The 57671-nt window shown below is 66.2% G+C and carries 43 protein-coding genes (1 of these 43 running past the window's edge); 22 read left to right on the forward strand and 21 right to left on the reverse strand.

Annotated elements, in window-relative coordinates; all coding sequences use genetic code 11:
- Positions 1 to 266: 266 nt before the first annotated feature.
- The 4 genes from selO to IB232_RS18645 all read right to left on the reverse strand — a co-directional run bounded on the left by selO (position 267) and on the right by IB232_RS18645 (position 9184).
- Positions 267 to 1727, reverse strand: a complete 1461-nt coding sequence (gene selO, locus IB232_RS18630) for a protein adenylyltransferase SelO (RefSeq protein ID WP_192400082.1) — start codon at positions 1725 to 1727, stop codon at positions 267 to 269.
- Positions 1728 to 1796: 69 nt separating this feature from the next.
- Complete coding sequence (mscK, locus tag IB232_RS18635; RefSeq protein ID WP_192400083.1) at positions 1797 to 5111, reverse strand: mechanosensitive channel MscK; 3315 nt, start codon at positions 5109 to 5111, stop codon at positions 1797 to 1799.
- An 83-nt stretch (positions 5112 to 5194) separates the two neighbouring features.
- Entirely contained in the window at positions 5195 to 6937 is a 1743-nt protein-coding gene (locus IB232_RS18640) for a potassium/proton antiporter (protein ID WP_192400084.1), read from the reverse strand.
- 429 nt (positions 6938 to 7366) lie between these two features.
- Positions 7367 to 9184, reverse strand: a complete 1818-nt coding sequence (locus IB232_RS18645) for an acyl-CoA dehydrogenase (protein ID WP_192400085.1) — start codon at positions 9182 to 9184, stop codon at positions 7367 to 7369.
- A gap of 155 nt (positions 9185 to 9339) precedes the next feature.
- Here IB232_RS18645 and IB232_RS18650 point away from each other — a divergent pair, with 155 nt between their 5' ends.
- Complete coding sequence (locus IB232_RS18650; RefSeq protein ID WP_192400086.1) at positions 9340 to 10176, forward strand: 23S rRNA (adenine(2030)-N(6))-methyltransferase RlmJ; 837 nt, start codon at positions 9340 to 9342, stop codon at positions 10174 to 10176.
- A 49-nt stretch (positions 10177 to 10225) separates the two neighbouring features.
- Here IB232_RS18650 and IB232_RS23775 read toward each other — a convergent pair whose 3' ends face one another.
- The 3 genes from IB232_RS23775 to IB232_RS18665 form a co-directional block, all read right to left on the reverse strand.
- Complete coding sequence (locus IB232_RS23775; protein ID WP_318652291.1) at positions 10226 to 11263, reverse strand: methyl-accepting chemotaxis protein; 1038 nt, start codon at positions 11261 to 11263, stop codon at positions 10226 to 10228.
- A 117-nt stretch (positions 11264 to 11380) separates the two neighbouring features.
- Positions 11381 to 12637, reverse strand: a complete 1257-nt coding sequence (locus IB232_RS18660; protein ID WP_192400087.1) for an HD-GYP domain-containing protein — start codon at positions 12635 to 12637, stop codon at positions 11381 to 11383.
- Between the two features lie 68 nt (positions 12638 to 12705).
- Positions 12706 to 13245: a PadR family transcriptional regulator gene (locus tag IB232_RS18665; RefSeq protein WP_192400088.1), complete on the reverse strand. Its 540-nt coding sequence runs from the start codon at positions 13243 to 13245 to the stop codon at positions 12706 to 12708.
- A gap of 126 nt (positions 13246 to 13371) precedes the next feature.
- Here IB232_RS18665 and IB232_RS18670 point away from each other — a divergent pair, with 126 nt between their 5' ends.
- Entirely contained in the window at positions 13372 to 15018 is a 1647-nt protein-coding gene (locus IB232_RS18670; protein ID WP_192400089.1) for a phytoene desaturase family protein, read from the forward strand.
- Positions 15019 to 15061: 43 nt separating this feature from the next.
- On the opposite strand, the gene IB232_RS18675 is transcribed toward IB232_RS18670, so the two are convergent.
- The 4 genes from IB232_RS18675 to IB232_RS18690 form a co-directional block, all read right to left on the reverse strand.
- Entirely contained in the window at positions 15062 to 15721 is a 660-nt protein-coding gene (locus IB232_RS18675; protein WP_192400090.1) for a hypothetical protein, read from the reverse strand.
- A 212-nt stretch (positions 15722 to 15933) separates the two neighbouring features.
- Entirely contained in the window at positions 15934 to 16131 is a 198-nt protein-coding gene (locus IB232_RS18680; protein WP_192400091.1) for a YjfB family protein, read from the reverse strand.
- 66 nt (positions 16132 to 16197) lie between these two features.
- Positions 16198 to 16845 carry a peptide-methionine (S)-S-oxide reductase MsrA gene (gene msrA / locus IB232_RS18685; RefSeq protein WP_192400092.1) on the reverse strand — a complete coding sequence of 216 codons (648 nt, stop codon included), beginning with the start codon at positions 16843 to 16845 and terminating at the stop codon, positions 16198 to 16200.
- A gap of 130 nt (positions 16846 to 16975) precedes the next feature.
- Positions 16976 to 19669, reverse strand: coding sequence for an EAL domain-containing protein (locus IB232_RS18690; protein WP_192400093.1), 2694 nt, complete (start codon positions 19667 to 19669; stop codon positions 16976 to 16978).
- 168 nt (positions 19670 to 19837) lie between these two features.
- Between IB232_RS18690 and IB232_RS18695 the strand changes: the two genes are divergently transcribed.
- Positions 19838 to 20326: a hypothetical protein gene (locus IB232_RS18695; protein ID WP_225592421.1), complete on the forward strand. Its 489-nt coding sequence runs from the start codon at positions 19838 to 19840 to the stop codon at positions 20324 to 20326.
- A 121-nt stretch (positions 20327 to 20447) separates the two neighbouring features.
- Here the strand turns inward: IB232_RS18695 and aceF are convergent, their stop codons facing one another.
- Positions 20448 to 22133 (reverse strand): dihydrolipoyllysine-residue acetyltransferase, encoded by a 1686-nt coding sequence (gene aceF / locus IB232_RS18700; RefSeq protein WP_192400095.1) that lies wholly within the window; start codon positions 22131 to 22133, stop codon positions 20448 to 20450.
- Positions 22134 to 22144: 11 nt separating this feature from the next.
- Complete coding sequence (gene aceE, locus IB232_RS18705) at positions 22145 to 24790, reverse strand: pyruvate dehydrogenase (acetyl-transferring), homodimeric type (protein ID WP_192400096.1); 2646 nt, start codon at positions 24788 to 24790, stop codon at positions 22145 to 22147.
- A gap of 241 nt (positions 24791 to 25031) precedes the next feature.
- Between aceE and glnE the strand changes: the two genes are divergently transcribed.
- The 15 genes from glnE to IB232_RS18780 all read left to right on the forward strand — a co-directional run bounded on the left by glnE (position 25032) and on the right by IB232_RS18780 (position 43534).
- Positions 25032 to 27935 carry a bifunctional [glutamate--ammonia ligase]-adenylyl-L-tyrosine phosphorylase/[glutamate--ammonia-ligase] adenylyltransferase gene (gene glnE, locus IB232_RS18710; RefSeq protein ID WP_192400097.1) on the forward strand — a complete coding sequence of 968 codons (2904 nt, stop codon included), beginning with the start codon at positions 25032 to 25034 and terminating at the stop codon, positions 27933 to 27935.
- 40 nt (positions 27936 to 27975) lie between these two features.
- Positions 27976 to 28899 carry a branched-chain amino acid transaminase gene (locus tag IB232_RS18715; protein ID WP_192400098.1) on the forward strand — a complete coding sequence of 308 codons (924 nt, stop codon included), beginning with the start codon at positions 27976 to 27978 and terminating at the stop codon, positions 28897 to 28899.
- A gap of 152 nt (positions 28900 to 29051) precedes the next feature.
- Positions 29052 to 30086 carry a lipopolysaccharide heptosyltransferase II gene (gene waaF / locus IB232_RS18720; RefSeq protein ID WP_192400099.1) on the forward strand — a complete coding sequence of 345 codons (1035 nt, stop codon included), beginning with the start codon at positions 29052 to 29054 and terminating at the stop codon, positions 30084 to 30086.
- 1 nt (position 30087) lies between these two features.
- Entirely contained in the window at positions 30088 to 31092 is a 1005-nt protein-coding gene (waaC, locus tag IB232_RS18725) for a lipopolysaccharide heptosyltransferase I (RefSeq protein ID WP_192400100.1), read from the forward strand.
- Positions 31092 to 32213, forward strand: coding sequence for a glycosyltransferase family 4 protein (locus tag IB232_RS18730; RefSeq protein ID WP_192400101.1), 1122 nt, complete (start codon positions 31092 to 31094; stop codon positions 32211 to 32213). Before waaC ends, IB232_RS18730 begins: the two co-directional genes overlap by 1 nt.
- Positions 32210 to 33025, forward strand: a complete 816-nt coding sequence (gene rfaP, locus IB232_RS18735; RefSeq protein WP_192400102.1) for a lipopolysaccharide core heptose(I) kinase RfaP — start codon at positions 32210 to 32212, stop codon at positions 33023 to 33025. The genes IB232_RS18730 and rfaP overlap by 4 nt, the downstream gene beginning before the upstream one ends.
- Positions 33022 to 33759 (forward strand): lipopolysaccharide kinase InaA family protein, encoded by a 738-nt coding sequence (locus tag IB232_RS18740; protein ID WP_192400103.1) that lies wholly within the window; start codon positions 33022 to 33024, stop codon positions 33757 to 33759. The genes rfaP and IB232_RS18740 overlap by 4 nt, the downstream gene beginning before the upstream one ends.
- Entirely contained in the window at positions 33756 to 34499 is a 744-nt protein-coding gene (locus IB232_RS18745) for a lipopolysaccharide kinase InaA family protein (protein WP_192400104.1), read from the forward strand. Before IB232_RS18740 ends, IB232_RS18745 begins: the two co-directional genes overlap by 4 nt.
- Positions 34499 to 35920: a lipopolysaccharide kinase InaA family protein gene (locus IB232_RS18750; RefSeq protein ID WP_192400105.1), complete on the forward strand. Its 1422-nt coding sequence runs from the start codon at positions 34499 to 34501 to the stop codon at positions 35918 to 35920. Before IB232_RS18745 ends, IB232_RS18750 begins: the two co-directional genes overlap by 1 nt.
- Positions 35921 to 36075: 155 nt before the next feature.
- A complete protein-coding gene (locus IB232_RS18755) occupies positions 36076 to 37830 on the forward strand; it encodes a carbamoyltransferase (RefSeq protein ID WP_192400106.1) in 1755 nt (584 codons plus the stop codon).
- A 74-nt stretch (positions 37831 to 37904) separates the two neighbouring features.
- A complete protein-coding gene (locus IB232_RS18760; protein ID WP_412547747.1) occupies positions 37905 to 39065 on the forward strand; it encodes a glycosyltransferase in 1161 nt (386 codons plus the stop codon).
- Between the two features lie 7 nt (positions 39066 to 39072).
- Positions 39073 to 40338 (forward strand): capsule biosynthesis protein, encoded by a 1266-nt coding sequence (locus IB232_RS18765; protein ID WP_192400107.1) that lies wholly within the window; start codon positions 39073 to 39075, stop codon positions 40336 to 40338.
- A 65-nt stretch (positions 40339 to 40403) separates the two neighbouring features.
- Complete coding sequence (locus IB232_RS18770; protein ID WP_192400108.1) at positions 40404 to 41513, forward strand: capsular biosynthesis protein; 1110 nt, start codon at positions 40404 to 40406, stop codon at positions 41511 to 41513.
- Position 41514: 1 nt separating this feature from the next.
- Complete coding sequence (locus IB232_RS18775) at positions 41515 to 42666, forward strand: O-antigen ligase family protein (protein ID WP_192400109.1); 1152 nt, start codon at positions 41515 to 41517, stop codon at positions 42664 to 42666.
- Positions 42667 to 42733: 67 nt separating this feature from the next.
- Positions 42734 to 43534, forward strand: coding sequence for a lipopolysaccharide core biosynthesis protein (locus IB232_RS18780; protein ID WP_192400110.1), 801 nt, complete (start codon positions 42734 to 42736; stop codon positions 43532 to 43534).
- Here the strand turns inward: IB232_RS18780 and IB232_RS18785 are convergent.
- The gene (locus IB232_RS18785; protein WP_192400111.1) at positions 43504 to 44118 is read right to left on the reverse strand and encodes a toluene tolerance protein; all 615 of its coding nucleotides are present in this window, start codon (positions 44116 to 44118) and stop codon (positions 43504 to 43506) included. The genes IB232_RS18780 and IB232_RS18785 overlap by 31 nt on opposite strands.
- A gap of 35 nt (positions 44119 to 44153) precedes the next feature.
- On the opposite strand from IB232_RS18785, the gene msbA reads away from it, so the two are divergent.
- Together msbA and hldE are read left to right on the forward strand one after the other, a co-directional pair.
- The gene (msbA, locus tag IB232_RS18790; protein WP_192400112.1) at positions 44154 to 45980 is read left to right on the forward strand and encodes a lipid A export permease/ATP-binding protein MsbA; all 1827 of its coding nucleotides are present in this window, start codon (positions 44154 to 44156) and stop codon (positions 45978 to 45980) included.
- Between the two features lie 147 nt (positions 45981 to 46127).
- A complete protein-coding gene (hldE, locus tag IB232_RS18795; protein WP_192400113.1) occupies positions 46128 to 47549 on the forward strand; it encodes a bifunctional D-glycero-beta-D-manno-heptose-7-phosphate kinase/D-glycero-beta-D-manno-heptose 1-phosphate adenylyltransferase HldE in 1422 nt (473 codons plus the stop codon).
- 33 nt (positions 47550 to 47582) lie between these two features.
- Here the strand turns inward: hldE and IB232_RS18800 are convergent, their stop codons facing one another.
- From IB232_RS18800 to IB232_RS18815, 4 genes are all read right to left on the reverse strand, one after another.
- Positions 47583 to 48488, reverse strand: a complete 906-nt coding sequence (locus IB232_RS18800) for a metal ABC transporter ATPase (RefSeq protein WP_192400114.1) — start codon at positions 48486 to 48488, stop codon at positions 47583 to 47585.
- A gap of 83 nt (positions 48489 to 48571) precedes the next feature.
- Entirely contained in the window at positions 48572 to 49369 is a 798-nt protein-coding gene (locus IB232_RS18805) for an aldo/keto reductase (protein WP_192400115.1), read from the reverse strand.
- A complete protein-coding gene (locus tag IB232_RS18810) occupies positions 49366 to 50541 on the reverse strand; it encodes an NAD(P)/FAD-dependent oxidoreductase (RefSeq protein WP_192400116.1) in 1176 nt (391 codons plus the stop codon). The genes IB232_RS18805 and IB232_RS18810 overlap by 4 nt, the downstream gene beginning before the upstream one ends.
- Before the next feature lie 45 nt (positions 50542 to 50586).
- The gene (locus IB232_RS18815) at positions 50587 to 50919 is read right to left on the reverse strand and encodes a DMT family transporter (RefSeq protein WP_192400117.1); all 333 of its coding nucleotides are present in this window, start codon (positions 50917 to 50919) and stop codon (positions 50587 to 50589) included.
- A 58-nt stretch (positions 50920 to 50977) separates the two neighbouring features.
- Here IB232_RS18815 and waaA point away from each other — a divergent pair, with 58 nt between their 5' ends.
- Complete coding sequence (waaA, locus tag IB232_RS18820; RefSeq protein WP_192400118.1) at positions 50978 to 52252, forward strand: lipid IV(A) 3-deoxy-D-manno-octulosonic acid transferase; 1275 nt, start codon at positions 50978 to 50980, stop codon at positions 52250 to 52252.
- On the opposite strand, the gene IB232_RS18825 is transcribed toward waaA, so the two are convergent.
- Positions 52226 to 52768 carry a metal-dependent hydrolase gene (locus tag IB232_RS18825; protein ID WP_192400119.1) on the reverse strand — a complete coding sequence of 181 codons (543 nt, stop codon included), beginning with the start codon at positions 52766 to 52768 and terminating at the stop codon, positions 52226 to 52228. The genes waaA and IB232_RS18825 overlap by 27 nt on opposite strands.
- Positions 52765 to 54324 carry a histidine kinase gene (locus IB232_RS18830; RefSeq protein ID WP_192400120.1) on the reverse strand — a complete coding sequence of 520 codons (1560 nt, stop codon included), beginning with the start codon at positions 54322 to 54324 and terminating at the stop codon, positions 52765 to 52767. Before IB232_RS18830 ends, IB232_RS18825 begins: the two co-directional genes overlap by 4 nt.
- Positions 54325 to 54470: 146 nt before the next feature.
- On the opposite strand from IB232_RS18830, the gene serB reads away from it, so the two are divergent.
- Positions 54471 to 55685, forward strand: a complete 1215-nt coding sequence (serB, locus tag IB232_RS18835) for a phosphoserine phosphatase SerB (RefSeq protein WP_225592422.1) — start codon at positions 54471 to 54473, stop codon at positions 55683 to 55685.
- A gap of 53 nt (positions 55686 to 55738) precedes the next feature.
- Here serB and IB232_RS18840 read toward each other — a convergent pair whose 3' ends face one another.
- On the reverse strand, positions 55739 to 57671 hold the 3' portion of the coding sequence (locus IB232_RS18840; RefSeq protein WP_192400122.1) for an EAL domain-containing protein. 134 nt of this gene lie beyond the right edge of the window; 1933 of the gene's 2067 nt are visible here — the last part of the coding sequence; the start codon falls outside the window, past its right edge; it ends in the stop codon at positions 55739 to 55741.

Consider the following 57671-nt stretch of genomic DNA (forward strand, 5'->3'; position numbering starts at 1 on the left):
GAAGGTTGTGCAATATCTGGCGCAGGTCTGTGCAGGGGCTTGCGCAGGGCGCCGGAGGCCCGTGAATCGGGTGCTGGGGCGGGGCTGACAAGGGGGCGGCGAGGCGAGTGTGCAAGGAGTTGCGCAGTGCGAGAGTGCAGGTGGCGGGGCGGTCCCGGATTGCATCCGGGCTACGGCTCCGGAGTGCAGTCAGAGCTCCTCATCCCGGCCCTCTCCCGGAGGGAGAGGGTGCGTAGGCGGGTGAAGCCGCGCCAGGGCAGGCTGACTCAGGACGAGCAGCTGATTTCCAGATGCTTGCCCCATTCTGGTGGGCGCTCGGTGTAGCGCTGCATGCCGGGCTGTTCTTCAAAGGGGCGCGAGAGTACCGCGTGCAGCTCGCGCACCGGGGCGTAGTCGCCTTGCTCGGCGGCGCTGATGGCGTTCTGCGCCAGGTAGTTGCGCAGCAGGTAGAGCGGGTTGACCGCGTGCATGCGTGTGCGTCGCTCGGCCTGATCACCAGTCTCGCCGGCAGCCCGTGCCTGATATTCCAGGCCCCACTGATCGAAGCCGGCGAGGTCGACGAAATCCTCGCGCAGCGTCTTGATGGCATCGGCCGGCGCCCGTTCGCCGAGGCGGCGGAAGAACAGGTTGTAGTCCACCGCGCTCGTCTGCATCAGCTGCAGCAGGCGCTCGACCAGCGCGGCATCGCGCTCGTCGGCAGTGGTCAGGCCGAGGCGGCGACGCATCAGGTCCTGGTAGTGGGCCTGGAACAGCGGCAAGAACAGGCCGAGGCTCTCGCGCAGCTGTTCCACCTCGACGAAGGGTGTCAGCGCCTGGGCCAGGGCGGCCAGGTTCCAGTGGGCGATGGGCACCTGGTTGCTAAAGCTGTAGCGGCCGGAGTCGTCCGAGTGGTTGCAGATGTGGTTGGCGTCGAAGTCGTCGAGGAAGGCGTAGGGGCCGTAGTCGAAGGTGATGCCGAGGATCGACATGTTGTCGCTGTTCATCACTCCGTGGCAGAAGCCATAGGCCTGCCATTTGGCGATCAGCTCGGCGTTGCGCTCGACGATCTCGCGGAACATCGCCGCCCAGGGGTTCTCCGTCGTCAGGCACTCGGCGAAGTGGCAGGCAATTACATGTTCGCCCAGCTCCTTCAGCCGCTCGTGCTGGTTGGTGTAATAGAAGTACTCGAAGTGGCCGAAGCGCACATGGCTGGGCGCCAGGCGCAGCAGCATGGCGCCGCTCTCCTGGCGCTCGCGCCACACCGGCGTGCTCGAGCCGGTCACGCACAGGGCGCGCGACGTGGGGATTCCGAGGGCATGCATGTATTCGCTGGCGAGGAATTCGCGGATCGAGCTGCGCAGCACGGCGCGACCGTCGCCCATGCGCGAGTACGGCGTCTGGCCGGCGCCCTTGAGGTGCAGGTCCCAGTGCTCGCCGGCATCGTTGACCACCTCGCCCAGCAGCAGGCCGCGGCCATCGCCCAGGCGCGGGTTGTAGACGCCGAACTGGTGCCCGGAATAGACCATGGCGCGCGGCTCGGCATCGCTCCACAGCTTGTGCCCGGCGAACAGCTGGGCGAACACCTCGCTGTCGGCCTCGGCCGGGTTCAGGTCGAGCAGGGCCATGGCCGCCGGGCTGGCCACCACCAGGCGCGGCTCGTCCAGCGGCTCGGGCAATACCTCGGTGGAGAAGGCGTCGCCCAGGCGGGCGAAGCGGTTGTCGAACTGCAGCGCGTCGAGAGTCTTCATGGGCTCAGCTTGTCACGGGCACGAGGCCCTGGGGAAATCGCCGGGACGGGTGGTCCCGGCGCTTGAGCGTCAGCGCGGCGGCTGTTGCGGGGCGGCTTCCTCGGCGTCGGCTGGCTCCGGGTGGGCAGCGGACTTGCGGCTGAAGACCACGTCCATCTTCGGTGTCGAGGCGATGTTGATGTCGTTGTCCTGGAACAGCTGGTCGATGCGCCGGTTCAGCTCATCGGTGGCCAGGCCGCGGTCGCCGAGCTCGCGCACGTACACCTTGAGCTCGTGCTCCAGGGTGCTCGCACCGTAGGTCTTCAACTGCACGTTGGGCGCCGGGTCGCGCAGCACGCGGCTGTTCTCCTGGGCGGCCTGCAGCAGCAGCTTGCGCACCAGCTCCAGGTCCGCGCCGCGGTTGACCGTATAGACCAACACTATGCGGGTGACGGTATCGGTCAGGGTCCAGTTGATCAGCTGGCTGGTGAGGAGGATCTGGTTCGGCACTATCACTTCCTTGCGGTCGCTGTCGGTGATGTGCGTGGCGCGGATGCGGATACGGTTGACCGTGCCGGTGACGGTGCCGATGGTCACCAGGTCGCCGATTCGGATCGGCCGCTCGAACAGCAGGATCAGGCCGGAGATGAAGTTGGCGAAGATCGCCTGCATGCCGAAGCCGATACCCACCGAGAGCGCGGCCACCAGCCACTGCAGCTTGTCCCAGCTGACCCCGAGGGTGGAGAGCGCGGTGACGAAACCGATGCCGGCGATAGCGTAGGACAGCAGGGTGGTGGTGGCGTAGGCGCTGCCCTGGGCCAGCCGCAGCTTGGACAGCACCAACACTTCCAACAAGCCCGGCAGGTTGCGCGCCAGAGCGGCGGTGATACCGGCGATGATCAGCGCGCCGAGCACATCGAGCAGGCTGATGGGGATCTGCGTGGCGGTGGCGCCGGTACCGGCAGAGTATTGGTACAGGTTGATCTGGTCGAGGTAGGCGAACACGCTGATCAGGTCGGCCCAGACCAGGTACATGCAGGCGAGGAAGCCGCCGAACAGAGCCAGGCGGATCAGGCGCAGGGACTGCTGGTTGATCTGGTCGATGTCCATCGCCGGCTCTTCGACCGTCACTTCGTCGCCTTCCTCGTTCTCCTTGGTCTGCGTCCGGCGCTTGGCCAGCACGCGGGCATAGGCAAGGCGGCGCGCGGCCACGGCCAGGCCGCGGACGAAGGCGGCCTCGATCAGCAGCGCCAGGATCAGCAGGTAGAGGGTGTTGATCAGGCGGTCGGTGAGCTTCAGCGAGGTGTAGTAGTAGCCGAAGGCGACGGCGATGATAAACGCCAGCGGCAGCACCGAGACACCGATACCGAGCAGCAGGCGGAGCGGCGAGGTCTGCTCGCGCATCGGCTCGGCCAGCAGCAGCTTGCTCAGGATCAAAGTCATCAGCGCGTAGCCGGTGAGCACCACGAGAATGCCGACCACGTCTTCGGCCAGGGCCTGCGGCTGATGCTCGGCGACGGTCACCACCGCCACCAGCGCCATCACCACCAGACCCAGGCGGCGTACCTGCTTGCTCAGCAGCGCCACCTGCGGTCGCGGCCAGCGGAAGTGCAGCTCGGCCACGCCGCCGGGAGAGAGGATGCGATACAGGGTGTAGAACACCAGCCAGGCCTGGGCCATCTCCAGCAGGGCGCTGCCGAGGGTGGCGTTCTGGCCGCGGGCGTCGATCAGCAGGGCCACCCCGCACAGGGTGAGGAACAGGGTCACCGGCAGGGCCAGCAGCACGTTGAGGAAGATCGCCATCGGCGTGTGCATCTGGCTGTCGCGCTTGTAGTGGCCGATGTCCTCGTGCAGCGCCTGCAACTTGGCATACAGCCAACTGCGGCGCCACAGCAGTCCGCCGATCAGCAGCAGCAGGGGAATGAATAGCCAGGGCCGGTCGACCAGGCCTGCACCCAGTTCGTGCACGCCGGAGCCCCAGGGCATGGTCTTCAGCTGGCGCTCCAGCAAATGCGGCATCTGCTGCAGCCAAGCCAGGTCGAGCGGCTTGTTGCTGGGAATCCAGAACATCTGCTCGTCCAGGGTGGCACGCAGGGTGCCGATCATTTCCTGCAGCTGTTTCTGGTTCAGCTGCAGGGTGATGGACTCGTTGAGCAGGGTGTTCAGCTCACGGTTCATGTGCTGCAGCAGGTCGTTGCGGGTGGTTGCCAGCTCCAGCAGGGTCTTGCGCAGCTCGGGGGTGACCTGCTCGCTCGGCTGGCTGGCCAGCAGGCCGTCGACATAGGCGTTGAGGTCGCCCAGCTTGTCGCGCTCCTGGTTCAGCTCGAACTGATACAGGCGGATATCGGCAATTTCGTCGGCCAGGTTGCGGTCCAGCTGCGGCTTGGGCAGGGCCTGCTTCTGCTGATAGAGGATCTTGGCCAGCAACAGGCTGCCCTTGAGCACGCTGACCTGCTCGTCCAGCGCCTGGGCGGCCTGGTTGACGCTGTCCAGCTGCTGCTTGGTCTCCAGGTTCATTCGGGTCAGCTGGTTGAGGCGCTCGGTGGCGCGCAGCAGGTAGTCGGAAATCTTCAGGTTGGTGGCGCTCTCCTGGGCCAGCAGGCTGTCCGGGGTGGCCTTCTCGGCCTCGCGGGAGAGTTCGGCGACGGTCTTCTCCGAGCTGACCCGGCGCTTGTCGCTGATCAGCGCCTGCAGGTCGAGGCTCTCCTGGTCCAGGCGGCGGATGCGCTCCTGCAGCAGCTCATGGCGGGCGCTGCCCAGGTCCTGCAGCAGGCTGTTGCCGGCCAGCTCCTGGCGGCGCAGCGAGGTCTGCGCCTCGAGGGCGGCCAGTTCGGCGTTGAGTTCGCCGCGGCGCTCGGCGGTCAGGGACTTGCCGGCTTCCTTGCCGACCTTGAGCAGATTGTTGATCTGCATGGCGCGGGTCTGGTTGGCGCTGATCTCGGCCTGGGCCCGCTCGGGGCGGGTCTGCGCGGTGATCAGCAGGCTGCTGGCCTCGGCCAGTTCCTGCTGCCAGCCGCTGAGCTTGCCGCTGCGCTCGCTGAGCTGCTGCTCCAGCTGCTCCACACTGGAGCGGGCGTAGCGGGTGGCGACGTTGACCGGCTGACCGGCCTTGAGGCGGGCCAGCTCGCGCTGGGCCTCGCTGGTCAGACGCGGCGCGTCGCGCAGCTGGACCTTCAAGGCATCGAGTTTCTGCAGGCTCTCGTCGCGGGCGGCGAGGAAGCTCAGGGTCTGCTCCAGTTGGGCCTTGATCTCGCTCTGCTCGGCTTCGGGCAACTTGCGATCGGCCAGGGACGCGAGGCTGTCCTGCACGGCCTTGGCCGCCGGTGGCTCGGCGGCGGCAGCGGGATGGGCGGCCAGGCACAGGCCGAGGAACAGGGTGGTAAAGAGGGAACGCAGAAGAGGCATGGTCGAGGGTCGTGAACGGAAATGCGGCTAATGATATGCCAGGCGCAAAGCGGACGCTGCCGCTCGCGTCACTTTCGCCCGGCCTAGAGGAAGAGTCCGGGCTTGGCCTGACCTTCGGGGAATCGGACGCCGACCTTGCGTACCTTGTTCCCTTCCATCAGGGCCACGGTCCAGGTCAGGCCATTCCATTCGACTTGGTCGCCGAGAATCGGCTGGCCGCCGATCTCGTGGGCGATGAAGCGTCCCAGCGGCTGGCTGCCGTCCTCCTCGCCGAGCTTGAGGCCATACAGGGCGGCGATCGCACTGAGCTGAGCATCGCCCTCCAGCACGAAGTCGCCGAAGAAACGCAGGTCGGCGCTGCGCTGCGGCGCCTGGCTGAACAGCTTGCCGAGGGCCGACAGGTCGTGCTCGTGGCCGACCACGCAGAGGATGTCGCCGGCGTCCAGGGTGGTACTGCCGGAGGGGTGCAGCAGCTCAGTGCCGCGGAACAGCGCGGCGACGCGGGTGCCTTCCGGCATCTTCAGCTCGCGCAGCGGCGCGCCGATGCACCACTTCTCCGCACCCAGGCGGTAGATGAACAGCTCCCACTCGCTGGTCGGGTGGATTTCCAGGCCGGCGCGGGAGATCGGCGCCGGCTCCGGCGGTACGGTGACACGCAGCAATTTGGCCGCCAGCGGCAGGCTGGCGCCCTGCAGCAGCAGGGAGACCAGCACGATGAAGAAGGCCAGGTTGAAGTACAGCTGCGAGTGCTCCAGGCCGGCCATCATCGGGAACACGGCGAGAATGATCGGCACCGCGCCGCGCAGGCCGACCCAGGCGATGAAGATCTTCTCGCGGTCGTGGAAGGCGCGGAACGGCAGCAGGCCGATCACCACCGACAGCGGGCGGGCGAACAGAATCATCCACAAGGCCAGGCCCAGGGCCGGGATGGCGATGGGCAGCAGGTCATGCGGCGTCACCAGCAGGCCGAGCACCAGGAACATGCCGATCTGCGCCAGCCAGGCCATGCCGTCGAGCATGTGCAGGATGCTGTGGCGCGAGCGGATCGGCCGGTTGCCCAGCACCAGGCCGCACAGGTACACGGCGAGAATGCCGCTGCCGTGCAGGGCATTGGTCAGGGCGAACACCAGCAGGCCGCCACTGACCACCAGCAGGGGATAGAGGCCATTGGGCAGGTTGATGCGGTTGATCAGCTGCAGCAGCAGCCAACCGCCGCCGAGGCCGAGCAGGGCGCCGATGCCGAACTCGCTGAGCAGGTGGCCGAGAAAGGCGATGCTGATCTCGCTCTGGCCCTTGGCGAGCATGTCGATCAGGGTCACGGTGAGGAACACCGCCATCGGATCGTTGCTGCCGGACTCGATTTCCAGGGTGGCCGTGACCCGCTCGTTGAGGCCCTTGCCGCCGAGCAGGGAGAACACCGCGGCGGCGTCGGTGGAGCCGACGATAGCGCCGATCAGCAGGCCCTGCATCAGGTTCAGGTCGAACAGCCAGGCGGCGGCCATGCCGGTCAGGCCGGTGGTGATCAGCACCCCCACCGTGGCCAGCGACAGCGCCGGCCACAAGGCCACGCGGAAGCTGGAGACCCGTGTGCGCAGGCCGCCGTCGAGGAGGATGATGGCCAGCGCCAGGTTGCCCACCAGGTAGGCCATCGGGTAGTTGCTGAAGCCGATGCCGCCGGGACCGTCGACGCCGGCGACCATGCCGACGGCGAGGATGATCACCAGGATCGGGATGCCCAGGCGCGAGGACACCGAGCTCACCAGAATGCTTGCGCCCACCAGCAACGCGCCGATCAGGAACAGGCTATTGATGGTGCTGGCGTCCAAGGGCGTACTCCGGGCGAATGAGGCGAGGGGCGACGCTCCAGGTTCTGTTCACGTGCGATCGCGGCCGCGGGGGGAGGCGTCAACAGATCCTAAGCAGAGATCATGCCGGATAATAACCTGCCGCTTTGCTCTCCTGTCAAAAGGAAACGCCCCTCATGTGCGGGGCGTTCTTTTGTAGCTGAATCAGCTGTTTAGCTGCTGATGGCCGGGCTTGCTATTGCATAGGGTGGACGACGCTCTACGCGGGATAGCTGTGGGGCATAACCGGCACCTTGCAGGTTCATGCAACCAGGTAGCCCGGACTTCAGTCCGGGGGCGCGCGTCCAGTTCCCGGACTGAAGTCCGGGCTACCAGGGCGTGCAGTGAGGTGTTCTGCTACAGGAAAAAAGCCCCGCATGTTCGCGGGGCGGGGAAGAGTAAAGCGTCAAATCAGAACCAGGCGTCCTGCATGTTCAGGCAGGTGTCGTCGCGCGCTTCGAGAATGTTCAATTCGTGCTGGCAGCTCGGCACTTCCCAGGTCAGGAAGAAGCGCGCGGCCTGCAGCTTGCCCTGGTAGAAGTCGACGTCGGCGGCGTTGCCCCCGCCCTTATGAATCAGGGCCAGCCCCTCTTCGGCACGAATCGCCTGTTCCAGCCAGCGCCAGCCGATCACCGCGTGGCCGAAGGCCTTGAGGTACAGCGCCGAGTTGGCCAGGCCCTGGTTGACCTTGCCGGTCAGCAGGTCGCCGAGCAAGGCCAGGGTCACGCCGCCGAGGCGCTGTACCAACTGCTCCAGCGGCTGGCGCAGACGATTCAACGACTCGAAGGCTTCGGCACGCTGGCAGGTGTCCTGGATCAGCGCCATCAGCTGCTTGAGCGCGGCGCCGCCGTTCATCGATACCTTGCGGCCCAGCAGGTCGAGCGACTGGATGCCGTGGGTGCCCTCGTGGATCGGATTGAGGCGGTTGTCGCGGTAGTACTGTTCCACCGGGTATTCGCGGGTGTAGCCGTGGCCGCCGAGCACCTGGATGGCCAGCTCGTTGGCCTTGAGGCAGAACTCGGACGGCCAGGACTTGACGATCGGGGTCAGCAGATCGAGGAGCTCCAAAGCCTTCTTGCGTTCTTCCTCGCTTGGCATGGTCTGGGTGTCGTCGAACAGGCGGGCGGCGTACAGGCCAAGGTCGAAGGCACCTTCCACGTAGGCCTTCTGGGTCAGCAGCATGCGCCGCACATCGGCGTGCTCGACGATGGAAATCTGCGGGCTGCTCGGATCCTTGCCATCGGCGTGGCGGCCCTGCGGGCGGTTGCGCGCATAGTCCAGCGAGTACAGGTAGCCGGCGTAGCCGAGCATGATGGCGCCCATGCCGACGCCGATGCGCGCCTCGTTCATCATCTGGAACATATAGGACAGGCCATGGTGCGGCTTGCCTACCAGATAGCCGACGCACTCGCCGTTGTCGCCGAAGTTCAGCGCGGTGGAGGTGGTGCCGCGCCAGCCCATCTTGTGGAACAGGCCGGCCAGGGTCACGTCGTTGCGCTTGCCCAGCGAACCGTCGTCGTTGACCAGGAACTTCGGCACTATGAACAGGCTGATGCCCTTCACCCCGGGTGGGGCGTCCGGCAGCTTGGCCAGCACCATGTGCACGATGTTCTCGGAGATCGGCTGGTCGCCGCCGGAGATGAAGATCTTGTTGCCCTTGATCCGATAGCTGCCATCGGCATGCGGCTCGGCCTTGGTGCGGATGTCCGACAGCGACGAGCCGGCGTGCGGCTCGGTCAGACCCATGGTGCCGAAGAAGCGGCCGTCGATGATCGGCTGCAGGAAGCGCTGCTGCTGTTCGGCGCTGCCGAAGGCCTCGATCAGGTTGGCCACGCCCATGGTCAGCATCGAATAGGAGCTGGTGGCGCAGTTGGCCGACTGGAAGTGGGCGAAGCAGGCCTGCGACAGCAGGTTGGGCAGCTGCATGCCGCCGGCCTCGAAGTCGCGGGTGGCGTTGAGGAAGCCGGCTTCGTGGAAGGCCTTGAGCGCCGGGGCCACCTCGGGGATCAGCACAGCGGCGCCGTCCACGTACTGCGGCTCGTGCTCGTCGTTCTTGCGGTTGTGCGGGGCGAACAGCTCCTCGGCGATACCGCGCGCGGTGCCGATGGCGGCATCGAAGGTTTCCCGATTGTGGTCGGCGAAGCGCTCGCGCTGGGTCAGGGCTTCGGCGTCCAGCACTTCGTAGAGTTCGAAGGCCAGGTTGCGGGAACTGAGCAGGGACTCGGACATGATCGTCTCCGGTGGGATCTTCTTGAAGTCTAGAGTCGTGAATAGAGGCCGCCTAGCAAGATTCATCGGCCTGATGCTGAGCTAGAAACTGTTCGCGTCGTCCCTTCGGGCTACAATTCGCACCCGCTCCAGGTTCTGCTTCAGGTAACGCGCCCATGAACTACCGCCACGCCTTCCATGCCGGCAACCATGCCGATGTGCTCAAGCACCTCGTCATCAGCCGCATCATCGCCCTGCTGTCGCGCAAGGAGGCGCCCTTCGCCTATCTCGACAGCCATGCCGGCGTCGGCCTGTATGACCTGCAGGGCGACCAGGCTACCCGCACCGGCGAGTGGCTGGAAGGCATCGGCCGGCTGTGGGATGCGCCGGACCTGCCCGAGGCGACCGCCGACTACTTCGGCGTGCTGCGCACGCTCAACCCGGACGGTGCGCTGCGCTATTACCCCGGCTCGCCCGAGCTGGCCAGCCAGCTGACCCGCGAGCAGGACCGCGTGCTGCTCAACGAGAAGCACCCGGAAGACGGCCAGCTGCTCAAGGACAACATGAAGGGCGACCGCCGCGTGGCCGTGCACCTGGGCGAGGGCTGGCACGTGCCGCGGGCCCTGCTGCCGGTGGCGGAGAAGCGTGCGCTGCTGCTGATCGATCCGCCGTTCGAGAAGGCCGACGAACTGGAGCGCTGCGTCACCGCGCTGGACGAGGCCATCGGCCGCATGCGCCAGACCGTGGTCGCCATCTGGTACCCGATCAAGGACGAACGCCAGCTCAAGCGCTTCTACCAGGGCCTGGAAAAATCCAGCGCCCCCAAGCTGCTGCGCGTCGAACTGTTCGTCCACGCCCCGGACGATGCCAATCGCCTGGCCGGCTCCGGCCTGGCCATCGCCAACGCGCCCTGGGGCCTGGAAGACGAGCTGAAACAGCTGCTGCCCTGGCTGGCCAAGAAGCTGGCGCAGAGCCAGGGCAGCTTCCGCCTGGACTGGCTGATTGCCGACTGACCGATCTTTACGGCCCGGTGCGCCCTAAGGCACCTCAGCTGGCGAGGCGCTAGCGAGGCATGGCTTGGTCGCGCAGTCGCGCGGCCAGTTCGGCCAGCGCCTGGTCCTGCTGCTGCAGTGCGCGGATGGCGTCGCTGGATATTGCCGGCGGAGCGGCGAGCGGGCCGCCCATCGTCTGCAGCAGATCACTCAATCGGCCGGCGATTTCCAGGGTGCGCTCCTGGCTTGCGCGCAGTGCCGCCAGGCTGTCGGCGATGCGCTGTTGCGCTTCCTCGCTGCTCTGCGCGCCGTCCTGGGCCAGTTGATTGGTCTGCGCGTCGGCCTGGCGCAGGGCCTCCAGCATCTCGCCCACCGTGCTGCGAATGGCCAGGGAAAAGTCGGTGGAGCGGCTGGACAGGGCGCGCACCTCGTCGGCCACCACGGCGAAGCCACGGCCGCTCTCGCCTGCCCGTGCCGCCTCGATGGCGGCATTCAGCGCCAGCAGATTGGTCTGCTTGGCGATGGAGTCCATGTCGGTGGTGGCGCGCAGCACGGTCTCGGCCTGTTGCGCGATGCCGCGCATGCCCTCGGCCAGAACGGCGGTCTGCTCGCGGGTCTGCCGCTGCTGGTCGAGCAGGGCGGCGAGTGCCTGGCGGGCCTGCGCCTCGTCGTCCGGCGCCGACATCGGCAACTCGGCCAGCAGGGCCTGGGCGCCGTGATTCTGCTGCCGCAGTCGTTCGTCCTCGGTCTGCCAGTGCCGCTGGGCGGCATCGTCGCGTGCCTGTAGATCCTGTTGCAGGCGTTCGAGCAACGCGCGTTGCTGCGCGCACTGGGCATCCAGCGCATCGGCCAGCGGCGTCAGCCAGGGCAGGGGTTCGGCCTCGCTCGGTCGTGGCTGCATCAACGCTCGCCAATGGGTGGCGGTGGCCAGCGCGGGCAGCAGACCGAAGCTCAGGCACACGCCGCTGAACAGGCAGATCCACAGCGGCAGGCCACCCCAGGCGCCCAGGCCGACCAGCAGCCAGGGCGACACCTGCAGCGCCACGGCAGCCAAGCTGAAGGCCTTCGGCGGAATCTCGTGGAGGTCGGAAAAGCGCGGGTTGTACATGGCTGGCCGGGTCTACTTCTTGTTTGGCGGCGATCGATCTGATCCGCTGTATCGGCAGCGGCGACGGTTCGCTGAGTTTAGGCGCGATTGTTCTGGCGCGGTCATCCGCACTAAGCGCTATTTTCCGCGCTGGCGCGGGTCGACGTAATAGGTGAGTTGCTGGCGCGGGTTCAGGTACTCCAGCGCCTCCAGAGGCAGCTGCGCCGGACGCAGGCTGCGGGCGATGGCCAGCCGGGGCTCGTGCTCCAGGTTGACGATCAGCGCCTCGGCCTTGGGCACACTCGGCTCGTAGAGAATCAGCGTCGGCTTCAGCGGCAGGCTCGGGTGCATGGCCAGCACCAGGGCGTAGCGCTCGTCCTCCAGCTGCACCAGGCTGCCCGGCGGGTACACGCCCATGCAGCGGATAAAGGCCTTCAGCGCCACCTCGTCGAAGCGCTCGCGCTGCTGCTTGAACATCAGCGTCAGCGCCTCGTGGGGGCTCAGACCGTCGCGCGGGTTGAGCGGGTTGCACAGGTTGTCGAAGGCGTTGGCGATACTCACCACCCGGCTCAGGCGGCCGATGGCCGCCTCGCGCAGGCCCTTGGGATAGCCGCTGCCGTCGCAGTATTCGTGGTGCTCCTGGATGATTCGCAGCACCTCGTCGTCGAGCATCAGCTCGCGACCGCGGCGCACGCCGAAGTCCACGTGCAGCTGCAGCAGCTGCTGCTCGGGGCGGGTCAACGGCTCGGCCTTGAGCAGTACTTTGCTCGGCACCTCCAGCTTGCCCATGTCGTGCAGCAGCGCGCCCAGGCCCAGGCTGTGGCAGGCCTCGGAGTCGTAGCCGAGCTGGCGGCCGAGCATCACCGACAGCACGGTGACGTTGAGCGGGTGGAAGTAGGCGTCGTCGGCGGCCTTGCCGTTGATGCTGTGCAGCGCCGCGCCATCCTCGCCGAGCAGCGCCTCGACCAGCTCGCGCACCACCTCGCCGGCCAGCTTGATGGCGTCTTCCGGCTGATTGCGCAGGGCCTGGTTGAGCGACTTCACCCGCTGGCTTGCCTGCACGAAGGTGCGGTCCACTTCGGCCAGGCGCTTGCGCAGGGCACCGAGCTTGGCCGCGCGGGCCTGGCGTGCCTGTTCCTCGGGGCTGGGCTTGGGCGGCTCCTCGGCCTGCTCCTGCGGCTCGGCGGGTTGCAACGCCAGGGGCTGGCAGTCGCTGCGCGCCGGCTCGTAGCGCAGCTGGCTCAGGCCCAGGCCGCGCAGGGCCTGGAGCTGGCCCTCGTCCTTGATCTTGAAACTGCTGAAGGCGAAGTTGTGCTCCCACCAGCTCAGGTCCAGGTGGATATAAAGACCCACGCACAGCTGGTCGGGGGAGATGAGCTTGGTGACTGCGGGCATGCGGGTATCGAGTGTTGCTGGCCTTTTGCTGGCAGTCTAGCGCCTTGCCGCCGGGCTGGCAGCCGCTGTCAGGGTATTCGTGTCAGCTCCGTCTCGACTTCGGCCGCCCAGGCCAGCCAGGACTGTTCGCCGAGAATGCCGCGACGCAAGGTCAGGTACGGTAGGCGCAGCGCGTCGCGCTGTTCGGCGGGCAGGGCGTGGTAGTCGCGCTCGATGCTCAGCAGGCTGTCCAGGGTCTTGCGGTGCACGGCCACGTGGCGGCTCATTTCCTCGCGCAGGTTGTCCAGCGAGGTGTGGGCGCCGGCATACAACTTCACCAGCAGCGCATCGTTGATCTTGTTCGGCTGCACGGGCTCGCCCAGCCAGCGCAGCAGCTCGGTGTGGCCGGCGGGGGTCAGGCGATAGATCTTCTTGTCCGGGCGGGTCTCCTGCGCCTCCGCCTCGAACTCCAGCCAGCCGGCCTCGTTGAGTTTCTTCAGTTCTAGATAGACCTGCTGGTGCTTGGCGTTCCAGAAGTAGCCGAGGCCATCCTTGAAGCGCTTGAGCAAGTCGTAGCCGCTACCGGGTTCGCTTTCCAGGAGGATAAGGATGGCGTGCTTGAGCGACATGAACGGGCTTCACCGGCTGGCTGGGAGATGCGCGGCAGTATACGGATTATGCAAAAAGTTGCATGGTCGGCAGGTGCTGTCTAGTATGCAAAAAATTGCATAGCGACAATAACGCAGGAGCCCTCCATGAAACGCACCGGTACCCGCTTGCGCTCGCGTCTGGTCCGCGACGACTACGACGCCATCATCATCGGCTCCGGCATCGGCGGCCTGACCACCGCCGCGCTGCTGGCCAAGCTCGGCAAGCGCGTGTGCGTGCTGGAGCAGCACTACACCGCCGGCGGCTACACCCACAGCTACGAGCGCGAAGGCTACGAGTGGGACGTGGGCGTGCACTACATCGGTGAGGTGCACAAACCCTGGTCGGCGATCCGCCGCATCTTCGACGTGATCAGCGACGGCAAGCTGGAATGGGCGCCGATGGATGCCCGCTACGACCGCATCGTCATCGGCGACAAGACCTACGACTACGTGGCCGGCCGCGAGGAATTCAAGGCCGAGATGAAGCAGCACTTCCCCGGCGAAGCGACGGCCATTGACCGCTACGTGGAGCTGCTCAGCGACGTCAGTGCACGGGTGCCGCGCTTCTTCGCCGGCCAGGCCCTGCCGCGCTCGCTCGGCATACTCTACGCCAAGCTGCGCCGCCTGTGGCTGCCGGCCTATTTCTTCAAGAGCACCCGCGAAGTGCTCGAAGGCCTGACCCAGAACCAGGAACTGATCGGCGTGCTTACCGCCCAGTGGGGCGACTACGGCCTGCCGCCGGCCAAGGCGGCGTTCGTCATGCACGCCATGGTGGCCAAGCACTACATCACCGGCGGCAACTACCCGGTGGGCGGGGCGATCAAGATCTCCGAGACCATCATCCCGACCATCGAGGCGGCCGGCGGCCATGTATTCACCTACGCCGGGGTCGACAAGATCCTGGTGGAAAACGGACGCGCCGTGGGCGTGCGCCTGCAGAAGGACGGCCTGGAGATCCGCGCCCCGCAGATCGTCAGCTGCGCGGGCCTGGTGCCCACCTACACCCGCCTGCTCGATGCGCAGGTGGCCAGCGAGCACGGCTTGCTGGCGCCACTGCAGAAGGTCGAGCTGTCCGCCGCCACCTTGTGCCTGTATGCCGGCTTCAAGGGCAGCGCCGCCGAGCTGGGCCTGCCGAAGACCAACTACTGGGTCTACCCGACTCATGATCACGACCACAACGTCAGCAGCTTCGAGAGCGGGCATAACCCGGCCATGCCGCTGATCTACATCAGCTTCCCCTCGGCCAAGGACCCGGCCTGGGATGCCCATTACCCGCACAAGGCCACGGTGGAAATCGTCGCACCGACCCTGCCGCAGTGGTTCGCCCAGTGGAAGGGCACCACCTGGGGCAAGCGCGGCGCCGAGTACGAAGCGTTCAAGGCCCAGCTCACCGAGCAACTGCTGGAAACTCTCTACAAGCACCAGCCGCAGCTGCGCGGCGCTCTGGACTTCTGCGAGCTGGGCACGCCGCTGTCCACCGAGTGGTACCAGTGGAATGAGCAGGGCGAGATCTACGGCATCGACCACACGGTGCAGCGCTTCGACCAGCACTGGATCCACAGCCAGACGCCGATCAAGGGCCTCTACCTGACCGGTGCCGACACCGTCACCGCCGGGGTTGGCGGTGCGCTGATGGCCGGGGTGATGACGGCGACCCGCATGCTCGGTTGGCGCGGGTATCGGATTGCTGCGATGTTGAAGAACTGGAGGTCGGCGGCCCAGGAAGGCTCGGGCGCCGAGGTGGCTGGCTAGATAAGGGTGGCCGCGTATGCCTGGCATGCGCGGCCGGAAGAGCTTACTCGGCGGCGCCGGTAATGCTGATGGTGACCTGGTCCCCCGGGTTGACCTGCAGGCCAGCCTGCTTGCAGTCGAACAGGGTCGCCGTGCTCTTGCGCACCAGGCGCTGGCCGCTGGTACGGTTCAAGCAGGTGTAGCTGACAGGTTTGACACCGACGGTGCTGACGCCCATTGGCGTTACCAGGTTGTAGCTGAGCTGACCACGCAAGGCCGGCGTGGCGCCTTCACAGTGCTGTTCGAAGCTGGCATTGATGCCGGTGACCACGCCCTCAGAGTCGTAGCTGACCTCGAAGATATCGAAGCGGCCGGTCAGCGTATTGCAACCGCGGCCGCTGCCGGAGAAGTCCAGGCCTGGCGCATTGGCAGCCTGGAATGGCCAGCGGGTGGCGGCCAGGTAACTGCCTGGCTGCAGCTGGGCATTGCCCGGTGCGGCCAGGTTCAGGCTCCACCAGGCGCTGCCGCTCTCGATATTCAGGGCGATGCCGTTGTCGTAATTCTTGCTGTAGCGGAAGGTGGCGTTGGCATCGGTATAGAGATAGCTCTTGCCCTGGCCGATGTAGTCGCCGGCGTCGCTCTTCAGGGTCAGGCGCGTTTCGGCGCTGGTGGCGCAGCTGGCGGCCAGCAGCAGGCAGGCGAGGGCGGGTTTGAAGACGTTCATGCAATGTCCCTTTGCTAGATGAGGAGGAGTGATGGCTGGCCCCCGACTCCATTCTGGGTGGCCTGCACGGTGGCCAGATTAGCCGATTTCCGCCTGCCTTCCGGGCCTGATGCCGGGAATGTGATCGCCGCCTGGTCCTGCCCCAATAGTCAGATTCGGTATCCGCCGCTGTGCGCCGAGGTTCGTCTTTCCACGCAAAGCTATGTCCGGCGCTAGACCGTCACGTCTATCGCATTGCCCAAGTTTGGCGGATTGCTCGGTGGAGTGACCTGCGGAATGGCCTGGATCAGGCCGATGGCGCTGGCGGCCTGAATATCCAGGGACTTTCTCAGCAGCATCAGCGAGGCGGTTGCCGAGGCCTGTGCCGCGTTGGCATTGGAAACGGCGCTGGCGATATTGCTCAGGTCCATGACGGGTTCTCCTGAGGAGATGGCTCTACCGGGTCGACCGGTAGAGCGTGGCGAAGGTTCCGCCACTCAGACCGGCAGGCACACCCCGGTACCGCCCAGCCCGCAATAGCCGCCTGGGTTCTTCGCCAGGTATTGCTGGTGATAGGCCTCGGCGTAGTAGAAGGCCGGCGCGTCGGCGATCTCGGTGGTGATGGGGCCGAGACCGGCCTTTTCCAGTTCGGCCTGGAACTGCGCCTGGCTGGCTTCGGCGGCAGCGCGTTGGGCCGCGTCCAAGCAATAGATGGCCGAGCGGTACTGGGTGCCGATATCGTTGCCCTGGCGCATGCCCTGGGTCGGGTTGTGCGCTTCCCAGAACACCTTGAGCAGTTGCTCGTAGCTGGTCTGCTGCGGGTCGAACACCACCAGCACCACCTCAGTATGGCCGGTCAGGCCTGAGCAGACCTCTTCGTAGGTCGGGTTCGGCGTATGGCCGCCGGCGTAGCCCACGGCGGTGGTCCACACGCCGGGCTGTTGCCAGAAGCGCCGTTCGACGCCCCAGAAGCAACCCATGGCGAACACCGCCTGCTGCAGGCCGGCGGGGAAGGGTGCCTTGAGCGGGTTGCCGTTGACATAGTGGGCGGCGGGCACCGCCATGCTCTCGGCACGGCCGGGCAGGGCCTGTTCGGCGCTGGGCAGTTCGAGTTTGTGGGCGAGGATTTGCGAACGCAGAACCATGATCTGTTCCTGTGCTGTGACGGACTGGGGATAGCTTACTCCGCTGGGCGGGCGGTTGAAGCTGAGGGATAGACGCGTATCGTGAAGCTGGATTACAGCGCAGGCCTGCCGTTGGTCGGCTGGGCGAGGTTCAGGCGCCGCGGCAGGGGTAGCGGCGCAGGCTGTCCACCAGGTCGCGGCCGGGAATCGGCCGGTCGAACAGGTAGCCCTGGCCGACGTCGCACAGCTGACGGCGCAGGAAGCCGAGCTGGGCGGCGGTCTCGATGCCTTCGGCGACCACCTTGAGCTTGAGGTTGTGGGCCATGGCGATCACCGCGGAGGTGATCTCCATGTCGTCCTGGTTCTCGGGAATGTCCTTGATAAAGCTGCGGTCGATCTTGATCACGTCGATCGGGAATTTCTTCAGGTAGCTCAGCGACGAGTAACCGGTGCCGAAGTCGTCCATCGCCAGGGTCAGGCCCAGGGCCTTGAGGCGCGCCACCTGTTGGCGGGTGGCGTCGTTGCCTTCGAGCAGCAGGCTCTCGGTCAGCTCCACTTCCAGCAGATGTGCCGGCAGCTGCTCCTCGTCGAGGATGGCGGCGATCGAGCCGACCAGGTCGGGGTCAGTGAACTGCTTGGCCGACAGGTTGATCGCCACCTGGATATCGCCCATGCCCAGGGCTGACAGCTCCAGGCTGGCGCGGCAGGCTTGGCGTACCACCCATTTGCCGATGGGGATGATCAGGCCGGTTTCCTCGGCGACGCTGATGAACTGGTCCGGGCTGATCATGCCCTTCTCCGGGTGCTGCCAGCGCAACAGCGCTTCCAGGCCGACCAGTTGCCCGCTCTTCAGGCACAGCTTGGGCTGGTAGTAGACCTCCAGCTCGTTCTGGGTCAGCGCGCGCCGCAGGTTGTTCTCGACGAACAGCTTGTAGCTGGCCTCGGCATTCAGCGCCTCGGTGAATAGCTGGACCTGGTGCTTGCCGTTGGCCTTGGCCTTGTGCAGGGCCAGGCCGGCATGCTTCATCAGCACGTGCGGGTCGTCGCCGTGCAGCGGTGCGCAGGCCAGGCCAACCGAGCCGGTGACGCTGATCAGCTGGTTGTCGACGAACAGCGGCTTGTCCAGGGTCGCCAGCAGTTCCTGGGCCAATTTGAGGCCGGCTTCCTGCTCGGCGCCGTCCAGCAGCACGGCGAACTCGTTGCTGGCGAAGCGCGCCAGGCTGGTGTTCTGGCTCAGACTGTTGCGCAGGCGGCGGGCCAGGTTGGCCAGCAGCTTGTCGCCGGTCTGGTGGCCGAGGCTGTCGTTGATCCGCTTGAAGTTGTCGATGTCCACCAGCAGCAGGCTGAAGGCCTGGCCGTCGTGGCGGGCGAAGCGCTCTTCCAGGCAGCGGATGAAATAAGGGCGATTACCCAGGCCGGTGAGGTTGTCGCTGTAGGCCAGGCGCTCGATGCGCTGCTGGGCCAGCTTGCTCTGGGTGATGTCTTCGTAGATGCCGATGTAGTGGGTCAACTCGCCGTCGTCGTTGTACACCTTGGAGATCGACAGCTGGCCCCAGTAAGGCTCGAGGTTCTTGCGCCGGCTGCGGAACTCGCCCTGCCAGCTGTTGCGCTCGGCCAGGCCGGCCTGGGCGTCGAACAGCAGGTCGCCGAGGTTTTCCAGAGCCGGCAGCTGGGAGATGCGCCGGCCCTGGATTTCCTCGGCGCCGTACTGGGTGATCGAGGTGAAGCTCGGGTTGACGTACTGCACCAGGCCGTCGCGGTCGAACAGCAGGAAGGCGCTGGCGCTCTGCTCCACGGCGCGCTGGAACAGGAACAGGGCGCTGGTGGCGTCGCGGCGCTGCTGGTTGCTCATGACCTGGGCGATCTGGTCGGCCAGCTCGCCAGCGAAGGCGATCTCGTCGGCCTGCCAGGTGCGCGCCGGGCCGATGTGTTCCAGGCACAGCACGCCGACCACTTCGCCACCGAGGCGGATGCTGGCGTCGAGCAAGGCGCTGATGCCCAGGGGCTTGAGGTAGCCGCGGGCCAGCTCGCTGGTGCGTGGATCGCGCTGGGCGTTGTGCGCGTCGATGGCGCGGCCGCTGTGCAGCGCCTCCAGATAGCGCGGGAACAGGCGAGCGTCGATGGTTGCCGGCATCTCGTGGCCGTCGATGTCGCGGCGGTACATGGCCACCGGCTCCAGTTGGTCGCCAATCAGATGCCAGACGCTGGCGCGGGCCACGTCATAGGTCTCGCAGGCGGCCTGGGTGATCAGCTCGGCGGCTTCCTTGAGCGGGTCCAGCGCGCTGTAGCGATGTCGCGCCAGGCGCACGATCAGGCTCTGCTGGGCGCGCGAGCGGATTAGGTGCTGCAGATGCTCTTCCTGGGAATGCTGGTACAGCTCCAGGGAGGTCTTGAGCTTGTTGTTCTGTTCTTCCAGCTCCTGCAGGCGCTGCTCGGCCAGGTTCTCGCCGGCCTCGGCGGTGACCAGCAGGTAGCCACGCAGCAGCAGGCGGCCGCGTTGCTGGAACGACTCGCCGATCTCCAGCAGGTGCAGGGCGCCGTTGGGTGTGTGCAGGCGATAACGCACCGAATAGTGCGGCGCCTTGCTCAGCTGCAGCTGGATCTCGTCGTGCAGCTGGTAGCGCGACTCCGGCTCCATCAGGCTGGCGTAGGGGCAATCGAGCAGGGCGCAGAGTTCGCCGGCGCTGACGCCGAGCTGGCGTTCGCAGGCGGGATCGAGGAACAGCAAGGTCCAGCTGGGCTCGTTGATACGCTCGAAGCGCAGCATTCCCAGGCGCGAGGGCACTGGCAACTGCGTCACAACCTCGGCTGCCGTACGGCTGGCGGCATCGGGATGGCTTTTCATCGAACGACGGGCTTCCTTATGCTGCCGCTTCAGGGCAGGCTTGGGACCCGTTGGCGCTCCAGTATGTGGGGCCGCCAGACGAGTTCACAGGTCTGTTACATCAACCAAGTGGGGCAAGGGTGCATCATGCGGCAGGGACTGACAAGAAGACTGAGCGGGTTATTGCTGATGCTGAGCCTGGGCGCGGGTGCCCCGGCGCAGGCCAGCGAGGCCCAGCTGAGCGGTGAGGAGCAGGCGCGTTATCTCGCCGAGCTGAAGCGACTGTATCTGACCAAGGACGAGCGCAAGGCGCTGCTGGCGCACAGCAACGCTCTGCTCGACACCTACGCCCTGCGCGCCGGCTACCAGCTGGGCAAGGCGCCGGCGCAGCGTAGCGACCTGCGCTACCAGCTCAGCGTCGCCGCCCCCGGCGAGTTGCTGGTGCGCCAGGAGACCCGCGCCGAGCAGACCAACAGCCTGGCGGTGAGCAACCAGCGCCTGTCGGTGTTCGGGCTCGACCCCTATATCCACTACGACTGTCCGACCAGCGGCATCACTTGCGTGCTGAACAATCCGGCCGACGGCAGCCCGTGGATCACCGTATTGCGCGATCACCAGGGCGCGGCCGACCTGGCCAAGGCGATCAGCTTCCTGATCCGCAACCTGCAGAAGAACTGATCCGCAGGCTGATGCAGAAAGCCCCGCTTCGGCGGGGCTTTTCTTTGCGCGATAAAAAAGCCCCGCCAAGAGGCGGGGCCGAGGAGTGAGGCGTCGAGCCTCCAAAGCACAGCTTGGTTCGTTACAGCAGCAGGGTGCGGATATCGCCCAGCACGTCGCCCAGGCGCTTGGTGAAGCGCGCGGCGGCGGCGCCGTTGATCACCCGGTGATCGTAGGACAGCGACAGCGGCAGCATCAGGCGCGGCTGGAAGGCCTTGCCGTCCCACACCGGCTGCATGGTCGCCTTGCTCACCCCGAGGATCGCCACTTCCGGTGCGTTGACGATCGGCGTGAAGCCGGTGCCGCCAATGTGGCCGAGGCTGGAGATGGTGAAGCAGGCGCCCTGCATGGCGTCCGGCGAGAGCTTCTTGGTGCGCGCCTTCTCGGCTAGCTCGGCGGCTTCGCCGGCCAGCTGCAGCAGGCTCTTCTGGTCGACGTCGCGGATCACCGGGACCAGCAGGCCGTCCGGGGTGTCCACGGCGAAGCCGATGTGCACGTACTTCTTGCGGATCAGCGCCTTGCCGCTCGGCGCCAGCGAACTGTTGAAGTCCGGCAGCTCCTTGAGCAGGTGGGCGCAGGCCTTGAGCAGCAGCGGCAGCACGGTCAGCTTGACGCCGGCCTTCTCCGCCACCGCCTTCTGCGCCACGCGGAAGGCTTCCAGTTCGGTGATGTCGGCACTGTCGAACTGGGTCACGTGCGGCACATTGAGCCAGCTGCGGTGCAGGTTGGCGGCGCCGACCTGCATCAGGCGGGTCATCGGCACTTCTTCGACCGGGCCGAACTTGCTGAAGTCCACTTCCGGGATCGGCGGGATGCCGGCACCGCCGCTGGCGCCGGCCGCTGGAGCATCCTTGGCCTTCTGCAGCATGGCCTTGACGTAGTTCTGCACGTCCTCCTTGAGGATGCGACCTTTCGGACCGCTACCCGGCACGGCGGCCAGGTCGACACCGAACTCGCGGGCGGTCATGCGCACAGCAGGGCCGGCGTGGACCTTGCTGCCGTCACGCACCGGCGCGGCCACCGCCGCGGCGGCGGCCGACAGCGCGGCGATGGCGCCGACTTCGGCGGCCACTTCAGGCTTGGCGCCCGGCGGCGTGCTATGCACGGCCGCTGGCGCAGAAGCAGCGGGTGTTGCGCCCGCCCCTTGTGGGGCGGCTGATGCCGCTGAGGCGGCGCCTCCCGCTACGCGGAGTTTGAGAATCAGGTCGCCGGTGCCGACTTCGGCGTCCAGCTTGACCAGCACTTCCTCCACCACGCCAGCAGCCGGCGAGGGGATTTCCATGCTGGCCTTGTCCGACTCGAGGGTGATCAGCGACTGATCGGCGGTAATGCTGTCGCCAGCCTTGACCATGACCTCAATGACCTTGACCTTGCTGCTGGTGCCGATGTCCGGCACATGCACGTCCTGCACGCTCTCGCTGGCGGCCGGAGCCGCGCTCGGCTGTGGCGCCGGCGCGCTGGGCGCCTCGGCCTCGTCGACGGCCTGGGTCGGTTTGCTCGGTACGGGAGCCGCGGCGGGCTCGGCGGCCGGGGCGGCGCCCTCGACCTCCAGCTCCAGCAGCTCGTCGCCGGTCTTCAGCTTGTCGCCCAGCTTGACCTTCAGGCTCTTGATCACGCCGGCCTTGGGCGAGGGCACCTCCATGGAAGCCTTGTCGGATTCCAGAGTCAGGATGCTCTGCTCGGCCTCGACGCGATCGCCGACCTTGACCAGCAGTTCGATCACTTCACCTTCGCCGCCGATATCGGGTACGCGTATCAACTCGCTCACAATGCGTCTCCTCAGCAGTCCAGGGGGTTGGCTTTTTCGGGGTCGATGCCGAACTTGGCGATGGCGTCGGCCAGCACCTTGGCTTCGATCTCGCCACGGTCGACCAGCGCCTCCAGCGCGGCCAGCACCACCCAGTAACGGTCCACCTCGAAGAAGTGGCGCAGTTTCTTGCGGGTGTCGCTGCGGCCGAAGCCGTCAGTACCGAGCACCTTGTATTCCTTGCTGGGCACCCACTGGCGCACCTGCTCGGCGAACAGCTTCATGTAGTCGGTGGAGGCCACCACCGGGCCCTTGCGCCCGCTCAGGCATTCCTGGATGAAGGCCTGCTTGGGCTTCTGCCCCGGGTGCAGGCGGTTCCAGCGCTCCACGGCCAGGCCGTCGCGGCGCAGTTCGTTGAAGCTCGTGACGCTCCACACGTCCGAGCCGATGTTGAACTCGTCACGCAGGAGCTTCGCTGCCTCGCGCACTTCACGCAGGATGGTGCCGGAGCCCAGCAGCTGCACGTGGTGCGCGGCTTCCTTCTTGTCCTCCTCGAGCAGGTACATGCCCTTGATGATGCCGTCTTCGGTACCGGCCGGTAGGGCCGGCTGCTGGTAGGACTCGTTCATCACGGTGATGTAGTAGAAGACGTTCTGCTGCTGCTCGATCATCTCCTTGATGCCGTGGCGGATGATCACCGCCAGCTCGTAGCCGTAGGTCGGATCGTAGGTGCGGCAGTTGGGGATGGTCGCGGCCATGATGTGGCTGTGGCCGTCTTCGTGCTGCAGGCCTTCGCCGTTCAGCGTGGTGCGGCCGGCGGTACCGCCAATCAGGAAGCCACGGGCACGGCTGTCGCCGGCGGCCCAGGCCAGGTCGCCGATACGCTGGAAGCCGAACATCGAGTAGAAGATGTAGAACGGCAGCATCGGCTGGTTGTGCGTGGAGTACGAAGTACCGGCGGCGATCCAGCTGGACATGGCGCCGGCCTCGTTGATGCCTTCCTCGAGGATCTGGCCCTTCTTGTCCTCGCGGTAGAACATCACCTGGTCCTTATCCACCGGCTCGTACAGCTGGCCGACCGAGGAGTAGATGCCGAGCTGGCGGAACATCCCTTCCATGCCGAAGGTACGCGCCTCGTCCGGCACGATGGGCACGATGCGCGCGCCCAGATCCTTGTCCTTGACCAGCTGCGAGAGGATGCGCACGAAGGCCATGGTGGTGGAGATGTCGCGGTCGCCGGTGCCGTCGAGGATGGCCTTGAGGGTCTCCAGCGGCGGGGTCGGGATGCTGAAGCTCTGCGCGCGGCGTTGCGGCACGAAGCCACCGAGGGCGGCGCGGCGCTCGTGCAGGTATTTGTATTCCGGGCTGCCCGGCTCGGCGGTGACGAAGGGCAGGTTCTCCAGCTCGTCGTCCTTGACCGGGATGTCGAAGCGGTCGCGGAATTTCTTCAGGCTGTCGATATCGACTTTCTTGGTGTTGTGCGCGGTGTTCTTCGCCTCGCCAGCACCGGTGCCGTAGCCCTTGATGGTCTTGGCCAGGACCACGGTCGGCTGGCCCTTGTGGTTCACCGCTTGGTGGTAGGCCGCATACATCTTGTACGGGTCGTGGCCGCCGCGGTTGAGGTTCCAGATCTCCTGGTCGGAGAGATCCTTGACCATCTCCTTCAGCTCGGGGCTGTTGAAGAAGTGCTCACGCACGTAGGCCCCGTCCTTGGCCTTGTAGTTCTGGTACTCGCCGTCGATGACCTCGTCCATGCGGCGCTGCAGCAGGCCGTCGACGTCCTTGGCCAGCAGCGGGTCCCAGAAGCGGCCCCAGACCACCTTGTTGACGTTCCACTCGGCGCCACGGAACACGCCTTCTAGTTCCTGGATGATCTTGCCGTTGCCGCGCACCGGGCCGTCCAGGCGTTGCAGGTTGCAGTTGATCACGAAGATCAGGTTGTCCAGCTTCTCGCGGCCGGCCAGGGAGATGGCGCCGAGGGATTCCGGCTCGTCGCATTCGCCGTCGCCCATGAAGCACCACACTTTTTGCTTCCCTGCGGGAATGTAGCCGCGGCTCTCCAGGTACTTCATGAAGCGCGCCTGGTAGATCGCCTGGATCGGGCCCAGGCCCATGGACACGGTGGGGAACTGCCAGAAGTCCGGCATCAGCCACGGGTGCGGGTAGGAGGACAGGCCCTTGCCGTCGACTTCGCGACGGAAGTTGTTCATCTGCTCTTCGCTGATGCGGCCTTCGAGGAAGGCGCGGGCGTAGATGCCCGGGCTGGCGTGGCCCTGATAGAAGATCAGGTCGCCGCCGTGTTCTTCGGTCGGGGCCTGGAAGAAGTAGTTGAAGCCGATGTCGTAGAGGGTCGCCGAGGAGGCGAAGCTGGAGATGTGACCGCCCAGGTCCGGGTCCTGCAGGTTGGTGCGCATCACCATGGCCAGCGCATTCCAGCGCACCAGGGAGCGGATGCGGCGCTCCATGAACAGGTCGCCGGGCATGCGCGCCTCGTGGCCGACCGGGATGCTGTTGCGGTAGGGCGTGGTGATCGCATACGGCAGCTGGGTACCGCTGCGGGTGGCCAGCTCGCCCATGCGGGTCAGCAGGTAGTGGGCGCGGTCTTCACCTTCTTTGTCGAGGACGGACTCGAGGGCATCCAGCCATTCCTGGGTTTCGACGGGATCGAGGTCTTGCATGGCTTGCTCCAGGGCGGAAAGGCTTCCAGAATCGGAGGCCTGGGCTCGTGCACGCTTTTTGGGCGGGCTACGGGAAGTCGTTATCGACCAGGGTGTTCATGGTCGTTTTTGTAGTTTTACTACATTTCGATGGTGCCTGTGGAGTCCGGGACACATTCTTTAGTAGTAAAACTACAGTTTCAGGAAGGGCAGTGGCGCCTGGGATAGATCGGGTCTGACTGCCCGTCCCCAAGGATAGACCATGAGTTTGCCGCCACTGGCTGCCCTGCCGACCACTCTTTTGCCCCTCGCCGAACGCGCTGCCGCGCTGCTGCCTTCCGACTGGTCGGGCGAGCGCGCGGAGGCGCTGCGGCGGGTCTGCGCGCTCAGCGATTTCGTCCATGAGCAGGCCGTGCGCGCGCCCGAACTGCTGGCCGAGTTGGGCGCCAGCGGCGAGCTGGAGCGGCGCCTGCAGAGCGGCGAGTTGCGCGCCCAGCTGCAGGGCGCGCTGGCCGACTGTGGCGACGAGGACGAGCTGGGCCGGCGCCTGCGGCGCTTCCGCAACCGCCAACAGGTGCGCATCATCTGGCGCGACCTGACCCGCCAGGCCGACCTGGCCGAGACCTGCCGCGATCTCTCCGACCTGGCCGATGCCAGCATCGATGGCGCCTACCAGTGGCTGTTCCCGCGCCACTGCGAGCAGTTCGGCACGCCGATCGGTCGGCGCTCGGGCCAGGTGCAGCACATGGTCATCCTCGGCATGGGCAAGCTCGGCGCCCACGAACTCAACCTGTCCTCGGACATCGACCTGATCTTCGGCTACCCGGAAGGCGGCGAGACCGAGGGCGTGAAGCGTTCGCTGGACAACCAGGAGTTCTTCATTCGCCTGGGGCAGCGGCTGATCAAGGCTTTGGATGCCATCACCGTCGAGGGCTTCGTGTTCCGCGTCGACATGCGCTTGCGGCCGTATGGCTCGGCCGGCGCGCTGGTGCTCAGCTTCAATGCTCTGGAGCAGTACTACCAGGACCAGGGCCGCGACTGGGAACGCTACGCCATGATCAAGGCGCGGGTGGTCGGTGGCGACCAGGCCGCCGGCAAGCAGCTGCTGGAGATGCTGCGACCCTTCGTCTACCGCCGTTACCTGGACTTCTCCGCCATCGAGGCGCTGCGCTCCATGAAGCAGCTGATCCAGCAGGAAGTGCGGCGCAAGGGCATGAGCGACAACGTCAAGCTCGGCTCCGGTGGCATACGCGAGGTCGAGTTCATCGCCCAGGCCTTCCAACTGATCCATGGCGGCCGCGACCTCAGCCTGCAGCAGCGGCCGCTGCTCAAGGTGCTGGCGACCCTGGAGGGGCAGGGCTACCTGCCGCCGCCGATCATCGCCGAGATGAAGGAAGGCTACGAATTCCTGCGCTACACCGAACACGCCCTGCAGGCCATCGGCGACCGCCAGACGCAGATGCTGCCGGACAACGACATCGACCGCGCGCGGGTCGCCTGCATCATGGGTTGCGACTCCTGGGCGCAGTTCATGGAGCGCCTGGCGCAGTGGCGCGGGCGCATCGAGTGGCACTTCCGCCAGGTCATCGCCGACCCGGACGAGGACGAGGGCGGCGAGGTCGAGACCTGCGTCGGCGGCGAGTGGCTGCCGCTGTGGGAGGAAGCGCTGGACGAGGAGATGGCCGGCCGCCAGTTGGCCGAGGCCGGCTTCAAGGAACCTGCCGCCGCGCTCAAGCGGCTGATCGACCTGCGCAGTGGCAGCCAGGTGCGCACCATGCAGCGCCTCGGTCGCGAGCGCCTGGATGCCTTTATCCCGCGTCTGCTGGCGCAGACCGTGGAGCACGCCAATCCGGACCTGGTGCTGGAGCGCGTGCTGCCGCTGATCGAGGCGGTGGCGCGGCGTTCCGCCTACCTGGTGCTGCTCACAGAGAACCCGCTGGCGCTCAAACGCCTGCTGACCCTGTGCGCGGCCAGCCCGTGGATCGCCGAACAGATCACCCGTTTCCCGCTGCTGCTCGACGAGCTGCTCAACGAGGGCCGGCTGTTCAAGCCGCCGCTGGCGCCGGAGCTGGCCGCCGAGCTGCGCGAGCGGCTGACACGGATTCCCGAGGACGACCTGGAACAGCAGATGGAGGCCCTGCGCCACTTCAAGCTGGCCCACGGCCTGCGCGTGGCCGCCTCGGAGATCGCCGGCACATTGCCGCTGATGAAAGTCAGCGACTACCTGACCTGGCTGGCCGAGGCAATCCTCGACCAGGTGCTGGCCCTGGCCTGGCGCCAGACCGTGGCCAAGTACGGCAACCCGCGCCGCGCCGACGGCAGCCTGTGCGATCCGGACTTCATCATCGTCGGCTACGGCAAGGTCGGCGGCCTGGAGTTCGGCCACGGTTCGGACCTGGATCTGGTGTTTATCCACGACGGCGACTCCCAGGCCGAGACCGATGGTGCCAAGCCCATCGACGGTGCGCAGTTCTTCGCTCGTCTGGGCCAGCGCATCATCCACCTGCTGACCACGCAGACCACCTCTGGCCAGCTGTACGACGTCGATATGCGCCTGCGTCCTTCCGGTGCGGCGGGCCTGCTGGTCAGCTCCCTCGGCGCTTTCGAGCGCTACCAGCAGAACGAGGCCTGGACCTGGGAACACCAGGCGCTGGTGCGCGCCCGCGTGCTGGTCGGCTGCGCGCGGGTCGGCGCGGCCTTCGAGCGGGTGCGTGCCGAGGTGCTCGGCCGCGAGCGCGACCTGCCCAAGTTGCAAGCCGAAGTCAGCGAGATGCGCGCCAAGATGCGCGACAACCTGGGCACTCGGGAAACCGCCGCCGGCACCGCGGAAAATGCCTTCGAGGCGGCGTCTTCCTTCGATCTGAAGCAGGACGCCGGAGGTATCGTCGATATCGAATTTATGGTGCAATACGCGGCCCTGGCGTGGTCGCGGCAGCATCCGGAGCTGCACCGCTACACCGACAACATCCGCATTCTCGATGGCCTGCGCGACGTGGGATTGATGCCCGCCGCAGATGTCGAACTGTTGCAGGAGGCCTACAAGGCCTACCGCTCCGCCGCCCACCGGCAGGCGTTGCAGAAACAGCCGGGCAAGGTCGGCGGCGACCAATTCGCCGCCGAGCGACGCAGCGTGATGCGCCTGTGGCGCGAGCTGGGTCTGAGCTGACCGACGATTTGAACGAGACGAACACTGAGGAGTGGCAACGATGTCGATGGCCGACCGCGATGGCGTGATCTGGTATGACGGCGAACTGGTGCAGTGGCGCGAAGCGACCACCCACGTGCTGACCCACACCCTGCACTACGGCATGGGCGTGTTCGAGGGCGTACGCGCCTACAACACTCCGCAGGGCACCGCGATCTTCCGCCTGCAGGCGCACACCGACCGTCTGTTCGACTCGGCCCACATCATGGGCATGAAGATCCCCTTCACCAAGGAGGAGATCAACGAAGCCACCCGCGCCGCCGTGCGCGAGAACAACCTGGAAACCGCCTACATCCGCCCGATGGTGTTCTACGGAAGCGAGGCCATGGGCCTGCGCGCCACCGGCCTGAAGGTGCATGTGATCGTCGGCGCCTGGCACTGGGGCGCCTACATGGGCGACGAGGCGCTGCAGAAGGGCATCAAGGTGCGCACCAGCTCCTTCACCCGTCATCACGTCAACATCTCCATGACCCGCGCCAAGGCCAACGGCAACTACATCAACTCGATGCTGGCCCTGCAGGAAGCCATTTCCGGCGGCGCCGACGAGGCCATGCTGCTGGATACCGAAGGCTACGTGGCCGAGGGTTCGGGCGAGAACATCTTCCTGGTCAAGAACGGCGTGGTGTACACCCCGGAAGTGACCTCCTGCCTGAACGGCATCACCCGCGCCACCGTCCTCACCCTGGCCAAGGAGCTGGGCATCGAGGTGGTGGAGAAGCGCATCACCCGCGACGAGGTGTACATCGCCGACGAGGCCTTCTTCACCGGCACCGCCGCGGAAGTCACGCCGATTCGCGAAGTCGATGGCCGCCAGATCGGCATCGGCAGCCGCGGACCGGTGACCGAGAAACTGCAGAAAGCCTACTTCGACCTGGTCACCGGCCAGACCAGCGCCTATGCCGAGTGGCGCACGCTGGTCAAGTAAGGACCAGGCCTTGAGAAGTCGCGACCGTAGCCCGATCTACTGGTCACGATTGCCCGTTTCGAGCGGCCGTAAGGCGCTCGGGGCATATGCAGACAGATAACAAGGCAGTGACTGGGGAGGCATTAGCCTCCCCGCTCATTTCCGGAGTCGTGATGAGAATACTGATCGTGGGCCCCAGCTGGGTCGGTGACATGGTGATGGCGCAGACCCTGTTCGTCTGCCTCAAGCAGCGCCATCCCGGCTGTGAGATCGACGTGCTGGCGCCCGAGTGGAGCCGGCCGATCCTCGAGCGCATGCCCGAAGTGCGCGCCGCGCTGAGCTTCCCGCTCGGCCACGGCGTGCTGGATATCGCCACCCGCCGCAGGATCGGCAAGTCGCTGGCTGGCCAGTACGACCAGGCGATTCTGCTGCCCAACTCGCTCAAATCCGCCCTGGTGCCGTTCTTCGCCGACATTCCCAAGCGCACCGGCTGGAAGGGCGAGATGCGCTACGGCCTGCTCAACGACATCCGCAAGCTGGATAAACAGCGCCTGCCGCTGATGATCGAGCGCTTTATGGCGCTGGCCTACGAGCCGGGTGTGGAGATTCCCAAGCCCTATCCGCAGCCGCGCCTGGCGATCGACGAAGCCAGCCGCGCCGCCGCCCTGGCCAAGTTCGGCCTGGGCCTTGACCGCCCGGTGCTGGCGCTGTGCCCCGGCGCCGAGTTTGGCGAGGCCAAACGCTGGCCGGTGGAGCACTACGCCAAGGTCGCCGAGATGAAGATCCGCGCCGGCTGGCAGGTTTGGCTGTTCGGCTCGAAGAACGATCATCCTGGCTGCGAGGACATCCGCAATCGTCTGATTCCCGGCCTGCGCGAGGAGGCGGTCAACCTGGCCGGCGAAACCTCGCTGGCCGAGGCCATCGACCTGATGTCCGCCGCCGGCGCGGTGGTCTCCAACGACTCCGGCCTGATGCACGTGGCCGCCGCGCTCAACCGTCCGCTGGTGACGGTATACGGCTCCACATCGCCGCAGTTCACCCCGCCGCTTGCTGATCAGGTGGAGATCGTGCGCCTGGGCCTGGACTGCAGTCCGTGCTTCGAGCGCACCTGCCGCTTCGGCCACTACAACTGCCTGCGCGAGCTCAAGCCGCGCCCGGTGCTGGAGGCGCTGGATCGCCTGGTCGCCGATCCGGTCGAGGTGCAATAGCTTGCGGGTACTGCTGATCAAGACCTCGTCCCTCGGCGACGTGATCCACACCCTGCCGGCGCTCACCGATGCGGCGCGGGCGATTCCCGGCATCCAGTTCGACTGGGTAGTGGAGGAGGGCTTCGCCGAGATTCCGGCCTGGCACCCGGCCGTGGCCCAGGTGATCCCGGTGGCCATCCGCCGCTGGCGCAAGCACCTGCTGCAGACCTGGAAGAGCGGCGAGTGGAAGCGCTTCAAGCAGCGCCTGGGCGAGGTCGACTACGACTTGGTGATCGATGCCCAAGGCCTGTTCAAGAGCGCCTTCTTGACCCGCTACGCCAAGGCCCCGGTGGCCGGCCTGGATCGCGACTCGGCGCGCGAGCCGATCGCCTGTCGCTTCTACGACCGCCTGTACGCGGTGCCCAAGGAGCAGCACGCCCTGGAGCGCACCCGCCAGCTGTTCGCCCAGGCCCTGGGCTACGAGCTGCCGCAGCAGATCGGCGACTACGGTCTGGATCGTGCTGCCATGGCCGATGCATCGGCGCAGCCCTATCTGCTGTTCCTGCACGGCACCACCTGGGCCAGCAAGCACTGGCCGGAGGCCGACTGGCGTGCCTTGGCCGAGCGTATGGCCGCCCAGGGCTGGGCGATCCGCCTGCCCTGGGGTAACGAGGTGGAGCGCGAGCGTGCCCAGCGCATCGTCGCCGGCATCGAAAACGCCGCCGTGCTGCCCAAGCTGAACCTGGCCGGTGTGGCCAAGGTGATCGCCGGCGCCACCGCCTGCGTTGCCGTGGACACCGGGCTCGGCCACCTGGCCGCGGCGCTGGATGTGCCGAGCATCTCCCTGTACGGCCCGACCCTGCCGGGCAAGGTCGGCGCCTATGGTCGCGGCCAGGTGCACCTGTGCGCCACCGGCCCGGATGCGGGCCTGGGCGACCGACGCAAGCCATGCTTCGACGGCCTCGACGCCCAGCGCGTGGGCGATGCGCTGAACGCCATGCTGCTGGCGCAGCAGGAGGCCGTCTGATGCAACTGGCCTTCGTGCTCTACAAATACTTCCCGTTCGGCGGCCTGCAGCGCGATTTCATGCGCATTGCCCTGGAGTGCCAGGCGCGTGGCCACGCCATCCGCGTCTATACGCCGATCTGGGAAGGTGAGATTCCCGCGGGTTTCGATGTGCGGGTAGCGCCGATCAAGGCGTTGTTCAATCACCATCGCAACGAGAAATTCAGCGCCTGGCTGGCCGCCGACCTGGCGCGTGCGCCGGTGGATCGGGTGGTGGGCTTCAACAAGATGCCCGGCCTGGACGTGTACTACGCCGCCGACGGTTGCTTTGAGGACAAAGCGCAGACCCTGCGTGCGCCGATCTACAAGCGCTGGGGGCGCTACAAGCACTTCGCCGACTACGAGCGGGCGGTGTTCGCCCCCGAGTCGAAGACCGAGATCCTGATGATCTCCGAGGTGCAGCAGCCGCTGTTTATCAAGCACTACGCCACACCGGAAGCGCGCTTCCACCTGCTGCCGCCGGGCATCGCTGCCGATCGCCGTGCGCCGGCCAATGCGGCCGAGATCCGCGCCGAGTTTCGCCGCGAGTTCGGACTGGCGGACGACGACATACTGCTGGTGCAGATCGGTTCGGGCTTCAAGACCAAGGGCCTGGATCGAAGCCTCAAAGCCCTGGCCGCCTTGCCGCGTGGGCTGAAGCAGCGTACGCGGCTGATCGCCATCGGTCAGGACGATCCCAAGCCCTTCCTGCTGCAGGTCAAGGCGCTGGGTCTGAGCGAGCAGGTGCAGATTCTCAAGGGGCGCAGCGATATCCCGCGCTTCCTGCTCGGCGCCGACCTGCTGGTCCACCCGGCCTACAACGAGAACACCGGCACTGTGCTGCTGGAGGCCGTGGTCTCCGGCCTACCGGTGCTGGTCAGCGAGGTGTGCGGCTATGCCCACTACATCGCCGAGGCCGATGCCGGCCGTGTGGTGCCTGCGCCTTTCGAACAGGACAACTTCAACCGCCTGCTGGCCGAGATGCTCGGTGATGACGCAGCGCGGGCGAAGTGGGGTGCCAACGGCCTGGCCTTCGCCGCCAGCGCCGACCTGTATTCCATGCCGCAGCGCGCGGCCGATGTGATCCTGGCGGAGCGCGCATGAAGCTGATCCTCGCCGAACCGTTCCAGTCGCTGTGGGCCGGGCGTGATGCCTTCGCGGCGGTGGAGGCCTTGCAGGGCAAGGTCTACCGCGAGTTGGAAGGGCGCCGCACCCTGCGCACCGAGGTCGACGGACGCGGCTACTTCGTCAAGATCCACCGCGGCATCGGCTGGGGCGAGATCGTCAAGAACCTGCTCACCGCCAAGCTGCCGGTGCTCGGCGCCGGCCAGGAGTGGTCGGCGATCCAGCGCCTGACCGAGGCCGGCGTGCCGACCATGACCGCCGTGGCCTACGGCGAGCGCGGCAGCAACCCGGCGGCGCAGCATTCGTTCATCGTCACCGAGGAACTGGCGCCGACCACCGATCTGGAGCAGCTGACCCTGAACTGGGTGCAGCAGCCGCCCGAGCCGCGCCTCAAGCGCGCGCTGATCGCCGAGGTGGCGAAGATGACCGGCACCATGCACCGCGCCGGGGTCAACCACCGCGATTGCTACATCTGCCACTTCCTGCTGCACACCGACAAGCCAGTGACCGCGGACGACTTCCGCCTGTCGCTGATCGACCTGCATCGTGCCCAGGTGCGCGGCGCCACGCCGACCCGCTGGCGCAACAAGGACCTGGCCGGCCTGTATTTCTCCGCCTTGAACATCGGTCTGACCCGCCGCGACAAGCTGCGCTTCCTCAAGGCCTACTTCCAGCGCCCGCTGCGCGACATTGTGCGTGAGGAGGCGGTGCTGCTGGCCTGGCTGGAACGCAAGGCGGACCGTCTGCTGGCGCGCTACGCCCGCAAATACGCACCGGGGGCCCAGGGATGAGCGAATGGCGTCTGGATGCCGAACTGTCCGCACCCCTGGCGGCCGAACTGGGCAGCCTGGAGCAGGTGTTCGCCCTGGAGGGCAAGCGCCTGACCCGCGATCCGCTGTCGGAAGTGATCCTGATCGAACGCGACGGCGTGCGTTACTACGTCAAGCGCTACTGGGGCGCCGGCAAGGGGCTGCGCCGTTACCTGGGGCGGCCGCGGGTCAAGGCCGAGTGGCAGAACCTGAAGAACTTCGCCAAGTGGGGCATTCCCACCGCGCCCATCGTTGCCTACGGCCTGGAGCGCAAGGGCGGGGCCTTCCTGCGCGGCGCGCTGATCACCCGCGAGCTGGAAAACACGCAGGATATGGCGCTGCTGGCCAAGCGCCGCGACGAGCGCCTGCGCGACCCGCAGTGGGTGGACGGCGTCAGCCGACAGCTGGCGACGGCGACCCGGGCGTTGCACGACCACCACTTCGCCCACAACGACCTGAAGTGGCGCAACCTGCTGGTCAACGATCGCGCCGAGTTGTTCTTCATCGATTGCCCGACCGGCACCTTCTGGTGGGGGCCGTTCCTGCGCTACCGCATCGTCAAGGACCTGGCCTGCCTGGACAAGGTCGCCAGCCAGGTGCTGTCGCGCAGCCAGCGCCTGCGTTTCTACCTGCAGTATCGCGGCCGCGAGCGTCTGAGCGCCGGGGACAAGCGACGGGTGAGAGAGATAGTGAGATTCTTCGAGGGCAGGGAATGAGCGACTTTATCGCCGCCGAGGATCGCGCGATCCTCGAGCGCCATGGACTGGCCGGTTTCGATGCGTTGTGGGCGCTCAAGCTGGAGGCAGTGGACGAACCCAACACCGAGCGTGGCGGCTGGAGCAGCGTCTATCGCCTGGACCTGGGCGAGGCAGCCTACTACCTCAAGCGCCAGAGCAATCACCTGACCCGCACCCTGGCCCGGCCGTTCGGCGAGCCCACCTTCGCCCGCGAGTTTCGCAATATCCAGCGCTACGGCGGCCTGGGCATCCCGGCCCTGCAGGCCGCCTTCTTCGGCGAGCGCCGCCTGCCTGGCGAGCGCCGCGCTATCCTGCTGACCCGCGCTCTGGATGGATGGCAGGACCTCGAGCAGTGGCTGCAGCGCTGGCCGCAGCTGTCGGCGGCCCAGCGCGGCGCCATCCTGCAGGCCTGTGGCGAGCTGGCCGGGCGCCTGCATGCTGCCGGACAGGTGCATGGCTGCTTCTATCCCAAGCACATTTTCCTGCGCGAGCAGGGCGCCGGCTTCGCCGCACAGCTGATCGACCTGGAGAAGACCCGGCCGCTGCTGTTCGGACGTCGCGACCGGATCAAGGATCTGGAGCCGTTGCTGCGTCGCGCCAGCGCCTGGAGCGAGGCCGAGGTGCGCCAGCTGCTGGCCGCCTACCTGGGTGCTGGGGCGGATATCGAGCCCTGGAGCCAGCATCTCGGCGCGCGCCGCCGGCACAAGGAAGCACGCTGATGCGGCTCGCCGAGCTGGCTTCGGTCGGCCGCGCGCCGGCCCTGCCGCTGACGCTGCAGCTGGCCGGCGACGCGCTGGTGGTCGAGTGTCTGCTGCGTGTTCTGCCGGGACAGCGCTATGTCGGCCTGGCCCGTTGGCAAGGCCGCGCCGTGCTGGCCAAGTTGCTAGTCGGGCCCAAGGCAGAACGCCACTTTCAACGTGAGCTGACCGGCGCGCGCCTGCTCGCCGAGCAGGGCCTGACCACACCGCTGCTGCTGACGCAGGGCTTTGCGGCGGAGCAGGGCGGTTGGCTGTTGTTCGACTATCTGGACGGTGCCGAGAGCCTGTGGGGCGCCTGGCGCGCGGTAGAGAACGAGCCGCTGTTGTCCGACGCCCAGCAAGCGGTGCTCGGCGAGGCGCTGGCCGCCATCGGCCAGCTGCATGCCAAGGGGTTGTGGCAGTCGGACCTGCATCTGGATAACCTGCTGCGCCAGCAGGGGCAGCTGTATCTGATCGATGGCGGCGGCGTGCAGGCCGAAACGGCCGGCCAGCCGCTGTCGCGGACGCGGGTGCTGGCCAATCTCGGGGTGTTCTTCGCCCAGCTGCCGGCGGAGCTGGAGCCCTTCACCGAAGAGCTGCTGGTGCACTACCTGCTGGTCAATGCCGAGCACGCCCTGCCGCTGGAGGCGCTGCTCGATGAGGTGGCCAAGGTGCGCCAGTGGCGCCTGCGCGACTACCTGAAGAAGATCGCCCGCGATTGCAGCCTGTTCGCCGCGCAGATCGGCGCCTTCGGTCTGCGCGTGGTGCGTCGCGAGCGCGCTGAGCAGTTGCAGGGCCTGTTGGCCGATCCGGATGCGGCCATCGCCCGGGGCCAGGCGCTGAAGAACGGCGGCAGCGCCACGGTGGCGCTGGTTCAGGCCGAGAGCGGGCCGCTGGTGATCAAACGCTACAACATCAAAGGCTGGCGGCACTGGCTCAAGCGCTTCTGGCGGCCCAGCCGCGCCTGGCACAGCTGGGTCGAGGGCAATCGCCTGGAACTGCTCGGTATCGCTACGCCGCGCCCGCTGGCGGTGCTCGAGCGGCGCTGGTGCTGGCTGCGCGCCCAGGCCTATCTGGTGACCGCGCACTGCGCCGGCGAAGACCTGCTCGCGCGCTTCACACCCTATGTCGACAGCTCGCCGCCGGAGGCTGAGCTGCAGGCCCTGGACCGGCTGTTCGCTGCCTTGCTGCGCGAGCGCATCAGCCATGGCGATCTCAAGGGTACCAACCTGTTCTGGGACGACGGGTGCTGGAGCCTGATCGATCTGGATGCTATGCAGCAGCACCAGGGGCAGGCCGGCTTCGCCCGTGCCTATGCCCGCGACCGGGCGCGTTTCCTGCGCAACTGGCCGCAGGATTCGGCCCTGCATCGCCTGCTCGACCAGCGCCTGCCGCGGCTGTAGAGGCCTCGGCTAGCGGACCGCATGGTCAGCTTCCCGGCGGAATACCCTAGGCCGGGTGCAGCGGCTATAATCCCCGGCTTTGTTTGGGCGAGCGCGTGCTCGCCTTCCACCCTTCCGTGGCGGCCCGTCCGCCCGCAGCTGCAAGAGGCTTTCCCGTGGCATTGACCATTCTCGGCCTGTCCGGCGCACTCAGCCATGACCCGTCCGCCGCCCTGTACATCGACGGCAAGTTGATCGCGGCGGTCGAGGAAGAGCGCTTCGTGCGCGACAAGCATGCGAAGAACCGCATGCCCTACGAGTCCGCCAAGTTCTGCCTGGAACAGGCCGGGATCAAGCCCTCCGACGTTGACGTGGTGGCCATTCCCTTCGCCCCCATCAGCCTGTTCGGCAAGGCCCGCTGGCACTACGCCAAGCGCTACTGGTACGCGCCGGATCGCTCGCTCGACGCGATCCTGATGGGCAACCGTCGCTACAAGCGTTACCACAAGAAGATCCAGTGGTGCCTGGAGCAGCTGGGCTTCGACCTGAAGAAGATCAAGATCGAGCCGGTCGAGCATCACCTGGCCCACGCCGCCAGCGCCTACCACTGCTCGGGCTTCAAGGAGAAGACCGCGATCCTCGGCATCGATGGCAAGGGCGAGTACGCCACCACCTTCTTCGGCTACGGCGAGAACGGCAAGATCCACAAGATCAAGGAGTTTTACGATCCGGATTCGCTCGGCGGCCTGTACGGCGCGATCACCGAGTTCCTCGGCTTCGAGATGCTCGACGGCGAGTTCAAGGTCATGGGCATGGCGCCCTACGGCGACGCGGCCAAGTACGACTTCTCGCGCCTGGCCAAGTTCGAGAACGGCGAGCTGACCATCAACACCGACTATGCCAACGTCATCGGCTTTCGTCGCTACAAGGAAAACGGCAAGGGCTACTACTTCTCGCCCAAGCTGATCGAGTGGCTGGGGCCGAAGCGCCAGGGCGACATCGCCGACGATCCGTACATCCACTACGCCGCCAGCATGCAAGCGCTGTTCGAGAAGTTGGCGCTGGAGATGATGGAGTACTACCTCGGCGACATCCTCAAGGAAACCGGCAAGATCGCCTTCGCCGGCGGCTGCGCGCTGAACGTCAAGCTGAACCAGAAGATCATCGCCCGCGACGACGTGAAGGAGCTGTTCGTGCAGCCCGCTTCCGGCGACGCCGGTACCTCGGTGGGCGCCGCCGCCTACGTCTCGCACCAGCGCGGCGTGCCGGTGGAGAAGATGGAGCATGTCTACCTCGGCCCGTCCTACTCCAACGAGGACGTGATCGCCGCCTGCGCCCGCCACCCGAACAAGCCGGTGTTCAAGCAGATCGACAACGTCGAGCAGCGTATCGCCAAGATCATGGTCGACGCCAACCCGGTGGCCTGGTTCCAGGGCCGCATGGAGTTCGGTCCGCGCGCCCTCGGCGGCCGCTCGATCATCGGCTGTCCGAGCGTGCCGGGCGTGGCCGACCGCATCAACGAGCAGATCAAGTTCCGCGAGCGCTGGAGGCCCTTCTGCCCGTCGATGCTCGACACCGTGGCGGCGCAGATGCTCAAGGTCGACCACCCGAGCCCGTTCATGACCTTCACCTTCGAGGTCAACGAGGAGTGGAAGAACCGCGTCGGCGAAGTGGTGCACGAGGACGGTACCTCGCGCGCCCAGGTGCTGGAACGCCAGTACAACCCGCGCTGGTACGACCTTATGCTGGAACTGGAGAAGCTCACCGGCAACGGCGTGTCGCTGAACACTTCGCTCAACCGCCGCGGCGAGCCGATGATCTGCTCGCCGACGGACGCGCTAAACATGTTCTACGGCTCCGATCTGCAGTACCTGATCATGCAGGACATCCTCGTGGTCAAGGATGGCAAGGACTGGTATGACAATATTTGAGGGGGCTGGCCGTCGTCTGGCTGAACGAGCTAGCGCAGGGTTAGGCGAGGGGCGCCGAGGCTGCGGAGTTTACTGTGGTAAATGAGCAGTCCGAGGCGGCGCTCAACGACGCCCTGCCGACGCGCAGCCAGCCAGAGCAGTGGGTTCTGCAGTTCTGCCATGGTTATGACGGCCCCTTCCTCGATTGCGCGCGGCAGTACGCTGCGCTGTTTGCCGGTACGTCGTACAAGGTCTGCACCGTCTACCTGACCGGTGCACCCAGTCGCGAGGTGGAGCAGGGCTCTGCCTCCGACGAAGTGATCTTCCTCGATTTCTCCAGCCGCCAGGTGCGCGGCCTCAAGCTCGCGGCCATTCGCGAATTGCGGCGCATCGCGGCCTCGCGCGACTTCAAGCTGTGCATCGCTCATCGCTTCAAGCCGATCTACGTGGCGCTGCTGGCCACCGCATTGCCGGTGATCGGCGTGCATCACGCCTTTGGAGTCTATGGCCGACTTAGCCGGCGGCTGTTCGTCAATCGCTTCCGCCGGCGCCTGCTCCTGCTCGGGGTGTCCAACGCGGTGTGTGACCAGATGCGCACGCATCTTGGCAACTGGCCGGCCGAGCGCGTCGAGACGCTGTACAACCGCATCGACGTTGACGCCGCCCGCGCCGAGTTGGTGCCCCGCGAGGCGGCACGCGAGCATCTCGGCCTGCCGCTGGATGCCTGGGTCGTCGGCAACGTAGGGCGCCTGCACCCGGACAAGGACCAGGCCACGCTGATCCGCGGCTTCGCCCAGGCGCTGCCGCGGCTGCCGCGCGGCAGCCTGCTAGCGATCATGGGCAGCGGCCGGCTGGAGGCATCGCTGAAGGCGCTCGCCGCGGAACTGGGCGTTGCCGATTCCGTGCGCTTCCTCGGCCAGGTGGCCAATGGGCGTCGCTATTTCCCGGCCTTTGATGTCTTCGCCCTGAGTTCGGACCACGAGCCGTTCGGCATGGTCCTGCTGGAAGCCATGGCCGCCGGGGTGCCGGTGATCGGCACCGACTGTGGCGGTGGTCGCGAAGTCATCGAAGGCGTGGGTGGTCTGTTCCCGCTTGGGAACGCCGCTGCTCTTGCGGAGACACTGGTGCGCCAGCCCCAGGTCCAGGATCTGCAGGCCCTGCGCCAGGAAATGCTGGTGCGCCTGCAGCAGCGCTTCTCCGACCAGGCGGTGCGCCAGCGCTTCTGGGCATTGCCGCTGCTTGTCGAGCTGAACTGAGGACGCCATGACGCAGGATGCCGTCGCCAACCCCTGGGCCGCCAAGGCCAGAGCCCTGGATCGCTATCGCTGGCTACTGCTGCGCGAGCGACATGGCCTGGCTGGCAGCGCCCTGCGCTTCGCCCGCGAGGCGCTGAGCGACTGGTGGTTCGGCGTGCGCGCGAACTCGCGGCTAGCCGAGGCGGGGCCCGTCGAACCCTGCGATTTCCTGCTGCTGCAGTCGTCGCCCAAGGTGATCAAGCTGCAGCGCAAGAAACTGCTGATCGAGGCGCTGCGCGCACGCGGCCATCGCCTGATCGAGACCGCGCTGCGGGAGCCCAGGGTTCTCCTGCGCGAACGCCAGCTCAGCCGCCCGCCATTCCGTGTGCCGACCCGCTACTTCGGTATCGCCGCCCATGCCCAGTGGCTGGTGGAGCACTATCAGCCACGGGTGTTGCTCAACGATCGCAACGGCAGCCTGTACTCCCCCTTCCTGCGTCTGGCCCTGAACGCCAGGCAGAGCGTGCTCGTGCACCTGGCCCATGCCACCACCGGTGAAGGCTCGCGGCGCCTGGGCATGAACGACTACGACTATTACTTCCTGTTCGGCCAGAGCTCGCTGGATGCCTTGCAGGCGCGCGAGTTGCGTTTCGGCACCTCGACGGCGGTGCTGGCCGGCTCGCACATGATCGACAAAGCCTTCGATCTGCCGCCGGCCGACCCTGCGCGGCGGGTGATGCTGGTGCTGGGCGTCGGTCCGGACAAGGAGAAGGAAGCCGGCTACCAGCGCACCTATGCCCTGTTGCGCGACTGGGCGGCGCGCAATCCCGACTACCAGATTCTGATCAAGGCCCATCCGCGCAGCCAGGTGCCGTTCTGGCAGGAGGCGGCCGGTGTACTCGACAACGTCAGCGTGCTGCCCCGCGAATCCAGTCTGGCACAGGCGCTTGAACAGGCCTCGGTGGTCATCAATATCATGTCCAATGCGGTGATCGAGGCGGGGCTGGCGGCTCGGCCGGTGATCTCGGTCAATCTGAGCGAGGATGCCGATATCTTCGGTCAGCGCACCTTCTTCGGTGACGTGCTCAGGGGTGTGGATGAGCTGAGTAGGCGTTTGGACGCGCTGGAAAAGGACTATGCGTCAGCGGTGGTCCAGTCCAGGGATTTTGGCCATTTTCACTTGGCGCATGGCAGCAGCGGGCTCGAAATCAATTTGCAGATACTCGAGCAACTGCTGCGCAGGGAGGGGCTGCCGGTACAGGTGGAGTCACGCGCTCTGCTCGCCACTGTCTGAATTTTTACCGTGCTTTATTGCCGCCGGCGGATGACCGGCCCGGATTTCCTGTCGTGGATATGACAATGACCCAGTTCTTATTCTTCTCCCTGGCCAAGCACCAGCGCATCTATTTCCAGCGCCTGCTCGACGAGACCGAGCTTCAAGGCAAGGTTGTAGCGCCGCGGAACATGCCCTGGCCCCGGCCATGGCAGTGGGGACAGGTCGCTCGGCGCATCGACTGGACTCATCTGGTCGAAGAGAAATGTCAGGAGCGGCGGGTCAAGCGCAAGTATCAGGGCGTGCTCTATCGCCTGCTGCTGCGTCTCGAACTGGCCTTCATGGCTCTGCGTGCCGAGGCTCTGCTCAGGCGCGATCGCCCCACCAACGTGGTCATGTGGAACGGCTCGCATCGCTATTGCCAGCTGTTGCTGGCATTGCTGCCGGAAGGCTGTGGCACCTTTTTCTTCGAGAACGGCCTGCTACCCGATACCACCACCCTGGATTGCAAGGGGGTGAACTATCGCAATTCTGTGCCGCGTGACGCCGAGTTCTATCGCAACTACCGAGCCCCCGAGGGCGCGGTCGAGGCGCAGCTCACCCTGGTGCCGCGCAAGCCGCGCAACACCGGTCTGACTCCGATCGAGCTGCCGGAGCGCTTCGTCTTCATTCCGTTCCAGGACGATCGTGACACCCAGGTCCGGCTATTCTCACCCTGGGTGGAGAGCATGCGTCAGCTGTTCGCCCTCGGCGAGCAGCTGGCCCGCGAGACAGGACTGACGGTGGTGTTCAAGGAGCATCCGTCCAGCCGCGAGGCCTACCCCGATCTGCATGCCCGCACCCATGCGAGCCTGCTGTTCGCCAATGGCAACAGCACTCAGGAGCTGATTCAGTCCAGCCAGTTCGTGATTACCCTGAACTCCACCGTCGGGCTGGAGAGCGTGTTGCTGAACAAACCGGTGCTGACCCTCGGCCAGGCCTTCTTCAATATTCCGGGGCTGGTGGCGCATGCGGACTCGGCAGCCGAACTGCTCGAGCGAGCCTGTGCCTTCCCACATTGGTCTTTGGATCCCTTGGTGCGCGAGAACTTCCTGCGCTACATGGCGGGCGAATACTGTGTGAAGGGCGGTTGGCTGAATGCCGATCACGAGCAGTTGCAGCGGGTTGCGCAGAGAATGCTGCTACAGGCGCGCTGACATGTCGTTAGAGATACTGCGGAACCTGCCTTTTTCCCGATGGGCGTCGCTCGGCCTGCTGGTGCTGCTGGCCGGGGCGTGGTTCCTGCCGTCGAGCAAGCTCTATCACCAGTTATTGATCGCTCTGCTCTGGTTGCCGGCATTGCTGGCGCTATTGCGCAGCGATTTTCGTGCCTTGTTGTGGCAGCCGGAGCTTTTGCTGTTTGTCGCGCTCGCTTTGTGGACGCTGCTGGTATTGCTGATCAAGGGCGGAGCGGAGCCAGTCAGTGCGGCAAAAATGCCCTTCTACGTGGGGCTTTCTTTGCTTGGCATAATGCTGGCTGCACTGGACAAGCGATACACCCTGGAAAGCCAGCTGCGCTTCGTCACACTGCTCGGTGGCATTCTGGCGGCGCTGTCGGTGCTGTACTTTTATCTCTCCGGGCCGCATGCGCCGGATCAACGGCTGATCGCCATCGGTCTCTGGGATACCGCGATCATGGCGGCGCACGCCGTAGGTGCGTTGGCGGTACTGGGGGTGTTTCTGCTCCGTGGCGCAGAAGTCCGCCCATGGCTCTGGCCCTTGTTGCTGACTGCCGCTGCTGGTTATCTGATGTTTCTGGGGCTTAGCCAGACGCGCGGAGTCTGGTTGGCCATGATCGCCGTGCTTCTCGCTGTGCGCCCGACGCGTGGCAGTGTTCTGCTGGTCCTTTCGCTGGTGTTGTCGGTGATCCTGCTGTGGCTATGCGTGCCAGAGCTGTTCCTGCAGCGAGGACTGTCCTATCGACCGGTCCTGTTTATGGGGGGGCTGCACCTGCTCGAGCAGAATCTGTGGCTGGGACTGGGTTTCAATCCCTATGAGATCGCGGTGCCTGCTACCGGTGATTTCTACAAGCACCCGCATAACCTCTATCTCGATCTCGCGATCCGACTCGGTTTGCCAGGGTTGCTGCTGTTCGTTGCGCTCTGGGCCTGTGTGGCTTGGCGCGGCTGGCAGAGCCGCGAGCAGCCTATTGGGCGGGCATTGTTGGCCCTATGGCTGTTCTCCAGCGTGGCTCTGCTGACTGATGGCATCGGCCTGTGGCTAAAGCCCAACGCGGATTGGCTGATTACCTGGCTGCCAATCGCTCTTAGTCTGGTATTGGCGGTCAAAAGGAAAGAAGCCGGGTTGTGATGTAAGCGGGCTCGCGAGTTCGCACTGCCATGGAAGGAGTTAAGAAGATATGACCTCAGTCGAGGCCTTGATCGCCGCCAAGTCGTTTGCCGAGTTGCGCGGCACCTGCCGCGGGGATTTGTTCATCATCGCCTCGGGGCCTTCGGCAAAGGCATTCCCGCTGCAGCGCTACGCGCATTTGCCGATGCTGGCTCTGAACGGCTCCATCTGCGCCTTGAGCGAAGCGGGCATCGCCCCGTTCTTCTATTTGTGCGACGACAGCAGTTTCGTGCGCAACCGCTTGCCGTTGCTCCTGCGCGCCATCGAGCAGGCGCAGAACCTGGCGCTTGGCCCTCGGGTCATCGACAGCCTGCTGGGCTATGAGCCCCAGGCGCTGAGCGGACGCTCGGTCTATCGATTCGAGCGAGTCAATCGCCCTCCCGTTGACGGCAAGGCGCTGAGCGACCGCCAGTTTGCGCGCCTCGCGCGCCAGGACCCGGATCTCGAATGCGGCTTTTCATGGTTCCGTCAGAAGCCGAACAGGATCGGCTTCAGCCGTAACCTGGAGAAGGGCTACTTCAGTAGCCGTACCATCCCATACGCCGGTATCCAGTTGGCCTATCACCTTGGCTTCAGCCGGGTGTTCGTCGTTGGAATGGACCTCGACTCGAGCCTCGGACGCTTCTACGAGCAGGGCGGTGAGGCGGTGAGAAGCCGTCTGGACGGCGACTATGAGGATTACATCCTGCCGTGCTTCGAGCTGATGGCGGAGCGAGTCGTCAACCCGAATTTCCAGGTCTATAACCTGTCGCCGAATAGCCGGCTACCTTCCAGCGTGATACCTAAGCTGGAGCTGGATCAGCTGGATGCCTTGCTCTGCTCCTCGTAGGCGGCCAGCAGCTCTTCCCAGGGGAAGCCTTGCACCTTGCGGCGCTGCAGATAGCTCTGCAGGTGGCGGAAATTGCGGCGCACCAATAGGCGTCCCAGTGGGGCGCGCTTGAAGCGAATGTCCAGGAAGTCGATCAGGCCATAGCCGCCATCCGGTGTGCGCAGGACGTTACCGAGATGCAGCGAGCGGAAATAGATGCCGAGCTGGTGCAGCTTGAGGATGTAGGCGGCCAGCTCAGGCAGCAGGGCCATGAAAGTCTCGCGGGACTCGCGGAATTGACCATCCAGGGGTGTGCCCGCCAGCGGAGCATACAGGCAGGCGCTCACGGCTCGCACCTTGTCTACCCAGAACAGTTCTTCAATTCGCGGTGTCTGGATGCCCATCTGTTGCAGGCGCGAGGCGCGCTCCGCGAAGCGTTTGGCATCGGGGCGCAGTCTGGCCAGGAACGGATGGCGCCGACTGCGGAAGATTTTCAGCAAAAGGCCGTTCTCCAGCGCCACTACCTTGGGCCCCTTGGCGTCCTTCTCCAGCACCTTGCCGCTGGCTAGCCAGCTTTCCAGTTCCTGCGCTGTTACAATCCGCATCTCGTTCCTCTAGCCAGTCTATGGTGCCTTTCCGCATGGCCAATTCTACCCAGCAATCCAGCCTGAAGGTTTACCTGCGATTGCTGAAATACGTGGTGCCCTACTGGGGGCTGTTCGCCATCAGTATCCTGGGTTTCCTGATCTTCGCCTCCACCCAGCCCATGCTGGGCTACATGCTCAAGTTCTTCGTTGACGGTTTGAGCAACCCGGATGCCGGTTTCTTCGCTACGGTTCCCTACCTCAAGGACTACGCCTGGCTTGCCGAACTCAAGCTGCTGCAGGCGGTGCCGTTGTTGATAGTGCTGATCGCGGTTTGGCAGGGCCTAGGGTCGTATCTGGGTAACTACTTCCTGGCCAAGGTCTCCATGGGGCTGGTGCAGGACCTGCGTATCGCCCTGTTCAACAATCTGCTCACGTTGCCCAATCGTTACTTCGACAACCACAACTCCGGCCATCTGATCTCCCGCATCACCTACAACGTGACCATGGTGACGGGCGCCGCCACCGATGCGATCAAGGTGGTCGTGCGTGAAGGGATGACGGTGTTGTTCCTGTTCGCCAGCCTGCTATGGATGAACTGGAGACTCACGCTGGTCATGCTGGCCATCTTGCCGGTGATCGGTGTGATGGTGGGCAGTGCCAGCAAGAAGTTTCGCAAGCAGAGCAAGAAGATTCAGGTAGCCATGGGTGATGTGACCCATGTGGCTTCCGAGACCATTCATGGCTACCGCGTGGTGCGCAGTTTCGGCGGGGAAGGCTATGAGCAGGAGCGCTTCAGGGCAGCCAGTGAGGCCAACAAGGACAAGCAGCTGCGGATGGTCAAAACCAGCGCGGTGTATACCCCGAGCCTGCAACTGGTGATCTACAGCGCCATGGCCGTGCTGATGTTCTTGGTTTTGCTGTTGCGTGGAGATGCTTCTACCGGTGATCTGGTGGCCTATATCACGCTGGCAGGTTTGCTACCTAAACCGATCCGCCAATTATCCGAAGTCAGCTCCACCATCCAAAAGGGTGTGGCCGGCGCCGAGAGCATCTTCGAGCAGCTCGACGAGGAGCCCGAGGTCGATCACGGCACTCAGGAACGCGAGCGGGTCAGCGGCCGTCTGGAGGTGCGCAACCTGAGCTTCCAGTATCCGGGAGCGGAAAAGCCGGTGCTGCGCGATATCTCCTTCGTCGCCGAGCCGGGCCAGATGATCGCCCTGGTCGGTCGCTCCGGCAGCGGCAAGTCGACCCTGGCCAGCCTGATCCCGCGCTTCTATCACCATGAGCAGGGGCAGATCCTGATCGATGGCCTGGATGTCGAGGACTATCGCCTGCGCAACCTGCGCCAGCATATCGCCCTGGTCACCCAGCATGTCACCCTGTTCAACGACAGCGTGACCAACAACATCGCCTATGGCGACCTCGCGGGGGCCCCGTTCGAGCAGGTGCGCCAGGCGGCCGAGGCGGCCTATGCGTCCGAGTTCATCGACAAGCTGCCGCAGGGCTTCGATACCCTGGTCGGCGAGAACGGTGTGCTGCTCTCGGGTGGCCAGCGTCAGCGCCTGGCCATCGCCCGCGCGCTGTTGAAAAACGCTCCGCTGCTGATTCTCGACGAGGCCACCTCGGCGCTGGATACCGAGTCCGAGCGCCACATCCAGGCTGCCCTGGATCAGGTAATGAAGGGGCGTACCACGCTGGTGATCGCCCATCGTCTGACCACCATCGAGAAGGCCGACCTGATCCTGGTGATGGACCAGGGCGAGATCGTCGAGCGTGGCAGCCACGCCGAGCTGTTGGCGCAGAACGGCTACTACGCCCGCCTACATGCCAAGCAGTTCGAGGATGGCGGCGAGCAGCCGCTGGAGCAGGAGTCCGTGTAAGAGCGCCGTCCCGCGCGCGGACGGCACCTGTCATCGGTAATTCCCTTGCGGCCAGGCGCTGTTCGGGCGAGCGGAGGCCGGCCGGCGGGCCTCGCATGCTATGATCCGCGGCGATTTTATTGCTGCCCTGTCGAGAGTTCAGTGTCCATGAAGCTGTCCATGCCCCGTTACGATCAAGCCCCCGTTCTGGTGGTGGGCGATGTCATGCTCGACCGTTACTGGCATGGCGGTACGTCGCGCATCTCGCCGGAAGCGCCGGTGCCGGTGGTCAAGGTCGAGCAGATCGAGGATCGTCCGGGCGGCGCCGCCAACGTCGCGTTGAACATCGCCGCCCTTGGCGCGCCCGCGTTGCTGGTGGGCGTGACCGGCGAGGACGAGGCCGCCAACAGCCTCACCGATAGCCTCAACGCCGCCGGCGTACGGGCGCACTTCCAGCGCATCGACGACCAGCCGACCATCGTCAAGCTGCGCGTCATGAGCCGTCACCAGCAACTGCTGCGCATGGACTTCGAAGAACCCTTCCGTACCGATGCCGCTGCCCTGGCCAAGGACGTCGACGGCCTGCTCTCCGGGGTCAAGGTGCTGGTGCTGTCCGACTACGGCAAGGGCGCGCTGCAGAACCACCAGGCGCTGATCCAGCTCGCTCGCGCCCGCGGCATCGCCGTGCTGGCCGACCCCAAGGGCAAGGATTTTTCCATCTACCGCGGCGCCAGCCTGATCACTCCCAACCTCAACGAGTTCGAGACCATCGTCGGGCCCTGCACCGACGAGGCCGAGCTGGTGGCCAAGGGCGCCAAGCTGATGCGCGAGCTGGAGCTGGGAGCGCTGCTGGTGACCCGCGGCGAGCATGGCATGACCCTGCTGCGCCCGGACCACGCGCCGCTGCACCTGCCGGCCCGCGCCCGCGAGGTGTTCGATGTGACCGGCGCCGGCGATACGGTGATCTCCACCCTGGCTGCCTCCATCGCCGCCGGCGAGGACCTGCCGCAGGCCGTGGCTCTGGCCAACCTGGCTGCGGGTATCGTGGTCGGCAAGCTGGGCACCGCCGCCATCAGCGCCCCTGAACTGCGCCGCGCGGTACAGCGCGAGCAGGGCTCCGAACGCGGTGTGCTGGGCCTGGAGCAGCTGCTGGTGGCCATTGAAGACGCCCGCGCCCATGGCGAGAAGATCGTCTTCACCAACGGCTGCTTCGACATTCTGCATGCCGGTCACGTGACCTACCTGGAGCAGGCTCGTGCCCAGGGCGATCGCCTGGTGCTGGCGGTAAACGACGACGCCTCGGTGTCGCGCCTCAAGGGCCCCGGTCGGCCGATCAACTCGGTGGACCGACGCATGGCTGTGCTCGCCGGGCTCGGCGCGGTGGACTGGGTGGTGAGCTTCAGCGAAAACACTCCGGAGAACTTGCTGCGCGCGGTACAGCCTGATGTGCTGGTGAAGGGCGGCGACTACGGCATCGACCAGGTAGTCGGCGCCGATATAGTGCGCGCCTATGGCGGCGAGGTGCGGGTGCTGGGGCTGGTGGAGAACAGCTCGACCACCGCCATCGTCGAGAAGATCCGCAGCAAGTGACAGTCGCGGCCACCCTCGGTGGCCGCATTCTCTTTACCCGGCCAGGCGGCCGGGTTCCTTCTCCGCCTGACTCAGGCGCGCCTGCCAGTCCTTCCAGTGGATGCGCTCGTCGCGCACCAGCCAGCCGTCCTGGGCGGCGAAGCTTTCCGAGAGCCGGATGCCGCGCGTGCTGGTCGGCAGCAGCGTGCCCTTGCGCAGGATGAACAGCTCGGCACCGGGTTTGCCGTGCTGCAGCGGCAGCAGGTAGATATCCGGGCGGCGGCGCTCCAGGCGCGCCACCAGCTCCTCGCCCTCCATGCGCTCATCGACATGGAACAGGCTGGGCTGGCGGCAGTCCTTCGGTAGCTCCAGGCGCAGATCGTAGACCAGTTGCAGCGAGGCGGTGGGCAGGTGCACGTAGGCGCGTGGGCGCTCCATCAGCATCAGGTTGCCGCATTGCACCGGGCGTGCGGCGCCGGACAGCGGGCTGAGGCGAAAGTGGTCGCTCTCGCGGTAGCGCAGCGCGCCCTGGTAGGGCGTCGGCAGCCAGGTGTCGGCGTAGCGGCCAGCCAGCCAGGTGCTGTCGTTTTCGAGCAGGCATTCCTCGGCGACTTCCTGGATGGCGGTGAGCAGCGGCAGGTTCAGCTCATGGGCCGGTACATAGCCGGAGATCAGCTTGAGCACCACGTCGCCGCGATCCGGGCGCTGCTGGCGTACCAGCAGCCAGTAGTCGCGGCCCTGCCAGGCCAGGGTCAGGCGCACCGAGACGCCCAGATTGGCCAGCTCCAGGGCGAAGCGCTGGCTGTCCGCGACCTGCACCGGGCGGCGCCGCTCGAGCATCTGGGCGAAGTTCAGCGGCAGGCCGAGGCCGCGGTAGCTGAGCGCGTCCGCGCTGGCTTCGACATGCAGCGGCAGCGTCTTGAAATGACCGGGGGCTTTGCGGGCCAGCAGTCTCGACATATCGGCTCCTCAGGCGGCAGCCGTGGGGCTGCGGCGGATGGATGGGCGTATGTCGGTTCAGACCGCGCCCGGAGCCCTGCAGTTTAGCCGCGGATCACCGCGGCGGCGGTGGCCGCGTTTGCCGCCAGATGTTGCGGGTTGATGGTGCCGACGATGGCGGCGGTGACGCCGGGGTGGCCGAACACCAGCTCGAAGCTGGCGCGCACCGGGTCTGCCCCGGCGAGTACCGCATGCCCGCTGGCCAGGGCTTTCTTGACCAGGATGCCCTTGTGATAGGCGGCGGCATGGTCGAGCACGGCGCGTTCGCCCTGCTCGGCCAGGTTGTAGGTGACCATGGCGCAGTCGCCCCGCTGCAGGGCCAGCAGGCCCCCTTCCACGGTCTTGCCGGACAGGCCGAAGGCTCGAATCTTGCCCTCGCGCTTGAGCTCGGCCAGGGTCTCGTACAGGCCGCTTTCGCGCAGGATGGCGACGTCGTTGCCATCCGAATGGACCAGCAGCAGGTCGATGCGGTCGGTCTCCAGGCGCTGCAGGCTGCGCTCCAGGGAATAGCGCGCATGGCGCGGTGAGAAGTCGAAGCTGGACTGGCCGCCGATGAATTCCTCGCCGACCTTGCTGACGATCACCCAGTCCTCACGCTGGCCGCGCAGCAGCGGGCCGAGGCGCTCCTCGCTGACACCGTAGGCCGGTGCCGTGTCGATCAGGTTGATGCCCAGGCCTCGCGCCTGGTCGAGCAGGGCGCGGGCGGCGGCGTCATCGGGGATGGTGAAGCCGTTGGGGTACTTCACGCCCTGGTCGCGGCCCAGCTTGACCGTGCCCAGACCCAGCGGCGAGACGATCAGGCCGCTGTCGCCCAGCGGGCGGTGCAGGTCGTGCAGGCTCATGGCAGCAGCTCCTCCCACACCGGCCTGGCCAGCGGCGGGCGTGGCAGTGCGGGCAGGGGCTCGCCGGCCAAGGGCTGTATACCGTCGCGCTGCAGCGCCGCGATGACCCGGTCGGCGAAGTCCGGCGACAGCGCCAGCTTGGTCGGCCAGCCCACCAGCAGGCGGCCCTGGTCGGCGAGGAAGGCGTTGTCCGGGCGTACCAGCCCGGACTGCGCCGGTTCGGCGCGGTCGACGCGCAGGGTGGCCCAGCGGGCGCTGGACAGGTCGACCCAGGGCAGCAGATCGCCCAGTTCCTTCTGTGCGGCGCGAATCTGGGCCGCCTCGTCGCGGGCCACGCCATCGGCCTCGGCGATGTCGCCGCCCAGGTACCAGACCCACTGGCCGTCGGCGGCCGGGTGGCTGGTCACGGTGATGCGCGGCTTCGGCCCGCCGCCCAGGCAGTGGGCATACAGCGGCTTCAGGCTCGGGCCCTTGACCAGCACCATGTGCAGCGGACGCAGCTGCTGCCTGGGTTGCTCCAGGCCAAGGCTGGCGAGCAACTCGGCATTGCCGGCGCCGGCACTGAGCACGATGCGCTGGGCGCGGATCTCGCGACCGTCGATCTGCAGACCGATCACATCCCCGCCCTCACGCAGCGGTGCGATTTCGCGAGCAGCCAGCAGGCTGTCGCCAGCCAGTTCGGCCAGGCGGGTGATCAGGCTGGACACGTCGAGCACCAGCTCGGCCAGGCGGTAGACTTTGCCCTTGAACTTTGGGTGTTGCAGCGCTGGCGGCAGCTGGTCGCCCTTGACCTGGTCGACCCTGCCGCGTACCGCCTTGCTGGCGAAGAAGCTGGTCAGGTTGCCGGCCAGGGTGCCCGGCGACCACAGGTAGTGGGCCTCGGACAGCAGGCGCACGCCGGAGAGGTCCAGCTCGCCATTGCCGGCCACGGCCTCGCGCCAGCGTCGCGGCATGTCGGCGATGGCTTCCGAGGCGCCGGTCAGCGCGCCGTGCAGGGCGTACTTGGCGCCGCCATGGATGATGCCCTGGGACTTCAGACTCTGTCCGCCGCCGAGACTGGCGCTTTCCACCAGAACGGTGGAGTAGCCGAGCTGGCGCAGGCGGGCATTGAGCCAGAGGCCGGCGATACCGCCGCCGACGATCAGGATATCGGTGCTGAGGGATTGGGACATGCCGGGGCTCGCTGTGGAACAGGCGCGCAGTATAACCCGCGTCCGTCAGTGCCCGGTGCTGCCGGAGAACAGCTGGATCACCAATACCCCGGCGATGATCAGGCCGATGCCGGCCAGGGCGGCCAAGTCGAGCTTCTGGCCGTAGATCAACAGGCCGGCGATACTGATCAGCACGATGCCCAAACCCGACCAGATGGCGTAGGTGACGCCCACCGGGATGCTCTTCATCACCAAGCTGAGCATCCAGAAGGCGATGCCATAGCCGACCACCACCAGGATCAGCGGCAGCGGTTTGCTGAAGCCCTCCACGGCCTTGAGCGCGGTGGTGGCGATGACTTCGGCGACGATGGCGATGGCCAGGTACAGATAACCGCTCATGGGCTTCTCCTTGGGACGGGGCGCATTGTGGCACGCCCCTTTGCTAAGCTGCGCGCCCATGAATAGAACCCTCTACACCCTGATCCTGCACCTGGCCCTGCCGTTCATCTTCCTGCGCCTGCTATGGCGTGCCTGGCGCGCGCCGGCCTACGGCGCGCGCATCGGTGAGCGTTTCGCCGTCGGCCTACCGGCCTTCAGGGCCGGCGGTATCTGGATCCACGCCGTGTCGCTGGGCGAGAGCATCGCCGCCGCGCCGCTGATCCGTGAGTTGCTGGCGCGTCACCCCGAGTTACCGATCACCGTCACCTGCATGACCCCGACCGGCTCCGAGCGCATCCAGGCGCTGTTCGGCGAACGCATCCAGCATTGCTACCTGCCGTATGACCTGCACTGGGCCTGCGCGCGCTTCCTCGATCGCCTGCAACCGAAGCTGGCGGTAATCATGGAGACTGAGCTGTGGCCCAACCATATCCACGCCTGCCATCGGCGTGGCATTCCGGTGGCGCTGGCCAATGCGCGCCTGTCCGAGCGCTCGGCGCGCGGCTATGCACGTTTCGTCAGGCTCACCGCGCCGATGCTGGGTGAGCTAGATCTGATCGCCGCGCAGACCGAAGTCGAGGCAGAACGCTTTCGCCAGCTGGGTGCTCGCCCGACGTGCGTCGAGGTGACCGGCTCGATCAAGTTCGATCTCAGCGTCGATGCTGAACTGCCGCGCCGCGCCGCCGCGCTGCGTGAGCGCTGGGGTGCGGCCAGGCGGCCGGTGTGGATCGCCGCCAGCACCCATGCCGGCGAGGACGAGGTGATGCTGCAGGCTCATCGCCGGTTGCTCGACGAGCATCCCGAGGCGCTGCTGATCCTGGTACCGCGCCATCCCGAGCGCTTCGACCAGGTGTTCGAGCTGTGCCGTCGCGAAGGTTTCACCACGGTACGCCGCTCCACGGCAGAGGCGCCGGGCGCCGAGGTTCAGGTGCTGCTCGGCGATACCCTGGGCGAGCTATTGTTCCTCTATGCCCTGGCCGATCTGGCGCTGGTCGGTGGCAGTCTGATCGCCAATGGCGGGCACAATCTGCTGGAGCCGGCGGCGCTGGGCAAGCCGCTGCTCAGCGGCCCGCATCTGTTCAACTTCCTGGAGATCGCCGCTCAGCTGCGTGGTGCGGGTGATCTGTTGGAGGTGGAGGATGCGGCCCAGTTGCATGCGGCGCTGCGCATGCTGTTCGCCGATCCGGCGCAGGCGCAGCAACGAGCGGCGGCCGGGCTGGCGGTGATGCGAGCCAACCAGGGCGCGCTGGCGCGTCTGCTCGGTGGGCTAGAGCGCTTGCTGGCGCGGGCGTAGCAGCGCGCGCAAGGCCGCACCGGTACAGGCCAGGGCCAGGCAGGGCAGCCAGACCCAGCGTGCCTCCGAGATCAGCACGTCCAGCCCGCGCTGGCTGAAGAAGCCATGCACGAAGGGCGAGACCTCGATCGGTCGCCAGGGCAGAAAGAAGCGCTGCTCGCTCCAGGGCCACAGCCAGGCCACGCCCAGGCCGCCGTCGGTAGCGGCATCCAGCAGGCTGTGCGAGGCGGTGGCCAGGAAGATCCACAGGAAGGCCCTGAGCGGTCCGCAGTCGAGCAGGCGGCAGCACAGGGCGCCAAGCACTCCTGTCAATCCGGCGAATAGTAGCGAGTGACTGAAGCCCCGATGGCCGAAGGCGTCGGCATAGGCGATGCCGAACTTGAAGGCCAGCACATCGGTATCCGGCAGCAGGGTGAACAGCAGGCCCGCCAACAGCAGGCGCGGCGGCACGATGCGCGGGCCGAGGGCGACACCCAGTGCCAGCAGCGGCAGCGGGTGGCTGATCAGGGTGGTCACGAGTGTTCGTGCATGCGCGCCAGTTGTCGCTCCAGCAGCGACGGGTAGGGCTCGAGCAGGCGTTCGACGCAGCTGGCGCCCTCTGGGCTGGCGATGGCACGGATGCGCGCGCGCTGGCGCAGCAAGGGGTCATCAGCGACGCTGCGCTGCACCAGCAGCAGGTTGCGGCTGTGCTGGGCCAGGGCCAGGGCATCCTGGGCCGCCTCGCTGAGTAGCACCTCGGCCTGGCTCGGGCTGATTTCCTCGTCGCTACGGGTCAGGCCCAGCTGCAGTTGCAGGGTGATGCCGCTGTCGGCCACCTCGATCTGCAGGGCGTGGCCTAGGGCGCGCAGCAGCTCGCCGCAGCACAGGGCGTGGGTCAGGTAGTCCTCGCCGCTCTGCGCGCTGTCGAACAGCAGCAGGCTGCTGCCGTCGTTGAGGGTGAACAGCTTGCCCTGATACAGCGCGGCGGCCTGTTCCAGGCAGTCGCGGTAGCGCTGCAGCAGTTCCATCAGGCGCGCGCGCGGCAGATGACGCAGCTGCTCCTGGGCGCCCAGCTGGATGGCCAGCACGGCGCTGCAGATCTGCTCTTGCGGCTCGAACGCAGTGACCGGTGGCGGCAGCGGCTCAGGCTCTGGCTCCTGGACATCCTGATGCAGATCGCGCAGGTCGGCGAAAGGATCGTCTTCGTCGTGGCGTACGGTCGGCGCAGGGCGTGGCGCCGGTGCGGCGAATTCGTCCTGGTAGTCGTCGCTGTCGGCGCGCAGGTTCGATACGTCGAAGCCCGGTTCGCGCGGCTCGTCCTCGTGGAAGTCCTGCTCGTCATGCAGATCGAGGTCGGCGTACTCATCATGCTCTTCGAGCTGTGGCTCGGGTTCCGGCTTCTCCGGTACCAGGCGAGCCTGTAGCTGGCGGGCGAGGTCGCCGATCTCGTCCTGGCGGCCGGCGCCGGGAGCGGGGTCGTCCGGATCGCGCAGCCACACGCGCAACTGCATCAGCGGCGTGGAGATATGCCGGCCGAGGCGTAGGCTCAGGGACATGGCCAGGGCCAGCAGGATCAGGCTGAGCAGGCCCATGCTCTGCAGACTGATGGTCATCGGTTGCTGGAACTGCTGCATGTCCAGGCTGATGCGCAACTGGCCGGCGATCACTTCCTGGAAGGTGATCGGAGTGGAGTACAGTCCGTCGGCTTCGCCGAGGATGCTCTGGGTCGGGCGCGATCCGGCCTCGGCGAGGATGCGGTTGTCCACGCTGTAGATGGCGGCATGGGCCACCAGCGGGTTCTTCGCCAGGTTGCTGAGCAGCACGTTGAGGCTGAGGATGTCGTTGGACACCAGCAGCTCGGTGGCCGAGGCGGCGGTCTGCACGGTCAGGCTCTGGCCGAGGGCGTCGGCCTGCTGCTGCATGGCCTGCTTGAACTGCATGCCCATCACCCAGGCGTAGATCACCAGCGCCAGGGCGACCAGCAGCAGACTGTGGCTGGCAATGCGCAGGGCGAGCGGCACGCGGCGCTGGCGCAGGGCATTGAACAGCAGCAGGAAGAAATTGTCGGGCTTGACCTGAACGGGCCGGTTCACAGAGCGCGGCTCTTATCGACTGGAATTGCCGCGCAGTATAACCACCACCCCCAGGCGGGCAAAGCGCCGCCCGTGCCATGGGCCGGGCGAAACGGGTTAGAATGTGCGCCTTTTCGCTGACCCATTTGCAAGCTGGAGTGTGCGCCTTGCGCGAAATCGTCCTGATCAACATCACCGGGGAAGATCGCCCGGGCCTGACCGCGGCCATCACCGGCGTGCTGGCGCAGGGCGGGGTGAACATCCTCGATATCGGCCAGGCGGTGATCCACGACACCCTGTCGTTCGGCATCCTGGTCGAGATCCCGGATACCGAGCAGGCCTCCTCGGTGCTCAAGGACGTGCTGTTCACCGGCTACGAACTGGACCAGCAGGTGCGCTTCACCCCCGTCTCCGAGGCGGACTACCAGCAGTGGGTCGGCGGCCAGGGCAAGACCCGCTACATGGTCACGCTGCTGACCCGCAAGGTCACCGCCGAGCAGCTGCAGCGGGTCAGTTCGATCACCGCCAAGTACGGCTTGAACATCGACCATATCGATCGCCTGTCCGGGCGCATGCCGCTGGACATGCCGGCGGATCAGGGCAAGGGCTGCATCGAGTTCTCCGTGCGCGGCGAGCCGGCCGATGTCGACGCGCTGCGCGCCGAGTTCCTTAGCGTGGCCCAGGAACTCGATGTCGACATCGCCTTCCAGCGCGACTCGGTGTTCCGCCGCAATCGCCGCCTGGCGGTGTTCGACATGGATTCCACGCTGATTGAGGCGGAAGTCATCGACGAGCTGGCCAAGGCGCATGGCGTCGGCGACAAGGTGTCCGAGATTACCGAGCGTGCCATGCGTGGCGAGCTGGATTTCCGCGCCAGCTTCAAGGAGCGCATGGCGCTACTGCAGGGGCTGCCGGAAACCGTACTGGCCGAGATCGGCGCCTCGCTGCGCCTGACCGAGGGCGCCGAAGTGCTGTTCGCCGAGCTCAAGCGCCTGGGCTACAAGACCGCCATTCTCTCAGGCGGCTTCACCTATTTCGCCAGGCAGCTGCAGGCCAAGCTGGGCATCGACTATGTGTTTGCCAACGAGCTGCAGATAGTCGATGGCAAGGTCACCGGCGTGGCGATCGAGCCTATCGTCGATGCCCAGCGCAAGGCCGATCTGTTGCGCGAGCTGGCCGAGAAGGAAGGCCTGCGCCTGGAGCAGACCATCGCCGTGGGCGATGGCGCCAACGACCTGCCGATGCTCGGCCTGGCCGGTCTCGGCGTGGCCTTCCGCGCCAAGCCGCTGGTCAAGCAGTCGGCCAAGCAGGCGATTTCCACCCTGGGCCTGGATGGCATCCTCTATCTGCTCGGCTTCCGTGATCGCGACGGCCAGGACTGATCGAACTGCAATGAAAAAGCCCCGCGATCGCGGGGCTTTTTTGTGGGGCGGGATTATTCGTCGCCGGCGGAGAAGTCGTAATCCATCGACTGGCTCGGGCCCTGCAGGTAATGGCCCTGGATGTAGTTGACCCCGGCCTGCCAGAGGGTCGCCAGTACGGTGGCGCTCTCCACGCAGGGTACGATGGTCAGCTTGGCCTGGGCGTGCAGGCTGGCCAGCAGCGTCTTCAGCGCCTCCTGGTTCTCCGCGCTGGACAGGTCCTGGGAGAAGGAGCCGTCGACCTTCACGAAGTCCACATGGAGGTGCTTGAGCGTATTGAACGGATTGATGGCGCAGCCGAACTGGCCGAGGGCGACCTTGCAGTGCAGCTCAGCCAAGCCCTGGGTGAGGGCCTTGGCCTGCTTGAGGTAGGCCACCGCGTCCGGTTCGCTGATCTGGAACACCAGCGAGTCCGACGGCAGGCGCGCCGCCTTGAGCGCCACGCTGAGCCAGGGCAGCAGGGTCTGGTCCTGCAAGCTGTTGGCCGACAGGTGCACGAACAGGCGGGTGTTGTGGCCCTTGCTGCGGTGCTCGGAGAGCAGCTTGACCGAGTTGAGCACCACCCAACGGTCGATCTTCTCGGCCAGGCCGGCGTCCTTGGCGGCGGCGAGGAAGTCCGCCGCCGGCACTTCTTCGCCCTGCGGACTGAGCAGGCGCAGCAGCACCTCGTAGTGCTCGTCACTGTCGCCGCGCAGGCTGATGATCGGTTGGAACAGCAGGCGGAAGCTGTTGTTATCCAGCGCCTGCTGGACCATGGCCACCAGGTTGCCACGATTGGCCGCAGCGGCCAGCTCGTCGGCCGGGTTGTAAATCTTGATGCCGTTGGCTTCGATTTCATCGGCGCAGCGGTGCGCACGATCGATGACTTCCTGGGCTTTGCTGGTCTGCTCACTGAGGCCGGCGACGCCGATCGACAGGGTGGTCTGTACGGTGCGCCCGGCGATATCGAACAGGTGTCCCTCGGCCTTCTTCAGTAGGCCGGCCAGCTGCTCCTGGCTCTGCTGGGGCGCCATGCCCGCCAGCAGAACGGTGAACACGTCATCGCCGAAGCGTGCCAGTTGGCCGGCCTCACCGAAATGATTGCGCAACATGGTGGCGAGGTCGGTCAGCAGCAGGTCGATGCCGGCCAGGCCAACCTCGCTTATCACCTCGCTGTAGCGGTCGATGCGGATGTATCCGAGGCTGGCGACCTGGCCCTCGGTGATCGCCCGCTGCGCCGCCGTATCCATCAGCTCAAGGAAATACGGGCGGTTATACAGGCCGGTGACCAGGTCTTGGCTACTGATCTCACGCAGTCGCTCTTCGAGTTCGGCGTTGTCGTTCTCGGCGCGGATCACCACCTGGATGCACGGCTCGCCGTCATAGGTGGCCGGGGAAAACGACATGCGTGCTGCGAAGCGCTGGCCATCGGGCTTGACTCCGCCGCAGCTGAGTTCGGCACTGCCCTCTCCGTTGGCATAGCTCTTCAGGAAGTCCTTGAAACGGGTCTGATCCTCGCCGGCGATCAGGTCGATCATCGGCATGCCTTCCAGCTCGTCCGCGTCTTCGTAGTCGAACAGCTTGAGATAGGCGCGGTTGGCATAGATGTGCATGCCGTCGTGGACGTAGGTGATGGCGTCCACCGAGCTGTCCAGCAGCAGCTGGCAGCGCTTCTCGGCTTCGCGCAGGGCCACTTCGGCGGCGCGGCGGGCACGGCGCTCCTCGAGGTTGGCCAGCTCGCGATTGGCCACCAGAATCAGGCGTTCGTCATCGCCTTGCGGCAGGGCGTCCTGGGCGCCGAGCATCAGGGCTTCGGTGATGGCATCGGACTCGTTGTCGGCCACCAGCTGGATCACCGGAATATCCTTGGCCTGACGGCGGATGGCGGTGATCGCTTCGTTGGGGTCGATGTGTTCGCTGGTCGGCGCGCTGATCAGTAGATCCCAGCTCTGTTGCAGGGCTTCTGCC

This window comes from Pseudomonas sp. PDM15 (genome assembly GCF_014851565.1).
Lineage (GTDB): Bacteria > Pseudomonadota > Gammaproteobacteria > Pseudomonadales > Pseudomonadaceae > Aquipseudomonas.

Excerpts from the sequence above, each read along its gene's own strand:
- aceE (WP_192400096.1), bottom strand. The coding sequence starts at position 24,790 with ATGCAAGACCTCGATCCCGTCGAAACCCAGGAATGGCTGGATGCCCTC.
- glnE (WP_192400097.1), top strand. The coding sequence starts at position 25,032 with ATGAGTTTGCCGCCACTGGCTGCCCTGCCGACCACTCTTTTGCCCCTC.
- IB232_RS18690 (WP_192400093.1), bottom strand. The coding sequence starts at position 19,669 with ATGAAAAGCCATCCCGATGCCGCCAGCCGTACGGCAGCCGAGGTTGTG.
- msrA (WP_192400092.1), bottom strand. The coding sequence starts at position 16,845 with ATGGTTCTGCGTTCGCAAATCCTCGCCCACAAACTCGAACTGCCCAGC.
- IB232_RS18805 (WP_192400115.1), bottom strand. The coding sequence starts at position 49,369 with ATGAGCCTGCACGACCTGCACCGCCCGCTGGGCGACAGCGGCCTGATC.
- IB232_RS18715 (WP_192400098.1), top strand. The coding sequence starts at position 27,976 with ATGTCGATGGCCGACCGCGATGGCGTGATCTGGTATGACGGCGAACTG.
- IB232_RS18695 (WP_225592421.1), top strand. The coding sequence starts at position 19,838 with ATGCTGAGCCTGGGCGCGGGTGCCCCGGCGCAGGCCAGCGAGGCCCAG.
- IB232_RS18670 (WP_192400089.1), top strand. The coding sequence starts at position 13,372 with ATGAAACGCACCGGTACCCGCTTGCGCTCGCGTCTGGTCCGCGACGAC.
- waaF (WP_192400099.1), top strand. The coding sequence starts at position 29,052 with ATGAGAATACTGATCGTGGGCCCCAGCTGGGTCGGTGACATGGTGATG.
- IB232_RS18775 (WP_192400109.1), top strand. The coding sequence starts at position 41,515 with ATGTCGTTAGAGATACTGCGGAACCTGCCTTTTTCCCGATGGGCGTCG.
- IB232_RS18650 (WP_192400086.1), top strand. The coding sequence starts at position 9,340 with ATGAACTACCGCCACGCCTTCCATGCCGGCAACCATGCCGATGTGCTC.
- IB232_RS18675 (WP_192400090.1), bottom strand. The coding sequence starts at position 15,721 with ATGAACGTCTTCAAACCCGCCCTCGCCTGCCTGCTGCTGGCCGCCAGC.
- IB232_RS18750 (WP_192400105.1), top strand. The coding sequence starts at position 34,499 with ATGCGGCTCGCCGAGCTGGCTTCGGTCGGCCGCGCGCCGGCCCTGCCG.
- msbA (WP_192400112.1), top strand. The coding sequence starts at position 44,154 with ATGGCCAATTCTACCCAGCAATCCAGCCTGAAGGTTTACCTGCGATTG.
- waaA (WP_192400118.1), top strand. The coding sequence starts at position 50,978 with ATGAATAGAACCCTCTACACCCTGATCCTGCACCTGGCCCTGCCGTTC.
- IB232_RS18665 (WP_192400088.1), bottom strand. The coding sequence starts at position 13,245 with ATGTCGCTCAAGCACGCCATCCTTATCCTCCTGGAAAGCGAACCCGGT.
- mscK (WP_192400083.1), bottom strand. The coding sequence starts at position 5,111 with ATGCCTCTTCTGCGTTCCCTCTTTACCACCCTGTTCCTCGGCCTGTGC.
- IB232_RS18810 (WP_192400116.1), bottom strand. The coding sequence starts at position 50,541 with ATGTCCCAATCCCTCAGCACCGATATCCTGATCGTCGGCGGCGGTATC.
- hldE (WP_192400113.1), top strand. The coding sequence starts at position 46,128 with ATGAAGCTGTCCATGCCCCGTTACGATCAAGCCCCCGTTCTGGTGGTG.
- rfaP (WP_192400102.1), top strand. The coding sequence starts at position 32,210 with ATGAAGCTGATCCTCGCCGAACCGTTCCAGTCGCTGTGGGCCGGGCGT.
- IB232_RS18770 (WP_192400108.1), top strand. The coding sequence starts at position 40,404 with ATGACCCAGTTCTTATTCTTCTCCCTGGCCAAGCACCAGCGCATCTAT.
- IB232_RS18765 (WP_192400107.1), top strand. The coding sequence starts at position 39,073 with ATGACGCAGGATGCCGTCGCCAACCCCTGGGCCGCCAAGGCCAGAGCC.
- IB232_RS18740 (WP_192400103.1), top strand. The coding sequence starts at position 33,022 with ATGAGCGAATGGCGTCTGGATGCCGAACTGTCCGCACCCCTGGCGGCC.
- IB232_RS18660 (WP_192400087.1), bottom strand. The coding sequence starts at position 12,637 with ATGCCCGCAGTCACCAAGCTCATCTCCCCCGACCAGCTGTGCGTGGGT.
- IB232_RS18645 (WP_192400085.1), bottom strand. The coding sequence starts at position 9,184 with ATGTCCGAGTCCCTGCTCAGTTCCCGCAACCTGGCCTTCGAACTCTAC.
- IB232_RS18680 (WP_192400091.1), bottom strand. The coding sequence starts at position 16,131 with ATGGACCTGAGCAATATCGCCAGCGCCGTTTCCAATGCCAACGCGGCA.
- IB232_RS18785 (WP_192400111.1), bottom strand. The coding sequence starts at position 44,118 with ATGCGGATTGTAACAGCGCAGGAACTGGAAAGCTGGCTAGCCAGCGGC.
- selO (WP_192400082.1), bottom strand. The coding sequence starts at position 1,727 with ATGAAGACTCTCGACGCGCTGCAGTTCGACAACCGCTTCGCCCGCCTG.
- IB232_RS18745 (WP_192400104.1), top strand. The coding sequence starts at position 33,756 with ATGAGCGACTTTATCGCCGCCGAGGATCGCGCGATCCTCGAGCGCCAT.
- IB232_RS18815 (WP_192400117.1), bottom strand. The coding sequence starts at position 50,919 with ATGAGCGGTTATCTGTACCTGGCCATCGCCATCGTCGCCGAAGTCATC.
- IB232_RS23775 (WP_318652291.1), bottom strand. The coding sequence starts at position 11,263 with ATGTACAACCCGCGCTTTTCCGACCTCCACGAGATTCCGCCGAAGGCC.
- IB232_RS18730 (WP_192400101.1), top strand. The coding sequence starts at position 31,092 with ATGCAACTGGCCTTCGTGCTCTACAAATACTTCCCGTTCGGCGGCCTG.
- IB232_RS18800 (WP_192400114.1), bottom strand. The coding sequence starts at position 48,488 with ATGTCGAGACTGCTGGCCCGCAAAGCCCCCGGTCATTTCAAGACGCTG.